Source organism: Streptomyces mutabilis (assembly GCF_046628145.1).
Classification (GTDB): Bacteria; Actinomycetota; Actinomycetes; order Streptomycetales; family Streptomycetaceae; genus Streptomyces; species Streptomyces mutabilis.
The window spans coordinates 5,821,954-5,879,624 of sequence record NZ_CP176874.1 but is presented as its reverse complement, the minus strand read 5'-3'; the positions used below and the strand labels follow the sequence as shown (position 1 = coordinate 5,879,624).

The window sequence follows — 57,671 nt, the reverse complement described above, 5'->3', positions numbered from 1 at the left end:
CCGGCACCGGCGCGAAGGTCCGTCGGAACGGAATCCGTCAGAGCGCAAGCGGACGCACGGCCCGCGCAGGGCCGAGAAGAGAGTGACGATGACCGACGCACGGGGGTCGGCAGGCCGGAACGGCGAGACGAACGCCCGGCGCGCACCCGGCACACCCTGCTGGGTGAGTCTGATGGTGCACGGGCCGGCCGCGACCCACGACTTCTACGGAGCGCTGTTCGGCTGGGAGTTCCGGCCCGGCCCCCAGCAACTCGGCCCCTACGCACGGGCGCTGCTCGACGGACACGAGGTGGCCGGTGTCGGCCAGCTGCCGCCGGACCGGCTCCTCCCCATCGCCTGGACGCCCTACTTCGCGTCGGACGACGTCAACCGGACGGCCGAAACGGTACGCCTGTGCGGTGGCACGGTCGGCGTGGGCCCGCTCGACGCGGGCGAGGCCGGCCGCCTGGCCATCGGCTCCGACCCGGCGGGCGCCGTCTTCGGTGTCTGGCAGGCCGCGGCCCACCTCGGCACGGCCGTCACGGGAGTGCCCGGCACACCGGTGTGGAACGAGCTGATGACCTACGAGTCGGCGGGCGTCGCCAAGTTCTACGAGACCGTGTTCGGCTTCGAGCTGGTCCCGGAGGTCACCACCGACGTCGACTACATGACCCTGCTCCTGGACGGACGCCCGGTGGCCGGCATCCGCGGCGTCGGCGACGCCCTGTCCCGCGACCGGGGGCCGCACTGGGTGACGTACTTCCGGGTGGCAGACGCGGAGGAGTCCCTGGAGCGCGTCATCGGTCTGGGCGGGCACGTCATCGAGCCCGCCGGGGACACCGAGCACGGCCGGGTGGCGATGGTGGCGGATCCGGAAGGGGCGCGGTTCGCGGTGCTGCAGGGCGGACGGTCCCGGGCCGTGGACGCCCCGGCCTAGCGGACCTCGCGCCCGCGTCGGTGACGAACCAGTGGGAGCCGGGGCCGGAATAGCCCCGGTCCACCCGCTGTTGCCGCGAGCATGACGACAAACGTGACGCGGCCCGAGGTCCTTCGCTACACGGCGTTCTCCAGTGCCCCCGACGGCGGGAACCCCGCCGGTGTCGTCCTGGACGCGGCCGGCCTGGACGACGGCGACATGCTGGCCATCGCCGCCGAACTCGGGTACTCGGAGAGCGCGTTCCTGACCCCGCCCCCGGAGGGGCTCGGCGGCCAGGAGGGGCGGGCGTACCGGATCCGCTACTTCAGCCCCAAGGCCGAGGTGCCGTTCTGCGGGCACGCCACCGTCGCGGCCGCCGTGGCTCTGGCCGAGCGGATCGGGCCCGGGGAGCTGCTGTTCGCGACGCGCGCCGGCACCGTGCCGGTGGAGGTCACCGAGGAGGGCGGGGCGTTCCGGGCCGCACTCACCAGTGTCGAGCCGCACGTCGAGGACGTCGCCGACGCCGACCTCGCGGAGGCGCTCGCGGCGCTCGACTGGCCGGCCGCCGATCTCGATCCGGCGTTCCCGCCCCGGATCGCCTTCGCCGGCGCGCGCCATCTCGTGCTCGCGGCGGCGACGCGAGCCCGCCTCGCGGACCTGGCGTACGACTTCGCACGCCTGGAGACCCTGATGCACCGCCTGGACCTGACCACGGTCCAGTTGGTGTGGCGCGAGTCGGCCACCGTCTTCCACGTCCGTGACCCGTTCCCCGTCGGTGGCGTCGTCGAGGACCCGGCGACTGGCGCCGCGGCCGCCGCGTTCGGGGCGTACGCCCGTGAGCTCGGTCTCGTGCCCGACGACGCCGTGCTCACCCTGTACCAGGGGGAGGACCTGGGGCGGCCGGGCGAGCTGACGGTGACGCTGCGCGCGGGCGATCGGCGGGTCCGGGTCGACGGCGCGGGAGCCCGTATCGGCTGAGGCCGGACGTCAGGCGGGGGACACCGGCAGCACGTCCGGTGACAGCGCCGCCGCGTGGGACGTCGCCGCCGTCATCCGGCGCCGGTGGTGGCGTCGGCACAGCACCTCGTAGCCGACCTCGTCGGCGGAGTGGGCGACGTCGCCGACGACCACCTGGGCACCTTCGACGACCATGACCCCGCCGACCGTCCGGGCGTTGTGCGTGGCGCGGGCGCCGCACCAGCACAGGGCCTCGACCTGAAGCACCTCCACGCGGTCGGCGAGTTCGACCAGGCGCTGGGAGCCGGGGAACAGCTTGGAGCGGAAGTCGGTGGTGATGCCGAAGGCGTACACGTCGATGCCGAGGTCGTCGACCACCCGCGCGAGCTGGTCGATCTGCTCCGGAGCGAGGAACTGCGCCTCGTCCGCGATCACGTAGTCCGCGCGTCCGCCCTGGGAGAGGTGGTCGACGACGTACGCGTACAGGTCCTGGCCGTCCTCGACCTCGACCGCGTCGGTGACCAGGCCGAGGCGTGAGGAGAGCTTGCCCTCGCCGGCGCGGTCGTCGCGGGTGAAGATCATGCCGGCCAGGCCGCGCGCCGAGCGGTTGTGCTCGATCTGGAGAGCCAGTGTCGACTTCCCGCAGTCCATCGTTCCGGAGAAGAAGACCAGCTCGGGCATGAGGGGTTGAGCACCTTTCGGCAGCGGGATCGAGGGGGCGGAGGGGGTCAGGAGCGTACTTCGAGCAGGGGGACGAGCTGCTCGGCGGGGGTCATCGAGCCGTGGTTGCCGACCATCGACGACTCCTTCGGCTCCCGCTCCGAGGCGATGAGCAGGACGTCGTCCCGCGCGGCGGCGACCACGTCGCCGATGCGGTCGTACACCCGGTCGTCGATGCGGGGGCCGAACCAGCCCGCCTCGATCGCCTCGTCGCGCGAAGCCACCCAGAACTGTTCGCCGAGTACTTCGCGCCAGCAGGTCAGCACGTCGTTGTGCGCGCCGGGGACCGCGTACACGTGCCGGGCGCGGCCCTCGCCGCCGAGGAGGGCGACGCCCGCCTTCAGCTCCCAGTCCTCGTCGAAGTCGATGCGGTGGTCCTCGTCGAAGGGCACGTCGATCATGCCGTGGTCGGCGGTGACGTACAGGGCGCTGCGCGGCGGCAGTTGCTCGGCGAGGCGCTGGACGAGCCGGTCGACGTGGGCGAGCTGGCCGCGCCAGGTGTCGGAGTCGACGCCGAAGCGGTGGCCGGCGCCGTCGACCTCGGCGTAGTACGTGTAGACGAGCGCGCGGTCGGCGCCGGCCAGCTGCTCGGCGGCGAGGTCCATGCGGTCCTCGCCGGACAGCCGGCCGTGGAACGTGCCGCCACTGAGCGCGACCTTGGTCAGCGGGGTGTTCGCGAAGGTCGGGGAGGAGACCTGGGCGGCATGCACACCCGCCCGGTGGGCGAGGTCGAAGACGGTGGGGTACGGCTGCCAGGCGCCCGGCGCCGTCCACGGCTGCCAGCGCAGCTGGTTCATCAGCTCGCCGGTGTCCGGATTGCGCACCGTGTATCCGGGCAGGCCGTGGGCGCCCGGCGGCAGGCCGGTGCCGACGGACGCGAGGGAGGTCGCGGTGGTCGCCGGATAGCCGGCGGTGATCGGGCGGCCGGTGCCCCCGCGCGAGCTACCCAGGAGCGAGGTCATGAAGGGGGCGTCCTCGGGGTGGGCGCGCAGTTGCTCCCAGCCGAGGCCGTCGATCAGGAACACGCAGTTCCGGTCGGCGGGGGTCAGTTCGGTGATGCCGGCGGTCACGCCGGGGACGCCGAGGCCCGCGGCCAGGGTGGGCAGCAGGTCGGCGAGGGAGCCCGTGCCGTACTCGGGTACGGGGGCGGAGTCGACGGGGAGGGGCTCCGGGTCGGTGTCCCAGGCTGCGGGCTGGACCATCAGCGGGTGTCCGCCGTCGCCTCGGAGAGGGCCTGCGCGAAGGCGAGCGCCTGGCGCACCGTCTCCGGGCCGTCACCGGCCTCGCTGACGCGCAGGCTCAGGTCGTCGGCGGTCGAGCTGCCGGTGTAGCCGTGGTCGGCCTCGCAGTTGGGGTCGCCGCAGGCGGCGGGCTCCAGGTCGAGGCGGGCGACGGCGCCCCAGCCGATGGTGAGCACGATCTCGCGGGGCAGGGTGCCCGGCTTGTACTGCTCCGGGTTGGCGACGACGCGGCTGACGACGATGGACGAGATCCGGCCGAGCTTGACGGACTCCGTGGACGTCGTGGCGTACGGCGTCGGGGAGGTGTCGTCGGCGGCCTGCTCGTCGGTGTGGCTGACGATGAAGCGGTTGCCGGTGAGCACGAGCACGGTCACGTGCCGGCGCACCTCGTTCTGGTCGAACGTCGTCTCCTGGTGGACCAGGTACGACCGCACGGGCTCGCCGCCCACGGCGGCCTCCACCGCCTCGGCCACGAGGGCCGGGTAGTAGCCGCTGCGCTCGATCGCCGCTCGCAGCCCCTGGGTCGTCGTACTGGTCTTGGCCATGCCGTCCATCCTACGGGGGCCCACCGACTGCGCGGGACGCCTGTGCGGCACCCGTCCCGGGCGCCGCGCGGTCAGTAGGCGGGCAGGGTCCGCGGGCCCAGGTCGTCCCGGGCGGGAGGGGGAGCGAGGCGGACGGAGGCGCTGAGGACGCTCAGGCCGCGCGGGGCGACGACGACCGGTTCCAGGGTGACCGCGACGACCTCCGGATGGTCGTCGACCAGTCGGGAGACCCGCAGCAGCAGTTCCTCCAGGGCGGCGGAGTCGACCGGGGCCGAGCCGCGCCAGCCGAAGAGGAGGGGCGCCGTGCGGATCGAGCGGATGAGCGAGGTCGCCTCGCGGTCGGTGACCGGAATCAGCCGGTGCGCCATGTCGCCGAGCAGCTGGGTGGCCGCCCCGGCGAGCCCGAAGGAGAGCGCGGCGCCGGCCGCCGGGTCGATGACCGCGCGTACGACGGTGTCGACGCCGCGCGGTGCCATGCCCTGCACCACCGGGCGCAGCTCCGCGGGCGTCCCGAACAGCTCGGTCAATTCCGCGTAGGCCCGCCGGAGTTGCTCCTCGTCCGCCAGGTCGAGGCGTACGCCGCCCAGGTCGGCCCGGTGGCGCAGGTGCGGGGCGGTGGCTTTGAGGGCGACGGGGTAGCCGATGGTGCGCGCGGCGGCCACCGCGTCGTCGGGGGTGGGGGCGGGCAGGGCGCGGTGGACGTGGATGCCGTACCTGGCGAGCAGCTCGCAGGTCTCCGCGTCGCCGAGGGTGAGCCCCTGCCCGCGCGCGAGGTGCCCGGCGATCAGGCCGGCGGCGCCCTTCTCGTCGATGTCCTCGTACTCCGGCACCTTGCCGGGGTCGGCGGCGTCGCGTCGCCACTGGGCGTAGGAGACGGCCTGGGCGAGGGCCCGGACGGCGCGTTCGGCGGCGGGGTAGGCGGGGATGAGACGGGTACCGCGGTCGGTGGGCGGGGTGAGCGATGCGGCGGGGGCACCGGGGGCGGCTGGTGGGACAGGTGCGGTGGGGCGGGCGGGGGCGGCGGGAGCGTCAGGGGTGGCGGGTGCGGCCGCGGGCGGCTGCTCCAGGGCGTCGGGCCGGGCGGCACCTGCCGTGGAGGGCGTCCGGGGCTCGGTGGCCGGTGCGGCGTGGGGGCCGGGGGCTGCCGGTGGCCCGGCGCGCTCGGGACCGGCCGGGCCCGGACGTGTCTCGGCGGGCGCCGGCGCCTGCGGTGCCGTGCTCGCCGCCGCGGACAGGGCCTCCGCGAGGCCGCCCAGCTCCACGTGCACCACGAGGACCGGCTTCGTCGGCACCGCGGCCGCCGCCGACCGCAGGGCTTCCGCCAGCTCGGCGTCACCGGCCGCCCCCGGCATCTCCCCCACCGTGGGGATCGCGGTCACCACCACCGCGTCGCAGGTGTCGTCGGCCAGCGCGCGGGAGAGCGCCGCGTGGAAGTCGCCGGCCGAGGCGGCCGTCGTCAGGTCCAGCGGGGGGTGCGGCCGCAGCCCCTCGGAGAGACACGCGTCGTACGTCAGCAGTCCCAGGGACTCGGAATTCCCCAGGATGGCCACCCTCGGCCCGGCCGGCAGTGGCTGGCGGGCGAGCAGCAGTCCCGCGTCGACCAGGTCGGTGATCGTGTCGACCCGGATCACGCCGGCCTGCCTCAGCAGCGCGGAGACCGTCGCGTGCGGGAGCCGCGTCGCCCGCACGGCGTGTCCCTGCGGCGCCACGCCCCCGTGCCGGGCGCCCTGCACCACGACCAGGGGCTTGACGGCCGCCGTGCGCCGGGCGAGGCGGGTGAACTTGCGAGGGTTGCCGATGGACTCCAGGTACATCAGCGCGACGTCGGTCTCCGGGTCGTCGTACCAGTACTGGAGGACGTCGTTGCCGGAGACGTCGGCACGGTTGCCGGACGAGACGAAGGTCGAGACGCCGGTGACGCCGGTGACTCCCCCGCCGCGCCGGTGCAGCCGGGAGAGCAGGGCGATGCCGATGGCGCCGGACTGGGCGAACAGGCCGATCCGGCCGGTGCGGGGCATCTCGGGGGCGAGGGAGGCGTTCAGCCGCACGTCCGCGGAGGTGTTGATGATCCCGAAGGCGTTCGGCCCGATGATCCGCATGCCGTAGGTGCGCGCCTGCCGCACGAGGGCGCGCTGGCGTTCGCGTCCCTCGGTGCCGCTGTCGGCGTACCCGGCGGAGATCACCACCAGGCCCTGCACCCCGTGCTCGCCGCACTCGGTGACGACGTCGGGGACGCGGTCGGCCGGGACGGTGACGACGACGAGGTCGACCTGCCCGTCGATGTCGCGCACCGAGCGGCACGCGGGCACCCCGTCGATCTCCTTCAGGTCCTCGGGAAAGGCGTTGTTCACGGCGTACAACCGGCCGGTGTAGCCCGCGTCCCGGATGTTGGCGAGGATGCTGCGGCCGACCCCGCCCGGCGTGCGGCCGGTGCCGACGACCGCGACCGAGCCGGGCTGCAGCAGCCGCTGCACGGAACGCGCCTCCGCGCGCTGCTCACGCGCGTACTGCACGGCGAGCGAGCGGTCGGTCGGTTCGAGCCCGAACTCCAGCCGGACCACACCGTCCTCGAAGCTGCGCTTCTGGGTGTAGCCGGCGTCCATGAACACCTTGATCATCTTGGTGTTGGCGGGCAGCACCTCGGCGGCGAAGCGGCGGATGCCGCGCTCGCGGGCGACGGCGGCGATGTGCTCCAGCAGCGCGGAGGCCACGCCGCGCCCCTGGTGGGCGTCCTGGACGAGGAAGGCGACCTCGGCCTCGTCGGCGGGTGCGCCCGCGGGCGTTCCACCGGGGCCGATCCGGTCGTAGCGTACGGTGGCGATGAACTCGCCGCCGACGGTGGCGGCGAGCCCCACCCGGTCCACAAAGTCGTGGTGCGTGAAGCGGTGGACGTCCTTGGCGGACAGGCGAGGGTACGGCGCGAAGAAGCGGTAGTACTTCGACTCGTCGGAGACCTGCTCGTAGAAGCTGACCAGGCGCTCGGCGTCATCAACGGTGATGGGGCGGACGCGCGCGGTGCCGCCGTCGCGCAGCACCACGTCGGCCTCCCAGTGGGCGGGATACTCGTGCCGGTCCGACGAGGTCTGCATGGGCCCCAGAGTACGGCTCGCGTACGACAACGGCGCGAGGCAGTCTGTGGAGGACGGAAGGTCGGGCCGAGGCCGCGGTCCGACGACCACGCGGGACGGCGCACGGTGCCGTCCCGGCATGCTTCACGATGTGGGAAACTGGTCTAGACAAGACTGGTCTAGACAACATGAAACCTGAACACCTGAAGGGCACATCACATGGCTGAGCGCCGCGTCAACGTCGGCTGGGCCGAGGGCCTCCACGCCCGCCCCGCCTCCATCTTCGTCCGAGCCGCCACGGCCACAGGCGTCCCGGTGACGATCGCCAAGGCCGACGGCTCCCCCGTCAACGCGGCCTCCATGCTGGCCGTTCTCGGCCTCGGCGCCCAGGGCGGCGAGGAGATCGTCCTCGCCTCCGACGCCGAGGGCGCGGACGCCGCCCTCGACCGGCTGGCGAAGCTGGTCTCCGAGGGGCTCGAGGAGCTTCCCGAGACCGTCTGACGTCTGACCGTCCGTCCGTCCGACCGACGGAACCGGCAGCACCGAAAGGCCCGCCCGGAATACCGGGCGGGCTTTTCCTTTTCCGTCTCCGTGAACTGCAATCCCATTTTCGGAACCAGTTTCGGCGACAGCGGAAAACACCCCCGAAGTAGAATCACTTGTATACCCCCTCCGCGTTAAGAACGCAGACTCGGCGTGTTTACGGCACGTTGCGAATTCCTCACAGCCGCCCGTCCGTCCCCGGAGGCGAACCGCAGCCGGTGCAGTGCGGCGGACCGCTCGGTGTGCAGCGCCATGAGCGCCCGCGCGCGCTCACCGTCACCCCGGGCCACCGCGTCGGTGATCGCGCCGTGCTCCGCCCAGCACTCCGCCGGATCGGCCGGCGCGGCCACGACGTACAGCCAGGCGATCTTGTGCCGCAGCTGGGTCAGCAGCGCCGTCAAGGAGGGACTGCCGGCGGCCTGGGCGAGGGTCTCGTGGAACCACCCGTCCAGTGAGCGCAGGTCGTCGCTGTGCCCCTGCCTGGCGCGGTCCTGCCCCAGCCTGACCAGCCCGCGCAGCACCTTGAGGTGGGCCTCGGTGCGGCGCCGTGCGGCCCGTGCGGCGCCGAGGGGTTCCAGGAGCGTACGGGTCTCCAGCAGGTCCGCGGCCTCCTCTTCGGTGGGCTCCGCGACGCACGCGCCCGCGTGCCGCCGGGTCACCACGAAGCCCTCGGCCTCCAGCGTGCGCAGGGCCTCGCGGACGGGGACGCGGGAGACTCCGTAGCGGCGGGCGAGGAGTTCCTCGGTGAGGCGGCCGCCGCGCCCGTGGACACCGGCGACGATGTCGTCCCGGATCGCCGTGCACACCGAGTGCGCCGGAATACGCATGCCCGACCTCCGCCATAATCCCCGTGAAACGTCGACGATTGACGCCTGTTCAGTGACTCTAGGCCAGTGAGGCCGATTTCCCGGCGGCGGGGCGGATTTCATGGACATTTTTTGGACAGCGACCGTGGACCCGGGCCGCGCATGGAAACGCGGACCGCGCGCGGAAATACGAAAACCCCGGCTCGGGGAGCCGGGGCTTTCGACGCCTTGACGTCGTCAGACGTACCGAGGCCTGGTCGTCATCGAACGTTCGTCGTCAGACGTTCACGCCGTGGGAGCGGAGGTAGGCCACGGGGTCGATGTCCGAGCCGTACTCGGCGCTCGTACGGGCCTCGAAGTGCAGGTGCGGTCCGGTGACGTTGCCGGTGGCACCGGAGAGGCCGATCTGCTGGCCGGCGGAGACGGACTGGCCCACCGAGACCCCGATGGACGACAGGTGGCCGTACTGCGTGTAGGTGCCGTCGTGCATCTTGATCACGACCTGGTTGCCGTACGCCCCGCCCCAGCCGGCCTCGACCACGGTGCCGACGCCGACCGCGTGCACGGACGTACCGCTGGAGGCGTGGAAGTCGATGCCGGTGTGGCTGCCGGAGGACCACAGGGAGCTGCCGGCCCGGTAGGCGGTGGAGACGTAGGAGGCGGTGATCGGGGTCACGAAGGTGTTGAGGCGCTTGCGCTCCGCCTCGCGTGCGGCGCGCTCCTTGGCCTCGCGCGCCTCCTCGGCCGCCTCGGCGGCCCGCTCGCGCGCGGCCTCCTGGGCCGCCTCACGGGCGGCGGCGTCCAGGGCTGCCTGCTTCTGGGCGGCGGCCTGAGCGTCGATCTCGTCGGCCACGGAGTCGCCGATGCTGATGACCGGCGTGATCCCGGTCTGCTCCGCCTCGGGCTCGGCGGCGAGCGCCGGTGCCGCGAGGGTGCCGACGACGCCGGTGGTGGCGAGGGCCGCGACACCCGCCGCGCGGGCGGTGGTGCGGTGCATCCGGCTGGGACGGCGGTGCTTCCCGGTGGCGCGCGTGAACGCCATGTAGAGGCTGGTCCTTTCCTTCCCTCTCGCCTACCGGGTTAGCTGACGGGTTCGGAGCAGGAAGGTCTCCTACGGACCCCCTCGCTGCACGCGCGGGCGTCCGATTCACCCCAGGGACTGCATTGGGTCCCCGGCTCCCCTGGCTCGCGCCGTACGGGGACTCGGCGATGACTGTCCGGTGCCGCGGGTGCGGCGTACTGCCTGACGAACAGCCCGGAAGACGCTAAACGCGGCTGTCTTCAATCCTCAAACGCAACAAGGATTTTGTAGCGCATGCCACAGGGCAGACAGGCAGTCTCTCCCTCAATTCGGACAAACGGTGGCCCTGGTGACACTCGGGTCACCAGGGCCACCCCGCGCGGGTGCCGCTACTCGGCCGCCACCACGGTGACTTCGCCGATGCCGAGGGCCTCGACGGGTGCCTTGATCTGCGCGGCGTCACCGACGAGGACCGTCACCAGACGGTCCACCGGGAAGGCGTTCACGACCGCCGCGGTGGCCTCCACGGTGCCCGTGGCGGCGAGTTGGCGGTAGAGCGTGGCCTGGTAGTCGTCGGGCAGGTGCTGCTCGACCTGGTCGGCGAGCGTGCTCGCCACGGCCGCCGCCGTCTCGTACTTCAGCGGTGCCACACCCACCAGGTTCTGCACGGCGACGTCGCGCTCGGCGTCGGTGAGTCCGCCCTCCGCGAGCGTGCGCAGCACCGTCCACAGGTCCTGCAGGGCCGGGCCGGTGTTGGGGGTGTCGACGGAACCGCTGATGGCGAGCATCGCGGCGCCCGTGCCGTCGGGAGCGGAGCGCAGGACCTGCCCGAACGCCCGGACTCCGTAGGTGTAACCCTTCTCCTCGCGCAGGACGCGGTCCAGGCGGGAGGTGAGGGTGCCGCCGAGGCAGTAGGTGCCGAGGACCTGAGCGGGCCAGACCCGGTCGTGCCGGTCGGAGCCGGTGCGGCCGATCAGCAGCTGCGTCTGGACGGCTCCGGGGCGGTCCACGATGACGACGCGGCCCCGGTCGTCGGCGGTCACCGGGGGCACCGGGCGCGGCTCGGCGGCCGAGCCGGTCCACGCGCCCAGGGTGTCGCCGAGCAGCGCGTCGAGGTCGATGCCGGTGAGGTCGCCGACGACCACGGCGGTGGCCGTGGCGGGGCGGACGTGCTTCTCGTAGAAGCTCCGTACGGCGGCGGAGTCGATGTTGGCCACCGTCTCCTCGGTGCCCTGGCGCGGGCGCGACATGCGCGTGTCGGCCGGGAACAGCTGCTTGGACAGCTCCTTGGCCGCGCGGCGGGCCGGGTTGGCCAGCTCGTGCGGGATCTCGTCGAGCCGGTTGCGGACCAGGCGTTCGACCTCGCCGTCCGCGAAGGCGGGCGCCCGGAGGGCGTCGGCGAGCAGGCCGAGGGCCTTGGCCAGGCGCGAGGCGGGCACCTCCAGGCTCAGCCGGACACCGGGGTGGTCGGCGAGCGCGTCGAGGGTGGCGCCGCAGCGCTCCAGTTCAGCGGCGAACTCCTCGGCGGAGTGCTTGTCGGTGCCCTCGGAGAAGGCGCGCGCCATGATGGTGGCGACGCCGTCGAGTCCGGCCGGCTCGGCGTCCAGGGGCGCGTCGAGCAGCACCTCGACGGCGACGACCTGCTGACCGGGGCGGTGGCAGCGCAGCACGGTGAGGCCGTTGCCGAGGCTGCCTCGCTCGGGGGCGGGGAACGCCCACGGCTTGGGCTCGCCGGCCTGCGGCTGGGGGTGGAAGTCCATGGTGGCGAGCTCGGTCACTTGGCCGCCTCCTCGTTCTCGTCGGTGGCGTCGTTCTCGTCGGCGGGGGCCGTGGGCTCGTAGACGAGCACCGCGCGGTTGTCGGGGCGCAGGCGGGCCTTGGCGACCTCCTGGACCTCCTCGGCGGTCACTTCCAGCACCCGCTGCACGGCGGTGAGGGCCAGCTGCGGGTCGCCGAACAGGACGGCGTACCGGCACAGTTCGTCGGCGCGGCCCGCGACCGTGCCCAGGCGGTCCAGCCACTCGCGCTCCAGCTGGGCCTGGGCGCGCTCCATCTCCTCGGCCGTGGGGCCCTCCTCGGCGAACCGGGCGAGCTCCTCGTCGATGGCGGTCTCGATGACCGGAACCTCGACGTCACCGGACGTCTTCACGTCCAGCCACCCCAGTGAGGGCGCTCCGGCGAGCCGCAGCAGCCCGAACCCGGCGGCGACGGCCGTGCGGTCGCGCCGTACGAGCCGGTTGTACAGGCGGGAGGACTCGCCGCCGCCGAGGACGGTGAGGGCCAGGTCGGCCGCGTCGCACGCGCGCGTGCCGTCCTCCGGCAGGCGGTAGGCCGCCATCAGGGCGCGGGCCGGGACCTCCTCCTCGACGATCTCGCGCAGCTGCTCGCCCATGATGTCCGGCAGCGATCCGTCCCGCGGGGGCTGCTTGCCGTCGTGCGAGGGGATGGAGCCGAAGTACTTCTCGATCCAGGCGAGCGTCTGCTCCGGGTCGATGTCGCCGACGACCGACAGCACCGCGTTGTTCGGCGCGTAGTAGGTCCGGAAGAACGCCCGCGCGTCCTCCAGGGTCGCGGCGTCCAGGTCGGCCATCGAGCCGATCGGCGTGTGGTGGTAGGGGTGGCCCTCCGGGTAGGCGAGGGCGGTGAGCTTCTCGAAAGCGGTGCCGTAGGGCACGTTGTCGTAGCGCTGGCGGCGCTCGTTCTTGACGACGTCCCGCTGGTTCTCCATGGACTCGTCGTCCAGTGCGGACAGCAGGGAGCCCATGCGGTCGGCCTCCAGCCAGAGGGCGAGCTCCAGCTGGTGGGCGGGCATGGTCTCGAAGTAGTTGGTGCGCTCGAAGCTGGTGGTGCCGTTGAGGGAGCCGCCGGCGCCCTGCACCAGTTCGAAGTGGCCGTTGCCCTTGACCTGGGCGGAGCCCTGGAACATGAGGTGCTCGAAAAGGTGAGCCAGGCCGGTACGCCCCTTGACTTCGTGGCGCGAACCCACGTCGTACCAGAGGCACACCGCCGCGACCGGGGTCAGGTGGTCCTCGGAGAGCACCACGCGCAGGCCGTTGGCCAGGCGGTGCTCGGTCGCTGTCAGGCCGCCGGAGTCTGCCTGGGCTGTGGCCGTGTGACCCATGGGCATGTACGTCCCTTCGATCGCGGAATGCTGAGTGTTCAGCCGGGTGGAACCATCGGGCGGAACTGCGGAATTCCGCCGGTCCTGCCACTGTATGCAAGCGTGCGGGACACCGGTGGAGTTCCCGGACCTCGTACGCCGAGAGCGAGCACGCGGTCGGCGGCCCGGGAACGAGGGCGTGGGACGAGGGCGTACCCTGCGGGCAGCGCCGGGCCGGGCAGCCCGTGACGGGTCCTGGTCGGTCGCTGTCAGTGCCGCGGTCCACAATGGACCGCGTCAGATCACCGTTCACGCTTCAGCAAGGAGCCGGCAGCGATGGCCCGCCGTAGTACGAAGACCCCGCCGCCCGACGACCCGTACGAGGAGAAGATCCTCGACGTCGACGTCGTCGACGAGATGCAGGGCTCCTTCCTCGAGTACGCGTACTCGGTCATCTACTCCCGTGCGCTGCCGGACGCCCGCGACGGCCTCAAGCCGGTGCACCGCCGCATCGTCTACCAGATGAACGAGATGGGCCTGCGGCCCGAGCGCGGCTACGTGAAGTGCGCCCGCGTCGTCGGCGAGGTCATGGGCAAACTGCACCCGCACGGCGACGCGTCGATCTACGACGCCCTGGTGCGCATGGCCCAGTCCTTCTCGATGCGCGTGCCCCTGGTGGACGGCCACGGCAACTTCGGCTCGCTGGGCAACGACGACCCGCCGGCCGCCATGCGGTACACCGAGTGCCGGATGGCCGAGGCCGCCGGCCTGATGACGGAGTCCATCGACGAGGACACCGTCGACTTCGGCCCGAACTACGACGGCCAGGAGCAGGAGCCGGTGGCGCTGCCCGCCGCCTTCCCCAACCTGCTGGTCAACGGCGCCTCCGGCATCGCGGTCGGCATGGCCACGAACATGCCGCCGCACAACCTGCGCGAGGTCATCGCGGCCGCCCGGCACCTGATCCGGCACCCGAACGCCGACCTCGACGCGCTGATGAAGCACGTTCCCGGTCCCGACCTGCCCACCGGTGGCCGGATCGTCGGCCTGCCCGGCATCCGGGACGCCTACGAGACGGGCCGAGGCACGTTCAAGATCCGCGCGACGGTGTCCGTGGAGACCGTGACGGCCCGCCGAAAGGGCCTCGTCGTCACCGAGCTGCCCTTCGCGGTCGGCCCCGAGAAGGTCATCTCGAAGATCAAGGACCTGGTCGGTTCGAAGAAGCTCCAGGGCATCGCCGACGTCAAGGACCTCACCGACCGCGAGCACGGTCTGCGCCTGGTCATCGAGATCAAGAACGGCTTCGTGCCCGAGGCGGTCCTGGAGCAGCTCTACAAGCTGACGCCGATGGAGGAGTCCTTCGGCATCAACAACGTCGCCCTGGTGGACGGTCAGCCCCTCACCCTGGGCCTCAAGGAGCTGCTGGAGGTCTACCTCGACCACCGCTTCAACGTCGTGCGCCGCCGCAGCGAGTTCCGCCGCGGCAAGCGCCGGGACCGCCTGCACCTGGTCGAGGGCCTGCTCACCGCGCTGGTGGACATCGACGAGGTCATCCGTCTCATCCGCTCCAGCGAGAACTCCGCGCAGGCCAAGCAGCGCCTGATGGAGCGCTTCTCGCTGAGCGAGGTCCAGACCCAGTACATCCTGGACACGCCGCTGCGCCGGCTCACCAAGTACGACCGCATCGAGCTGGAGGCCGAGAAGGAGCGGCTCAACGCGGAGATCGAGGAGCTGACCCGGATCCTCGACTCGGACGCGGAGCTGCGCAAGCTGGTCTCGGCCGAACTGGCCGCGGTCGCCAAGAAGTTCGGCACCGACCGCCGCACGGTCCTGCTGGAGTCGTCCGGCGCCCCGGTGGCCGCCGTTCCGCTCCAGGTGGCGGACGACCCCTGCCGGGTGCTGCTGTCCTCCACCGGCCTGCTCGCCCGCACCGTGAACGACGAGCCCCTGGTCACGGACGCCAAGGCCAAGCGGGTCAAGCACGACCTGATCGTCTCGGCGGTGCCGGCCACGGCCCGTGGCGAGGTGGGTGTGGTGACCTCCGGCGGGCGGCTGCTGCGGGTGAACGTGGTGGACCTGCCCCAGCTCCCCGAGTCCATGCCGACGCCGAACCTCTCGGGCGGCGCGCCGCTGGCGGAGTTCGTGTCTCTGGACGACGACGAGACGGTCATCTGTCTGACCACGCTGGACGAGTCCTCGCCGGGACTGGCGCTCGGCACGGAGCAGGGCGTGGTCAAGCGGGTGGTGCCCGACTACCCGTCCAACAAGGGCGAGCTGGAGGTCATCACCCTCAAGGAGGGCGACCGGATCGTCGGCGGCGCCGAGCTCCGCACCGGCGAGGAGGACCTGGTCTTCATCACCGACGACGCGCAACTGCTGCGCTACCAGGCGTCCCAGGTCCGTCCGCAGGGCCGTCCGGCGGGTGGCGTGGCGGGTATCAAGCTCGCCGAGGGCGTCAAGGTCATCTCGTTCACCGCGGTGGACCCGGCCGCGGACGCGGTGGTCTTCACGGTGGCCGGTTCGCGAGGCACCCTGGACGACTCCGTCCAGACCACGGCCAAGCTCACCCCCTTCGACCAGTACCCGCGCAAGGGCCGCGCCACGGGCGGCGTGCGCTGCCAGCGGTTCCTGAGGGGCGAGGACTGCCTGGCCTTCGCCTGGGCCGGCGCCACCCCGGCGCTCGCCGCGCAGAAGAACGGCTCCCCGGCCCAGCTCCCGGAGATCGACCCGCGCCGCGACGGCTCGGGCGTGTCGCTGCCGAAGACGGTGTCGGTGGTGGCGGGTCCGGCCTGACGCAGGCCCGGCGTCAGGGCATGAGCGGCGGCTCCTCGCCGCCGCTCTGCTCCGCCCCCTCGGGGTCCGGTACGTAGCGCAGGACGCCCCACATGCCGTGCTCGTCGGCGGGTGGGGCGTCGGCGCCCCTGCGGCACGCGTCGAGTTGCGCGCCGAGGTCGGCGGCGTCGATGCCGGAGCCGATGAGGACGAGCTGGGTGCGGCGGGCCTCGCCCGGGGGCCAGGGCTCGGGGTAGAAGCGCAGGAAGCGCCCGACGGCGTGGACGGCGTACCGGTTCCGCGAGTCGTACGGCCCGAAGTCGACGTAGCCCTTGATCCGGTACAGGCCCTCGGGCCGGCTGTCGAGGAAACGCATGAGCCCACGCGGGTCCATCGGGAGGTCGGACATGAAGGACAGCGTGTCGTAGGCCGCGTGCAGGTGTTCGGCGTACGCGCCGTGCACGGAGTGGTCGTGCAGGTCGTCGAAGGACAGCTGCCCCACGCGTTCCTCGCTCGGGCGGCAGTCGTAGAGGAACTCGGGATCGATGCGGCCGTAGGTCGCGGGCACCACGGCGGCGCGGTCGGTGAGCGAGCGGACGAGCGCGAGCACGCGCTCGGCGTCCGGGACCCGGTCGGTCTTGTTGACGACGACCAGGTCGGCGAGCGCCAGGTGCCGGTCGATCTCGGGGTGCTTCGCGCGCGTGGCGTCGAACTCGGCGGCGTCGACGACCTCGACCAGCCCGCCGTAGACGACCCTCGGCTGCTCGCTGGCGAGCAGCATGCGCACCAGCTCCTGCGGCTCGGCGAGACCGCTGGCCTCGATGACGATGACGTCGATGCCGGCCTCGGGCCGGGCGAGCCGCTCCAGGTATCCGTCGAGTTCACTCGCGTCGACGGCGCAGCACAGGCACCCGTTGCCGAGCGACACGGTGGAGTCGCCGAGTGCGCCGGCCACGGCCATCGCGTCGATCTCGATCGACCCGAAGTCGTTGACGATGGCGCCGATCCGGCTGCCTCCGCTGCGGTGCAGCAGGTGGTTGAGGAGTGTGGTCTTTCCGGAGCCGAGGAATCCGGCGAGTACGACGACCGGGATCTGCTGCGGAGTCGGGCGCTGCCCCACCGTGCGACCTCTCTCTCCACCACGCGTACGCCGGCCCGCGGCAAGGCGTACACCCACGTACGGAATTGCCTGCTCAGGATACGAGCCGACGCCGCCGGCACGGAGTGAACGATTGTTAGCAGCACTCGCTGGGCAGACGTCTGGACAAGGCGCCGGACCGTGCGACCCTCGCTTCCCTCCGTGCGCCTCCTCTCCGCCTCCCCGCCGATCAGCGCCGCTCGGCACTCTGGAGGCGGCAAGCGCCGCCCATCGCTCGCCGGTCCCCGTCAGCCGACCCGCACTCGACGACCGGCGGGCGGTCGCCTGATTCGGGGGTTGACATGGTCACACGGAAGAGCATCACGGGGAGGTTCGGCTCCGCCGCGGCCGGCATATTGTTCGCCACGGCCGGGATGACGCTGGCCGCGCGGCAGCGACGGCTGGAGAAGGCCCGTCTGCACGAGCGGCGGCTGGAGCTCGAGGAGCTGGCGATCCGGCGCGAGTCGCTGCGGCACCAGCAGCGCATGCACTGGGAGCTGCTGGCCAGGGCCATCGACGACCCTTCGCTGGCCGAGGTCATCGACGCCTACGACAAGAGCATCCCGGCCGAGAGGCGCCGCCAGTTCTTCTACGCCAACGCCTGGTACGTGTACCTCTTCCACACCCATCGAATGGGACTGCTGGACCGGGAGGAGCTGTACCGGCATCTGCGCGAGTTCTTCCAGAGCCCCATCTTCCGCGAGTACTGGCAGGCGTCGGAACACATGCGCGACTCCCTGAACCAGACGTCCGAGGAAGCACAGCTGGGGCACATGGTCGACGGCCTCGTCAGGGACCTCGACGAGGCCGACACCGAGGAATGGTGGGTGGTGGGAAATCCGCCGGCCGGCTGACGGCCGTCGGCTCCGTGCTCAGGTCAACACGCCCATCTCGGGGACACGACGGTGTGGGTTTCGGCCATCCGGTCACGAGATCCCCAGCAACATCAGTACCGTGTGCTCGCCATTACTCCGCACACTCTCTGTCCGTAAGGATGGGTACCTTTGAAGATCGTGCGCCGCATCGGTGTGCCTCCCAGCGCCCGGGGCAGTAACTCGGGATCCACGTGCCCCGACGTGTTCGAACTGAGCGACGGCAACTTCGCCGTGATCGGCACCGAGGCCACCGAGGCGCTGGAGCGGGAGCTGCCCGCCGACGCCGCCCGCGCCGACTACGAGCGCATCGTCGTCGTCAGCCGGGAAACCCTGATTCGCGCCAAGGCCGACATCCCCGACGCCTGAGGGCACCGCCCACGTCTCCGGCCGCGTCCACCGCCGCCGCGCCGGAAGCCCCCACCGCCGAGCAGCCCGGCACCCCGTCCCCGCTCGACGCCCCACCGATGAGGCCTGGCGCCCGAACGGCACCAGGCCGCTCGCATGTTCAGACTGCCGCGGGCACCCCGAGCGGTGCCTGAGGCCCCACGTACCGCGCCGCAGGGCGAATGATCTTCGAGTCCCGTGCCTGCTCCAGGATGTTCGCGCTCCAGCCCACCACCCGCGCCGCCGCGAACGTCGGCGTGAACATCTCGCGCGGCAGGCCGCACAACTCCATGACCACGCCCGCGTAGAACTCGACGTTCGTGTGCAGGTCGCGCCCCGGTTTCAACTCGGCGAGGATCGCCTCCACCTGTCGCTCCACCTCGACGGCGAACTCCACGCGAGGGCCGCCGAACCGCCGCGCCACCTCACGGAGCATCCGCGAGCGTGGATCCTCCGTGCGGTAGACGGCGTGGCCGAAGCCCATGATGCGGTCACCGGCGAGCACCCGCTCGCGGATCCAGGGGTCGATGCGGTCGGGGGTGCCGATCGCGTCCAGGGTGTCCAGCGCCCGGCTGGGCGCCCCTCCGTGCAGCGGGCCGGACAGCGCCGCCACCGCCCCGGTCAGGCAGGCCGCGACGTCCGCCCCCGTCGAAGCGATGACCCGAGCGGTGAAGGTTGACGCGTTGAACCCGTGGTCAATGGTGGAGATCAAGTACTGCTCGACCGCCCGTGCCCGCTCCCTGTCCGGCTCCGAACCGGTCAGCATGTAGAGGTAGTTGGCGGCGTACGGAAGGTCCTCGCGGGGCTCCACCGGTTCCAGCCCGCGCCCCAGCCGGTACAACGCGGTGAGCAGCGTCGGCACGGCCGCGGCGGCCACCAGCGTGTCCTGGCGGCGCTGCTCGTCGGACAAGTCGTAGACGGGCCCGAAGCCCTGGGCGGCGCCCAGCAGCGACAGGGCGGTGCGCATACCGGCGAGCGGGCCGGAGCGCCCTCCGGAGGCCGCGATGGCGGGAAGCGCCGAGCGCACCGTCCCGGGGAGCCGCCGCAGCGCCGCCGTCTCGGCGGCGAACGCGGCACCACGCCGCGCGTCCGGCAGCTCGCCGTGGACCAGGAGATGCCAGACGTCCTCGAAGCTCCGGCGCTGCGCCAGCTCGACGGCCGAGTACTGGCGGTAGTGGTAGAAGCCCTCCAGCCCTCGTACGTCACCGACCTCGGTGTCGGCCACCACGACACCCGCGAGCCCTCGCGGCACCTCCACCGGCGCGGTGGCGGGCGCGGTTCTGTTCACGGTCACGATTACCTCCCTGGAACTTGAGTTCACTGTCCATACTTGACGCAATCCTTGTCAATATTGATTGAATCAATGTAGCTATCAAGTCCAGGCCACGGAGTCGATACGGTGACCCCCATGCGCGATCAAGAACCCGACCGCCCCACCGACGGCGAGCGCCGCCTCACCACCAGGGAGGCGGCCGAACTGCTCGGCGTGAAGCCCGAGACCGTCTACGCGTACGTGAGTCGCGGCCTGCTCGGCAGCCGGCGCACGCCCGGCGGCCGGGGCAGCACCTTCGACGCGGAGGAGGTGCGTGCGCTCGCCCGCCGCAACCGGCGCGACAGCGGCGCGGCCCCCACCTCCGGCCAGGAGCCGGCCGTCCGCACACGCATCACGCTCATCGAGAAGGACCGGTTCTACTTCCGGGGCGTCGACGCGGTGGAACTCGCCGCGCGCCACAGCTACGAGGAGGTCGCCGAGTGGCTGTGGACGGGCCGGATGCGGCCCGGCATCTCGTTCACCGCGCCCGAGGCCTCCGTGGCGGCCGCCCGGCGAGCCGTCGACGCCCTGCCCGAGCACGCGGGGCCCGCCGACCGCCTGCGCGTCGCCGCCATCGCCGCCGCGGCCGCGGACCCGCTCCGCTTCGACCTGTCCGAGGAAGCGGTACTGGGCACCGCCCGCACCCTCATCCCCACCCTCGTCGCCGCCCTTCCCCCGGTACGGCGGGTCGGCCACGATCGGGGGCCCCTCGCCCATCGCCTGTGGACGCGGCTCAGCGGACACCCCGCGGACGAGGCGTCGCTGCACGCCCTCGACACGGCTCTCTCGCTGCTCGTCGACCACGACCTGGCCGCCTCCACGCTCGCCGTGCGCGTGGCCGCGTCGGCCCGGGCGCACGCCTATGCGGCCGTGTCGGCCGGCCTCGGCGTGATCGAGGGACCGCTGCACGGCGCGGCGGGTGGGCTCGCCCACCGGATGCTGCTGGAGGTACTCGACCAGGGGAGCGCGGCGCCGGTGGTCGCGGAGGAGCTGCGAGCGGGTCGCCGCATTCCCGGCCTCGGTCATCGCCTCTATGCAGGCGAGGACCCGCGCGCGCGTGCGCTGTTCGCCCTCCTGGAGGACATCCCCCGGGCGGCCCCCGCCCTCGCTGCGGCCCGCGACGTCCGGGCGACCGCCGCCCGCCACACCCCGCTGCACGCCAACGTCGATCTGGCGCTCGGAGTGCTCACCGCGTCCTCCGGCATGGCCTCCAGCGCGGCCGAGACGATCTTCGCCGTCGCCCGCACGGCGGGCTGGATCGCGCACGCGCTGGAGGAATACGGGGAGCGGCCGCTGCGCATGCGTCCGAGCGGGCTCTACTCCGGTCCCAGACCGCCGCAGCCACTACCGGAGTAGTGCCCGAGCGCGGCTGGAAGTCGCGACGGCGCAAGTCAGGTTAGGCTCACCTCTGTGAGTACGTGCTCAACCGTCTCCCGGGACCTCGACGAGCCCGTTGCGGGCACCGCACCGGTCGCGAGGACCTGGTTGCTGCTCGAGCAGCCCGGCCCGTGGGGCGCCGAGGCGCTCACGTCGAGCCATCTGGATCCCGAGATCGGGCGCGCTCTGAAGGCCGCGACGAAGGGGACCGGCGTACGCGTCGCCCTCATCCGCCGCCCCGGCCGGCACGCGGACCGGGGCACCGCCGCGGAGCGCCGGGTGTACGCGGCCCACACCGCCCCGGGGAACGTGTGGCTGGGCACCGCCACCCTCACCGACCCGCGCCGGTTGCTCGACCTCGATCTCGCCGCGCTGGGCAGGGGTGATCGCCGTACCTTCGACTCGGTGCTCGACGGTGGACCGCACGGGGGCGATCCGCTCGTCCTCGTCTGCACCAACGGCAAGCGGGACCGGTGCTGTGCGCTCCTCGGCCGGCCGCTGGCCGCGGAGCTCGCCGCGTCCGGGGCCGAGGGCGTCTGGGAGGTCACCCATCTGGGTGGTCACCGCTTCTCGCCGACGGTGCTCGTGCTGCCCCACGGGTACGCGTACGGCCGGGTCCAGGCCCACTCCGTGAAGGAGATCCTGCACGGTGCGCGCGAGGGCCGGATCGTCGTCGAGGGGTGCCGCGGGAACACCGCGTGGGAGCGGCCCGGCCAGGCCGCCGAGCTGGCCGTGCGCGCGGCCGTGGGCGAGGACGCGGCCCAGGCGCTGACCGTCGTACGGACGGACGGTGCCGCTCCGCGCTGGGAGGTGACCGTGACCCACGCCGACGGCCGGCAGTGGCGGGTCCGCGTCGCCCAGGGCGCGTCTGCTCCGCCCCGTCCGGAAAGCTGCGGGGCGTCGGTGCTCGGCTCGCCGGCCCGCATGGAGGTCACCGCGGTGCGCGAACTCTCGGTGACGGCGGCGCTCGCGAGCTGACCGTCGCACCGGAGCGGCGGCCGACGCGGGAGCCGGCCCGGCATCCTTGCGGCGGACGACACCCGGCCCGGGGTCGTCGGCGGGGCCGGTGCGGCCCCGCCCCACCTCCGGCGGCGATGCCCGGCCCCGGTACCGTCGCCCTCTCCGCCACCACCTCCCTCTGAACCAGCACCTGCACCTCCGCGACGATCAGGAGATCCGCGCCACACCCCTCTACGGCCTGCCCTCACCTGCCACGTACCTTCATGGGTATGAGCTCCACTCCCCCCGCCCGCCGCCTGCGCCTCGGCCTGCCGCGGCGGGTGTTCTCGCAGGTCCTGCTGATGCAGCTGGCGATCGCCGCGGGGGTCACCGTGCTCGCGACCGGGCTGTTCCTGGCGCCGCTCGGCGACCAGCTGGACGACCAGGCGATGCGCCGGGCCCTCGCCATCGCGCAGACCACGGCCCAGCAGCGGCAGATCGTCCGGGACCTGCGTGACACCCCGCCGACCGCGAGCGGCCCGGTACAGCGGGAGTCGGAGCGGATCCGTGCGGCCACCGGGGCGGAGTACGTCGTCGTGATGGACCGGCGGGGCGTGCGCTGGTCGCACACCGACCCGGAGCGGGTCGGTGAGACCGTCTCGACCGACCCCGGGCAGGCCCTGGCCGGCCGCGAGGTCATGGAGATCGACGACGGCACCCTGGGCCGCTCCGCGCGCGGCAAGGTGCCGCTGCGCGACGGTGAGGGCGCCATCGTCGGCGCGGTGTCGGTCGGCATCGCGTACGACAGTGTCCGGGCCCGGCTGATCCACGCCATCCCCGGGCTGTTCGCGTACGCCGGCGGCGCACTGGCCGTCGGCGCGCTGGCCGCCTGGCTCATCTCGCGCCGGGTGCAGCGGCAGACCCGGGACCTGGCCTTCTCGGACATCGCGGGGCTGCTGGCGGAGCGCGAGGCGATGCTGCACGGCATCCGGGAGGGCGTCGTGGCCCTGGACCGGGGCGGCCGGGTGCGCCTGCTCAACGACGAGGCGCAGCGCCTGCTGGGCATCGGCGGGGAGACCGTCGGACTCTCCCCCGATGAGGCGCTGGGCGCGGGACGGACGGCCGACGTCCTGGCCGGCCGGGTGACCGGGACCGACCTGCTGACCGTGCGCGGCCAGCGGGTTCTCGTCGCCAACCGGATGCCGACCGACGACGGGGGTGCCGTCGCCACTCTGCGCGACCGTACCGAGCTGGAACAGCTCGGACGCGAGCTGGACTCGACACGCGGCCTGATCGACGCCCTGCGCGCGCAGGACCACGAGCACGCCAACCGCATGCACACCCTGCTGGGGCTGCTCGAGCTGGAGATGTACGACGACGCCGTGGAGTTCGTCGGCGAGGTGGTGGGCGACCACCGGGTCACCGCGGAACAGATCACGGAACGGATCCAGGACCCCCTCCTCGCCGCGCTGCTGGTCGGCAAGGCGACCGTCGCGACCGAACGCGGAGTCGCCCTGTGGGTGTCGGAGCGGACGCGGCTGCCGGATCGTCTGGTCGACTCCCGGGGGCTCGTCACCATCGTCGGCAATCTGGTCGACAACGCGCTCGACGCCGTCGCGGGAACGCCGCACGCGCGCGTGGAGGTCGAGCTGCGTGTGCGGGGGCGCACGGCCACGCTCCGGGTGCGCGACACCGGGCCCGGCATCCCCGCGGAACACCGCGAACTCGCGTTCACGGCGGGCTGGTCCACCAAGGAGCCGCCGGCGCACCGGCAGCGGGGCATCGGGCTGTCGCTGGTGCGCAGGCTGGCCGAGCGGCAGGGCGGCAGCGCTACCGTCGGCGAGGCGCCCGGCGGTGGCGCGGAGTTCGTCGTCGTACTGCCCGAGGCCCTGGCGGAACGCGACCTGACCGAACCGCGCCCGGCCGGACCGGATGCGAGCCCCGCCCTCGCCACCCCTGCCGTCGCCGCCCACGTGAACACCGATGCCGAGGAGGAGTTTCGATGATCGAGGTCCTGGTCGTGGACGACGACACGCGGGTCGCGCGGGTCAACGCCGCCTACGTCGAGAAGGTGCCGGGGTTCCACGTCGCCGGCCAGGCGCACAGCGCGCTGGAGGCCCTGCGGAGCGTGGAGACGCTGCCTCGCCTGGACCTGATCCTGCTGGATCACTACCTGCCCGACCGCACCGGCCTGGAGGTGGTCCGGGAGATGCGGCGCCGGGGCGACCAGACCGACGTCATCATGGTGACGGCGGCGCGGGACGTGTCGACCGTCCAGGCGGCGATGCGCCAGGGGGCCCTGCAGTACCTGGTGAAACCGTTCGCCTTCGCGGGGCTGCGCGCGAAGCTGGAGGCGTACGCGGAGCTGCGGCGCACACTCGACGGCGGGGGTGAGGCGGAGCAGTCCGAGGTGGACCGCATCTTCGGCGCCCTGTCGGCGCCCACGGAGCCGGGGCTGCCCAAGGGGCACTCCCCCACCACCGCCGAGTTGGTGCGCCAGTGCCTGATGAAGGCCGACGGCGCGCTCTCCGCGCAGGAGATCGCCGAACGGACCGGGGTGAGCCGCCAGACGGCACAGCGCTACCTGAAGCTCCTGGAGCGCACGGGCCGGGCCAGACTGACCCTCAAGTACGGAGACGCGGGCCGTCCGGAGCACCGTTACGTGTGGGCGACCCGCGCCTGAGAACGGACGGGGGAAGATCTGACGGCGAGGATCGTTCCGCCGTGGCGGAAGGGCGGTGGCGCCGCCTCCTACACGGCCCCGGCCCCGGTCAGGGACCGCACCTCCGTCTCCGCGTGCTTGGCCTCGTCCGGGACCTCGGGTGAGGTGACCGTGCCGATCCACCCGGCCAGGAAGCCCAGCGGGATCGACACCAGACCGGGATTCTGCAGCGGGAAGTACTGGAAGTCGACGCCCGGGAACAGCGACTGCTCACCGCCCGACACCACGGGCGACAGCAGGACGAGCACCACGGCGGGGACGAGGCCCCCGTAGACGGCCCACACGGCGCCGCGTGTGGTGAAGCCGCGCCAGAACAGCGAGTAGAGCAGCACCGGCAGGTTGGCGGACGCGGCGACGGCGAAGGCGAGGCCCACCAGGAACGCGACGTTGAGGTCGCGGGCGAGCAGGCCGAGACCGATCGCGACCGCGCCGATCCCGACGGCGGCGAGGCGCGCCACGGCGACCTCCCCGCGCGGGTCGGCGTCCCGGCGCCGCAGGGACGCGTACAGGTCGTGGGCAACGGAAGCCGAGGAGGCCAGGGTGACGCCCGCGACCACCGCGAGGATGGTGGCGAACGCGACGGCCGCCACGACCGCGAACAGAACCGTGCCGCCCGTGGACCCCGCGCCGCCGCCCAGGTCCAGGGCGAGCAGCGGGACCGCCGTGTTCCCGGCGGCGTTCGAGGCTCGTACCGCGTCCGTGCCGACCAGGGCCGCGGCGCCGAAGCCGAGCACGATCGTCATCAGGTAGAAGCCTCCGATGAGGCCGATCGACCAGACGACCGACCGCCTGGCGGCCCGGGCGGTGGGCACGGTGTAGAAGCGGGACAGGATGTGCGGCAGTCCGGCCGTGCCCAGCACCAGGGCGAGCCCCAGGCTGATGAAGTCGAAGCGCGAGGTCCAGTCCCCGCCGTACGCCAGCCCGGGGGCGAGGAACGCCTCGCCGTGACCGCTGCGCTCGGCCGCCGTGCGCAGCAGCCGGTCGAGATCCCCGTGGAAGCGCACCAGCACCAGCGTGGTCAGAGCCACGGTGCCGCCGAGCAGCAGGACCGCCTTCACGATCTGGATCCATGTGGTGGCCCGCATCCCGCCCAGCGACACGTAGATCACCATGAGGGCGCCGACGCCGATGACGGTCCAGGTCCGCGCCGCCTCGCTCGTGCCGCCGAGCAGCAGGGCGACCAGGCTTCCCGCGCCCACCATCTGCGCCACCAGGTACATGACGGAAACGGTGACCGAGGAGGTTCCGGCGGCGATCCGGACCGGCCGCTCGCGCATCCGTGCCGCCACGACGTCCGCGAGGGTGAACCTCCCGCAGTTGCGCACCAGTTCGGCGACGAGGAACAGCACGACGAGCCAGGCGACCAGGAAGCCCACCGAGTAGAGCATGCCGTCGTAGCCGTAGAGGGCGATGACACCGGAGATGCCGAGGAAGGAGGCCGCCGACATGTAGTCGCCGGCGATGGCAAAACCATTCTCCATCGGGGAGAACAAGCGGCCGCCCGCGTAGAACTCCTCCGCCGACCCGTGCCGATGGCGGCTCACCCACGTCGTGATCCCCAGCGTGACGGCGACGAACGTGCTGAACAGCAGCAGCGCCAGTGTCTGGTGGTCACCGGTCATGACGACACACCGCCCCGCACACCGCGCGTCAGTTCCTGGGTGTCCCAGCGCAGTTCGAGCGCGGCCCGGTCTCTGCGCAGCCTCGCGTGCCGGGCGTACGCCCAGGTGAGCAGGAACGTGGTGAGGAACTGGCCGAGCCCGGCGAGCATCGCCACGTTGACCACCCCGACCACCGGCCGGGCCATCAGCGCGGGAGCCGTCGTGGCGGTCACCACGTAGGCGAGGTACCACACGAGGAACGCGGCCACCGCCGGCACCACGAACCGCCGGTACCGGCTGCGGACCTCCTGGAAGGCCGCGCTGCGCTGAACCTCCAGGTAGACGTCGGCCGCGGCCCGGGGCGGCGCCTGGGCCGGTTCCGGGCGCATCGACGGCACCGCCGCCGGCTCGGGAGCCCCCGCCCCGGCCGGCTCTCCCCAGCCGGAGGCGAGGGCGTCGTACCACGGGTCGTCGTAGCCCGGGCTCTCAGGCGCCTCGGCACAGCGCAGGTCCGCGGCGCCGCGGTGGTCGACCGCGTTCTCGGAACCGCCCCCGGCGCCGCGGAGACGATCGTTGCTTGGCTGCATGCCCAAGGATGGACAGAACGGGAAGACCCCCGACTCTTCTTCCCTTCGCGCTTCACCCCATCAGGTGACCGAGCGTCCTGGCGGCCCGGGCTTTGGCGAAAGGAGCCGGGCCCGGTTCTCGGCCCGGGCCCGGCTCAGGTCGTACGCGACTCACGCACGGTCACGTGCGGTCACGCGTCGATGCGCGACCGGTCCAGCGTCGCCGCCGAGCTGGAGATGAACTCCTTGCGGGGTGCCACGTCGTTGCCCATCAGCAGGTCGAAGACCTGCTCCGCGGATTCCAGGTCGGTGAGGTTGATCCGGCGCAGGGTACGGCGTCGCGGGTCCATGGTCGTCTCCGCGAGCTGGTCCGCGTCCATCTCGCCCAGGCCCTTGTAGCGCTGGATGGAGTCCTTGTACCGGACGCCCTTGCTCTGGAACTCCATGAGCTTGTCGCGCAGCTCACGGTCCGAGTACGTGTAGACGTACTTGTCCTGGCCCTTCTTGGGCTGGACCAGCTCGATGCGGTGCAGCGGGGGCACCGCGGCGAAGACCCGGCCCGCCTCCACCATGGGCCGCATGTAGCGGTGGAACAGGGTCAGCAGGAGGGTGCGGATGTGGGAGCCGTCCACATCGGCGTCGGTCATCATGATGATCTTGCCGTAGCGGGCCGCGTCGATGTCGAAGGTACGGCCCGAACCGGCTCCTATGACCTGGATGATCGCGCCGCACTCGGCGTTCTTCAGCATGTCGGTCACGGACGACTTCTGGACGTTGAGGATCTTGCCGCGGATCGGCAGCAGCGCCTGGAACTCGGAGTTCCGGGCGAGTTTCGCCGTGCCCAGCGCGGAGTCTCCCTCGACGATGAACAGCTCGCTGCGGTCGACGTCGTCGCTGCGGCAGTCGGCGAGCTTCGCGGGCAGCGAGGAGGACTCCAGGGCCGTCTTGCGGCGCTGGGCGTCCTTGTGCTGGCGGGCGGCGATGCGGGTGCGGGCCGCGGCGACGGCCTTCTCCATGACCACGCGGGCCTGCTGGGCGGCGTCACGCTTGGTGGAGGTCAGGAACGTCTTGAGTTCCTTGCTGATGACGTTGTTCACGATGCGACGGGCCGCCGAGGTGCCGAGGACCTCCTTGGTCTGGCCCTCGAACTGCGGCTCGGCGAGACGGACCGTCACGACCGCCGTGAGGCCCTCCAGGGCGTCGTCCTTGACGATGTCGTCCTCGGCGACGCGCAGCATCTTCTTGGCCCGCAGCGCCTCGTTCATCGTCTTGGCCACCGCCTGCTCGAAGCCCGCGACGTGGGTGCCGCCCTTCGGCGTGGCGATGATATTGACGAACGACTTGACCGTGGTGTCGTAGCCGGTGCCCCAGCGCATGGCGACGTCGACGCCGAGCTCACGGGTGACCTCGGTGGGCGTCATCTGGCCGTGCTCGTCGAGCACGGGGACCGTTTCCTTGAAGCTGCCCTGGCCGCTGAAGCGGAGGACATCGCAGACGGGCCGGTCGGCGGCCAGGAACTCACAGAACTCGCTGATACCGCCGTCGAAGCGGAACGACTCCTCGCCCTTGCTGCCGCCGTCCCCCAGGCCGAATTCGTCACGGACGACGATGGTCAGCCCGGGGACCAGGAAGGCGGTCTGGCGGGCCCGCTGGTGCAGGTTGTCCAGGGAGAGCTTGGCGTCCTTGAGGAAGATCTGCCGGTCGGCCCAGTAGCGCACGCGCGTGCCCTCGCGGCTCTTGGGGATCTTCTTGGCCTTGCGCAGGCCGCTCTTGGCCTCGAACTTGGCGTCCGGGCCGGCCCCCGTGAAGGCGCCGGGAACGCCGCGCCGGAAGCTGATGGCGTGCGTGTGCCCGCCCCGGTCCACCTCGATGTCGAGCCGGCTGGACAGGGCGTTCACCACGGAGGCACCGACGCCGTGCAGACCGCCGGAGGCGGCGTAGGAGCCGCCGCCGAACTTGCCGCCGGCGTGCAGCTTGGTCATGACGACCTCGACGCCGGACAGGCCGGTCTTCGGCTCGACGTCCACCGGGATGCCCCGGCCGTTGTCCCGGACCTCCACCGACGCGTCGTCGTGGAGGATCACCTCGATGTGGTCGCAGTAGCCGCCGAGAGCCTCGTCGACGGAGTTGTCGATGATCTCCCACAGGCAGTGCATCAGGCCACGGCTGTCGGTCGATCCGATGTACATGCCCGGACGCTTGCGCACGGCCTCGAGACCCTCGAGGACGAGCAGGTGCCGCGCGGTGTAGTTGGATCCGTCCCGGTCTGCTCCTGCCAGCAGCGCAGTGGACGGCACGGATGTCTCGGCGGTCACGCGGTTCGCTCCTCGCTGAATTTCAGATGGGGCCCCGCTGGGTAAAGGCGCGGCTCTGTTCACCGGTCAGAGGGTACCGAGGCCTGGTAGAGCCGTTGTAACGCCACCCTCACCGAAGACTCACCCTAGTCCAGGGTCGCATGCTTGTTCGATCCCTCGATGGGGTGAAGTGCACATCACGTTCCCTTCGAGGCATGAACCATTTAGGCTCCGGGCACGTCCTCATGAACAAACCGGCAACCCAGCCGGCGGGACCGACACTGACCGACTGCGCGAACCCGTACGACACACAGACACGCAATACGGCACATTCGCCGCCAACCGGCAACAGCCGGCCTCTCGGAAATTTTTTTCGAGGAAAAGCCACGAGCGGGAACGTTTTGGGGCTGGTTGGATGTTGACCCTGGTACGACAGCTCGTCGAGCTAGAGAAGAGGCGACGTGACTACTGTTCTGACTTCCGCAAGCCCGCTGACGGCCGCTGATCGCTGCGACCGCTGCGGCGCCCAGGCATACCTGCGCGTCGTCCTGCTGAGCGGCGGAGAACTGCTCTTCTGCGCCCACCACGGGCGCAAGTTCGAGCCGGAACTCAAGAAGATCGCCGCTGAGATACAGGACGAGACGGAGCGGCTGACCGCCGTTCCGGGAGCCTCCCCCGAGGAAGAGCGCTGACGCGACGCGCCCGACGACGAGCAGACCCGGCACAAGCCGATGAACGGGCGGCCGCCCCTCCGACCGAGGGGCGGCCGCCCGTGCGCGTGCCCGGCGAGCTCTCCGAGTCCGTCAGGCGCCCCCGGACTGCCGCGCGGCCTGGTGGTCCCATCCGAGCGTCCGCAGCACGGCGGAGACGCGTGTGTACACCCCAGGGCTGCCCGGGCGCCCGCAGCCGCTCCCCCAGGACACGAGTCCGATGAGTCTGCCCTGGGCGACCAGCGGTCCACCGCTGTCCCCCTGGCAGGAGTCACGGCCGCCGGTGTCCTCACCCGCGCAGAGCATGCTGCCCGCGAGATAGCGTCCGTCGTCGCTGCCCGGGTACGCCCGCTCGCACGACGCGTCGGACAGGACGCGCACGCGTGCCGCCCGCAGGCTGTTCGCGTAGTCCCCGGCTCCCGAGGTGTCCCCCCATCCGTAGACGAGCGCTCTCGTGTCCGGCCGGTAGGCGGGGTCGCCTTCGGCCGCCATCCCTATGGCCGAGCCGGCGGGCAGGGCCTCGGACAGGGTGAGCACCGCGAAGTCGCCGGCGTTGCTGACGTCGTCGTGCGCCGGGTTCACCCAGACATCGCGGACGGGGATCTCGCGGCCCTGATCGGAGAGCAGGTCCGTGCGGCCGGCGATGACGCTCAGGTCCCGCACCCGTTCGGGCGGCGAGCCGAGAACGTCCTCGCCGAGGCAGTGGGCCGCCGTGAGGACGGTGGTGCGGCCGACGGCCACTCCCCCGCAGAACTGTCCCGCTCGCGTACCTCCGAACCGGTCACGACTGGACAGGGCGACGGTCCACGGACTGTCGGACACTTCGACCGGAAAGCCCCCGACGACGATGCTGTCGGCGGACGCGGGCGCGGCGGACGCGAGCGGTATCGCGGTCGCCGCGGCCGCCAGGACCAGCGGCCGGGCCAGCGCGCGGGCAACGAGGCGACGCATGCAGACTCCTCACTCCTGGGTGGTCATGGAACACCCAGAGTGATCCAGCACGCCGAGCCGCGCACCCGCTGGTCAACGCGAAGGCCCGGTTCCCCACCTGGTGGAACCGGGCCTTGTCGCTCGTACGACCGCGATCTAGTCGAGGTAGTCGCGCAGCACCTGGGAGCGTGACGGGTGACGCAGCTTCGACATCGTCTTCGACTCGATCTGGCGGATCCGCTCACGCGTGACGCCGTACACCTTGCCGATCTCGTCGAGGGTCTTCGGCTGACCGTCGGTGAGACCGAAGCGCATGGAGACGACGCCCGCCTCGCGCTCGGACAGGGTGTCGAGAACGGAGTGCAGCTGCTCCTGCAGGAGTGTGAAGCTGACCGCGTCCGCCGGGACGACCGCCTCGGAGTCCTCGATGAGGTCACCGAACTCGCTGTCGCCGTCCTCGCCCAGCGGGGTGTGCAGCGAGATGGGCTCGCGGCCGTACTTCTGGACCTCGATGACCTTCTCCGGGGTCATGTCGAGCTCCTTGGCCAGCTCCTCCGGGGTGGGCTCGCGGCCCAGGTCCTGGAGCATCTGGCGCTGCACACGCGCGAGCTTGTTGATGACCTCGACCATGTGCACCGGGATGCGGATGGTGCGGGCCTGGTCGGCCATCGCGCGGGTGATCGCCTGACGGATCCACCAGGTGGCGTACGTGGAGAACTTGTAGCCCTTGGTGTAGTCGAACTTCTCGACCGCGCGGATCAGACCGAGGTTGCCCTCCTGGATGAGGTCCAGGAAGAGCATGCCGCGGCCGGTGTAGCGCTTGGCCAGGGAGACCACCAGGCGGAGGTTGGCCTCCAGGAGGTGGTTCTTGGCGCGGCGGCCGTCCTCGGCGATGATCTCCAGCTCGCGCTTGAGCTTGGGGGCGAGCTTGTCGGAGTTCGCCAGCTTGTCCTCGGCGAACAGACCCGCCTCGATGCGCTTGGCGAGTTCGACCTCCTGCTCGGCGTTGAGCAGGGGGACCTTGCCGATCTGCTTGAGGTAGTCCTTGACCGGGTCGGCGGTGGCGCCGGCCGCGGCGACCTGCTGGGCGGGAGCGTCGTCCTCGTCCTCGTCGGAGAGCACGAAGCCCGCATTCTCGGTGCCCTCGGGCTCCTCCGTCGCGGCCTTGGGCTCCTCGATCGCCTCGTCCTCGAGAAGTTCGGCGTCGTCCTTCTTGGCGGTGGTCTTCTTGGCCGCCGTCTTCTTGGCGGTCGTCTTCTTGGCAGCCGCCTTCTTGGCGGTCGCCTTCTTGGCAGCCGCCTTCTTGGCGGTCGCCTCCACCTCGTCCTCGGCGACGGCACCGGCGCCGGCGGCAGGCGCCGCCGGGGCAGCGGGCGCGGTGGCCTTCCTGCTGGTCACCGTCTTCGCCGCGACCGTCTTGGTGGCGGTCCGCTTGGCGGGACTCTTCGCTGCGACGCTCTTTCGGGTGCGCTTGGGCTCCGCGGCACTGACCATCAGCGTCACACCCTCTTCCTCGAGGATCTGGTTGAGGCTGCGCAGTACGTTCTTCCACTGAGTGGCCGGAATCTGGTCAGCTTCGAAGGCCCGACGCACGTCGTCGCCGGCGATCTGCCCCTCAGCCTTTCCCCGCTCAATGAGCGCCATGACAGAGACGGACTCGGCGATCTCCGGCGGGAGCGTACGGGATGTGCTGGCCGACACGAACAACCTCTCGGAACGTTGGAAAACGGCTTCCGGCCCCGTCCATGGTGGACAGGGGCCGACCGCCGGCTTGGAATGGGCCGACGGCGCGGGCGGGGGCCGGGGAGTTGCACAGCGCCGTCAACGGCGTCCGTATTCCCTCCGCGGCTGTCACCTCTTAGGTCATCGCTTTGTTCCCACGAGCGTTACGCCCAATCCGCGTGGCCCGAGTCACACCCCGTAAGTGCCCAAAACCGGTCAGACGTGAGTAAAAAGATTCGCCGACGGACTCCACCCGGCCACGCCGGGAGGCTCAGCCTCTCATCGCACCGTCGGACCCCGTGGAATCGCGACGGATTCCACGGGGTCCGACGATGGCGGCGAACCGGCCGGCCACTGCCATAGGAGGGGTCTGGCGTGCCCGGCCCGCGCCGGTCCGGCGGAACGCGGTCAGTGCTCGCGCGGGGCGGGCACCACACGCTCCACCTCGGGGTGAGTGATCAGAAGTTGGCGCATGGCCGCCTCGGCCGCCGCCCCGTCCCCGGTGGCGAGGGCGTCGACGATCCTGCCGTGCTGCGCCAGGGACACGTCGTTCGGCCGGTCACAGCCCGTGACCGGACCGCCGGAGACGTGGAGGGCCGCGGAGACGATCCCGGAGAGGTGGTCCAGCATGCGGTTGCCCGCGATCTGGATGAGGAGCGAATGGAACTCCGCATCGGCGCGCGAGAACGTGAGCGCGTCGCCCTGCTGCATGGCGTGGCCCATGATCCCGACCATGTCGGACAGGCGCTGCTGCACCTCCTCGCGCCCGTGCCCGGCGGCGAGACGCGCGGCGAGCGGCTCGATCGTCGAGCGCAGCTCACTGAGCTCACGGCGCTGATCGTCGCGCTGCGGCCCGAAGGCACGCCATTCGATGATGTCCGGGTCGAGCAGGTTCCAGTCGCTGACGGGGCGCACGCGCGTGCCGACGTTCGGGCGGGCGCTGACCAGGCCCTTGGCCTCGAGGACACGGAGGGACTCGCGCACGACGGTGCGGGACACCTCGAAACGCTGGCCGATCTCCTCGGGCACCAGCGGGCGGTCGGCACCCAGGTCGCCCGAAACGATCATCTGTCCCAGCTGCTGGACGAGTTGTCCGTGCAGTCCGCGACCACGGCTGCCCGTAGCGCGCCGGCCCACCCGGCCCAGCTCGGGCTCCGCCCCTTCCCAGGCGGGCGCCCCGAGGCGGTCGACGGCGGGCGTCTCGGCGTAGGGGTAGCGGTCGAGTTCGCCCGGGTTCGTGAGGCCGGAGTCGGCGGAGCGGGCGGCGGTCATCATGGAGTGCGCAAGGGTAGTCACGCATCCTTTGTCGGCGCCGTTCCCAACTCCCTTGAGGTCTTTGGTGAAAAGCACACGAAAGGGTGATCGCTCACCCCGTCGCAATTGACGCCTTATCGGAAAGAAATGGGCTTTCCCCGGGGAGTTGCGCGCACGGTCGGACCGGAAGGGTACGGCGGATGTCATTGAGGCCTGCTGCGCACGGTCATGAGCAGGTATGCGCAGAGCAGGGTGGTCAGCGACAACGTCAGTGCGCTGCCGACGGGTTGGACGATCACGCGCAGCACCTCGGCCACGTAGCGCTCACCGCCGAAGGGCCACGTCGTCAGAAGGAGCTCGCGCGTGCGCATCGGGAGTCCGGCGGCGGTCCGCACGGACGGGCCGTCCCAGATCCTCTGTACGAGCGGCACGACGAGTACGGGGACCGCCAGCACCGCGGCGAGCCCGGCCGTGGTGGACCGGAAGACCCCGGCGGCGAGCACACCCGCCCAACCGCACCCGACGACGAGGCCGAGCCAACCGGCGCCCAGCGCGGGCCAGTCCGCGGGGACGCCGGCGAGCTCCCGTCCGTAGAACAGGTGGAGCACTTCGGCGTTGCAGCCCACCGTGAGAGCGGCCAGCAGCACGGCGGTGGCCGCGGAGACGAGCAGCTTCGCGGTCAGCAGCCCCAGGCGGCGGGGCACGGCACCGCGGTCCGCCGCCAGGGCGGGGTGGCGGAACTCGTCGCCGGAGGCGAGCGCCCCGAGCAGTCCCGCGCCGAGTGCCGCGGGCGGCAACGGGAGCTCCTGCGGCCACGCGGCCAGCAGCCGCGGCTGCGGTGTGTGCCCGACGCGGGCCAGGACCACGGCGATGACCGCGGAGAGCAGGAGGACGACGGCACAGGTGACGAAACCGGTCCTGATACCGGCCGCACGGCGGAGTTCGTAGCGGAGGGGGCGCAGCGGGCTGGGGGCGGCTCGGACGGAGACGGGGGGCGGCAGTGAGGATCGGGCCTGCCCGGTGAGGGGTGGGGTGGGGGTGAGGGAGGCGTGGCGGCGCGAGGTTGCCCGGGCGCCGACGGGGGCGGTCCGGGTGGAGCGCGCTGCCGGTGCGTGGGGGGCGTGGGGCGCAGGGACGTCGCCGGCTCGGTGCGGGGTGGGGCACGCCTGGCCGTTGCTTCCGGCGGATTCACGCGCGCCGACCGGATACGGGACGGTCTCGGGCCCGGGCCGGGAACCGTCTCGGGTCGGCCGGGGGATGTCCGGCCGGGGCTCGGCAGCGGCCGGAGAGGACGCGGTGTCGGCACCCGCCGACTGCGCCGCGGCGTCGGCGACCGCGGGCAACGCCCCGTCGGCCGAGGGGGGCGCTTCGGCGGCAGCAGTCACGGGTGCGGTCCCCTCCGGTGACGGCTGCGGGGCGTCTGCGCGGGGCAGCGCCTTCCCGGGGACGAGCCGGACCCCGGCGCCGGCCGACGGCCCGGGGTCGCCCGACGGCCGGGAAACGTCACCGTTGGGTGCAGCGGCCGTGCTCCCGGCGTCCGCTTCCCAGTGGTTCCCGGCCTCCTGCCACCGGGCGGCGGGCTCCGCACCGGCTCCTGGCCCCATGTCGCCGACTTCGTCGGCCAGTTGGTGCACCAGGATGCTGTGCCGGAACGCGGTGTCACCGATGTCGGCGCATGTACTGCCGTACACCGCGAGGCGGTTGCCTCCCTCGCGCACGACCTCGACGGAACGGCGGGCCGCGCGGGCCTCCTTCGTCAGCACTGCGGCGAGACGGGCGGCGTGCGGGGTGCGGACGGCGACTCGGGGGCGCAGCCGGGTGCGCGAGAAGTTCGCCGCTTCCTGGTCGGCAACGACTCTGCCCCGCTCCAGCGTCACGACCTGATCGGCGATCCGTGCGGCCTCCTTGGGATCCGCCGTGCTGAACAGGACGGTCCCGCCTTGGGAAGCGTGGGCGCGCAGAGTCGCGTGCACCCAGTCGGCGTCCCGGGCGGCGAGGGTTCCGGCGGGGTCGTCGAGCACCAGGGTGTGCGGGTCGGGAAGCAGTGCGCAGGCCACTCCGAGACGTCGGTCCATGCTGCGGGAGAGGGTGCCCAGGCGTTCGTCGCGCAGACTCACGAGGCCGACCGACTCGAGGACTTCGTCGGCTCGCCGGACCGGAACTCCGGCCGCGGCGCAGAGCATGCGCAGATGGCCGCGAACCGTGCGGGCCGGGTGCCCCGGCACGTCTCCCAGCAGTACGCCGACCTCTCGCGCGGGGTGGGCGATGCGGTGCAGGGGGCGGCCTCTGAAGTGGGTGAGGCCGCGGCCGCGCTGGAGTTCGAGCATGAGTCTGAGCGCCGTCGACTTGCCGGCGCCCGATGCTCCGAGCAGTGCGGTGACGCGGCCCGCACGTGCCTCGAATGAGACGTCGTCGACAGCGGGCGGGAGCTCTTTGCGGGGGTTGCTGGTCAGTCCGAAGGCCTCGATCACCCGCAGCAAGATAGCGTGCCATATCCGGTTTTTCGGGCATCCTTACGGCCAGCCGGGCCCTGGAAGGACAGACCTCGTCGCTTCCTTGTCCGCCGTTCGCTCCGGGGTCCCGTCCCGCAGCGGCGTCACACCTCGGGACGCAGCATCGGGGGGTTGAGGAGAGTGGCGCCGCCGGCCCGGAAGAGCTGAGCGGGGCGGCCGCCCTGGCGGGTGGTCGTACCACCGGTGGGGACGAGGAAGCCCGGGGTGCCCGTCACCTTGCGGTGGAAGTTGCGCGGGTCGAGCGCCACGCCCCACACCGCCTCGTAGACGCGGCGCAGCTCGCCGACGGTGAACTCCGGCGGACAGAAGGCGGTGGCCAGCGACGAGTACTCGATCTTGGAGCGGGCTCGTTCCACGCCGTCCGCCAGGATCTGGGTGTGGTCGAAGGCCAGCGGCGCCGGCGCCTCGCCGTCACGTCCGTAACCGGCCTGTTCGAGCAGTTCCTCGACCGGCGCCCAACGTGCGTTGCTGGCGTCGCCGCCCGCCCGGGGCGCGGGCAGGTCCGGAGCGAGTGCGAGGTGGGCGACGCTCACCACCCGCATCCGGGGGTCCCGCTCGGGGTCGCCGTACGTCGCCAGCTGCTCCAGGTGGGCACCGTTGTCCTGGATGGGCGCGGCGGGGTCGTGGACGCACAGCCCCGTCTCCTCGGCCAGTTCCCGCGCCGCCGCCTGGGCCAGGTCCTCGTCGGCCCGCACGAAGCCGCCGGGCAGCGCCCAGCGGCCCTGGAACGGCGGCTCGCCCCTGCGCACCGCCAGCGCGCACAGGGAGTGACGACGTACGGTCAGCACGACCAGGTCCACGGTGACGGCGAAGGGCGGAAAGGCTGACGGGTCGTAGGGCATGCGGCGATCATAGTCGTCTGCCTGACGATAAACACGCCGTTCACCGACCGCATCGACCGTCGGCCCGCCGCGGTCCGATCTTCTCTGCACCGGCTGCTTCCGGCCACCGAGTGAGGGAGGCCTTGCCTGGTCATGCTCCTAGTCGCAGCCCGTCGGCGGCCTCTTCGACCATGGCCAGGCCGAGTCGGCTGACCCGCACGGAGAAGGGCTCCTGCGCGACCCTCAGACCGGTCAGGCCGAGCTCCCCCAGGGGTGCGCTGCGTACGGGGCGCAGGGTGACGGTCCCGGCCGGGGCGTCGGGGCGGATGCCCGCGAGTGCGGTCAGCATCAGTACGCCGGCGGCAGCCGCGGTTGCGGCGGGGCGGCAGGCCGCCGGGTGCGGCAGCGGAGCGTTCGTGTCGGTGCGCTGCTCCCCCGCGAACATCTCCGGCAAGCGGTGGCCGAACGCGTCGGCCGCGGCCAGTACGCCGCGCAGCAGTGAGCCCGCCTCCTTGTCGTGCCCGGCGGCGGCCAGACCCGCCACCGCGATCGCCGTCTCGTGGACGTGGACCGCCCCGGCGCGGTGCCCGAAGGGGTTGTATCCCGCCTCCGTGGCCGCCAGGCCACGCAGTCCCCAGCCCGAGTCCATGACCGGGTTGCCCAGCAACCGGGCGAGTCGGCCGGTCCGGACCGGGTCGAGCAGGCCCGGTGCCACGGTGCCCCCGCCGAGCAGCCCGGTGTCGAGGAGGTGGACGGCGGCCGCGCTCAGATGCGGCACGAGGTGTCCGTCCGGGGTGCGGGCCGCCGCGGGTCTCCCGCCCGCCGGGTCGTCGATCCAGAAGTCCCGCCGGAACGCGGTGCGCAGCCGCTGGGCCCACTGTCGCAGCCAGTCACCGCCCGGTCTGCCGAAGTCGTCGAGCAGTTCGGCGCCGAGCAGGGCGGCACGGTGGGCGTGAGCCTGGATCTCGCAGCGGACGGGCCCTTGGGGGTGTGGGTCGGGTACATACGCGCCGTTGCCGACGGTGGTCCGCAGCCAGGCCAGGCACCGCTCGGCGGCCGGCAGCAGCTCCCCGGCCTCGTGTGCGCCGAGCCCCCAGCGGCGGGCTTCCGCCAGGAGAACGGGGAACAGCAGGGTCGCCTCTGTGCCGGTGCAGCCAGGCGGCAGGTGCGGCCCTGTGTCGCGCCCCGGTCCGGGGATCATGCCGGCCCTCGGTCCCGGGCCGGGCTGCTGGGTGCGGGCGAGCGCTCTCAGCGTGCCTGCGGCGAGCCGGGTGCCGAGGGGAAGCGTCATCCTGGCGGCGGCGAGAGCCTCGGCGGGGGCGGGACCGCAGCGCCAGGGGACACCGGCGGCCGGATGGACGTCGGCGGGATGTGCGCGATCGCGTACCAGAAGGGCCCTGAGATCCTCGATGCTGGTCCGTAGGAGGGCGGAGACCGCGGGGTCGTCGCCGGTGGCGCGTGCGGAGGCCAGCGGATCGGCCGCCGTGCGGCCCACGGCCCGGACCGGTCCCGCGCCGTCCGGCCGTACCCGCAGTTCGACGCTGGTGCTGCCGCCGGGCGGCAGGACGAACTCCCATCGCAGCAGTCCCGCGGAGGCCAGTGCCTCGGCGGGCGGCGGGTGCGCCGTGACCGACGCGCTGCCGGTGGCGCGGGACCACCGCAGCCCGGAGTCATGAACGGTGGCCGGCAGGTCCGGCCCCGCTCCGCCCGCGGCGATCGCCCGAGGTCGGCCAGGTCGGTACCGAGCGCGACCTCGACGGGCAGGCGCAGCGGGCCGGACGCCCAACTGCGCAGCGTGATCCGCTCCGTGCCGTCGGCGTGGCGGATCCGCTCGATCATTACGTCCGGGTCCGGTCCCGGCGCGGATGCCGTCCGGAGGGTGCCGACGAAGCGGGAGCCGTCGGCACCGGTCATCCGGGCCTGGGCGGGCAGCGGTTCGCGTCCGGCCACGCGGAGGCGGCACCGGGACAGCAGGCGGCGGCCCGCGCGGTAGAACCCCTCCAGGCCCAGGCCGTTCAGCTGCCCCTGCTCCGTGGAGATCACGAGGCCGGGTAGGGCCACGCCGATCATGGTCATGTGGGTGGGCGGCAGCTCCCCGGGCCGGTGCGGCTTCCCCGGCGGCGTACGCCGAGCAGTGGTGCGGTGCAGAGGAGAAGCCGCAGGGCCGGTGTCCGTGCGCTCCGCGCGCGTCCGCGAGGTCGAGAGAGCCGACAGCTGTCCGAGTCGGTCCGCAGGTGGGCCGGGATTCCGCCCCGGCCCCGGGCCGTTCTTTCTGACCGGTACCGCAGGCCCGGCGAGGGACGGCACCGGGGTGCTCCTGCGGCCGCTCGCACCGGGGCCCGTGACGGCGGACGAGGACGGGATCGGCTGGTGCATGGGAGGGCTCCTTGGGTGCTCGACGGCCGCTCAGCGGAGCGACGCCGTGTGGTGGTTCCGACCGGGCGGTGCGATGCCTCGGCCGGTCCGGCATTCGGCCACTCAGGTGAACGGGAGGGGTGACCTCCGGGTCACGGCCGGGAGCGGGCGCCGGGCAGGCACCGAGGCGGGCGGTCCAGCGGACCGCTTCTACGGTCACGGCGGCCCGTCACCGAAAGTCACGGCGGCCCGTCCCCGGAGGCCACGATGGCCCGTCCCCGGAGATCACGACGGCCAGCCCTCAAAGGTCACGGCGGCCGGTCCTCGACGGTCGGCCAGGGACGACGGCCACAGTCGAAGACCCACGGAGAGGGACGACGGCACAGCGACGACCACACCGGACTGACGGCCTGCCGACTAGCCTGGTGACGTTCCACCGCCTTGGCCCCCTCAGAGGCGCTCGCCGCCCCCTTCGGCCCCGTGGTCCCCCGTGCGCGCGCTTCCCGCGCGGGTGCCCGTCCGACCAGCGCCCCTTCCCTCCGAGGCCCGCGAACGCGTACGGCCCGTCCTCGCGGAACCCGGGCGATCACCCGCCGCCGGAGTGCGAGGGCGCACGATCTTCGTGCCGGGCTCACGGCCCCGCTCCGCCCTCGCACGACGAGGCATCGCGTCGGCCGTCGCTCCCGAGCGCGTGCGACGCCGTCGGCCGAGGGGCGCCTGCGCTGCCGAGGCAGGGCCGGCCGGCTCGCGTTCCGCTGCCCCGCCGGCTTGCTCCTCGCCGTCCGGCGCGCCGCCCTCCGGACCCTCACGACCTCCGCGCTGCGCACGCAGACACCGGCGGACCGACTCAGGGTCGAGGCCCTCGTTGCACGCCTGGTGCAGAAGCCGGGCGAAGAGGTAGTCGGGGTCCGCGCCGAGTGCCATGGCAAGGGCCTCCCGGGCCTCCAGTTCGTCACCGGTGGACCAGGCGACCCATCCGGCGAGAGTCAGAGGTGCGGCCGCGTGTTCGCCGTACGATCCGACGCAGCGACGGGCGAGGGCCCGCCAGAGGCGTAGCGCGGGTGCCGCGTCGTCCCCCTCCATCCACTCCGCGGCGCGGTCACGGGTCGTACGGTCCTGGAGGCCGAGGATCATCGTCGCCGCCTCGTCGTGTCCGAGCAGTCGGTCGTCCCGCAGGTCTTCGGCGGCCATTCCGGACACGGGCCGGGCCTCCGCGAGGCGTCGCATCACCCGCCGCGCCAGATCCAGCGTCTCCTCGGCCACCTCCGAGCGGCCGGCGTCGTCGAGGATCCGTGAGACCAGCCGCATGGCGGCCGCGTCCAGGGCGGCCTCCTGCTCGCGGGCCACGTCGTTCTCCCAGGGAAGGAGCCGTGCGCGCAGTTCACCGAGCGTCCCACGCACCTGGATGCCGGCGTACGTGGCCGCCGCGGCCAGCACGGACGTGCCCGGCAGCCCCATGGGCGTGCCTTCGGCCGGGCAGCAGGCCTGGTCGTCGCAGCAGTACGACCAGAAGCGCCCCGCCGAGATGCAGAGCGCCTCGACCACCGGGACGTCGAGGGCGCCGCACTCGACGCGCAGCTTCTGAGCCAGCGGCCGAAGTCGCTCCATCACGTCTCGGCCGCTTTCGCCCGCTGCTGGGTCCTGGCAGAGGTAGGCCACCATCTGCTCGGGGCGGGCTCCGCGGCGTTCACTGCCGGTCACCAGACCGTGGACCAGCTGTCCAGCGGCGCAGGCCCAGTCGTCCGGGTTCGCCGGAATGCCGAGCCGGGCCCGGCCACCGAATCGGCCCCGCCCGTCGCGGTCGCGCAGGGCGACCAGGACGATGCTGTCCTCGGGGCGGTACCCGAGCAGATACGGCAGGGCGTCGGCCAGTTCGGCAGGGGTGCGCAGGGTGACCTGGGGTTCGTCACAGGGGTGGTCGTCCGGGAGGCGGGCTGCCCGGCCCGGCCGCTCGAATCCCTCGATGTCACCGTTCTCGGCGGGCCCCGTCGTTTCGCTGTGGTTCGTCATGGCCCGACGATCTCGCGGATCGGGAAGTTCCGCTTGGCCTGTGGATAACTCTGATCAGGGACGCGTCACCCCGGGTGCCCGGCGACCTCGTCTCCTCCTCCCGCCCGCCCGGCTGTCAGTCCTGTCCTGTTGTATGGAACGCATGGAGCACACGAGCAACGCGGATCTCCGGACAGCCGCCGATGCGGTCCTCGCCCGCCTCGTCGGGGAGGTGCCCGGCGGCGCCCGGCTGCGGGACGACCAGTGGCGGGCGATCGAGGCGCTGGTCGCCGAACGGCGCAGGGCCCTGGTCGTTCAGCGAACGGGGTGGGGCAAGTCCGCGGTCTACTTCGTGGCCACGGCCCTGCTGCGCGAGCGCGGCGCCGGGCCCACCGTGATCGTCTCCCCGCTGCTGGCGCTGATGCGCAACCAGGTCGAGGCCGCGGCGCGAGCCGGTATCCGCGCCCGGACCATCAACTCCTCCAACACCGAGGAGTGGGAGACGATCCAGGACGAGATCGCCGCCGGTGGGGTCGACGTGCTGCTGGTGAGTCCCGAGCGGCTCAACAACCCGGACTTCCGCGACCAGGTGCTGCCCAAGCTCTCCGCCGCGACCGGACTGCTCGTGGTCGACGAGGCCCACTGCATCTCCGACTGGGGCCACGACTTCCGCCCGGACTACCGGCGGCTGCGCACGATGCTCACCGACCTCCCGCCCGGCGTACCGGTGCTGGCCACCACGGCCACGGCCAACGCCCGGGTGACCGCCGACGTGGCGGAGCAGCTCGGCACCGGAGGCACCTCGGACGCGCTGGTGCTGCGCGGCCCGCTGGACCGGGAGAGCCTCAGCCTCGGTGTGCTGCGGCTGTCCGACGCCGCGCACCGGATGGCCTGGCTCGCCGATCACCTCCACCGGCTCCCTGGCTCCGGGATCATCTACACGCTCACCGTGGCCGCCGCCGAGGAGGTCACCGCCTTCCTTCGGCACCGCGGCCACACCGTCGCCTCCTACACCGGCAAGACCGAGAACGCGGACCGGCAGCAGGCCGAGGACGACCTGCTGGCCAACCGGGTCAAGGCGCTGGTCGCCACGTCGGCGCTGGGCATGGGCTTCGACAAGCCCGACCTGGGTTTCGTGGTGCACCTGGGCTCGCCGTCCTCGCCCATCGCGTACTACCAGCAGGTCGGCCGCGCCGGGCGCGGTGTCGAGCACGCCGAGGTGCTCCTCCTGCCGGGGAAGGAGGACGAGGCGATCTGGGAGTACTTCGCCTCGCTGGCGTTCCCGTCGGAGGACCTGGTGCGCCGCACCCTCGACATCCTCGCGCGGGCGGAGCGGCCGCTCTCGCTGCCGGCCCTGGAGCCACTGGTCGAGCTGCGCCGCTCCCGCCTGGAGACCATGCTCAAGGTCCTCGACGTGGACGGAGCGGTCAAGCGGGTCAAGGGCGGCTGGATCGCGACCGGGCAGCCGTGGACGTACGACTCCGAGCGGTACGACTGGGTGGCGCGGCAGCGGAAGGCCGAGCAGCAGGCGATGCGCGACTACGCCTCGACGAGCGAGTGCCGGATGGAGTTCCTGCAGCGCCAGTTGGACGACGAGGGAGCCAAGCCCTGCGGCCACTGCGACAACTGCGCGGGGCCGCGATTCACCGCGGACACCTCCAACGACAGCCTCGACGCCGCGCGGGTCGATCTCGGCCGGGCGGGTGTGGAGGTGGAGCCGCGACGCATGTGGCCGACCGGTCTGCCCGCGATCGGGGTCGACCTCAAGGGGCGCATCCCGGTCGGCGAACAGGCGGCGACGGGCCGGGCGTTGGGCCGGCTGTCCGACATCGGCTGGGGCAACCGGCTGCGACCGATGCTGTCGGCGCAGGCTCCGGACGGTCCGGTGCCGGACGATGTCGCACAGGCCGTCGTGACGGTACTGGCCGACTGGGCCAAGGGGCCGGGCGGCTGGGCTCCGGGCGCCCCCGAGGGCCGGCCCCGTCCGGCGGGGGTGGTGACGATCCCCTCGCGCTCTCGCCCTCAGTTGATCCACTCCCTGGGAGCGCGTATCGCCCAGGTCGGCCGGCTGCCGTTGCTCGGCTCGGTCGAGTACACGGGCGAGGCTCCCACGGCGCCCCGCAGCAACAGCGCGCAGCGGCTCAAGGCACTCGACGGCGCGCTGGCGGTTCCGTCGGCGCTCGCCGCCACTCTCGCCGCGCTGGACGGCCCGGTTCTGCTCGTGGACGACTGCACCGAGACCGGCTGGACCCTCGCGGTGGCGGCGCGACTGCTGCGCCGCGCGGGCGCTCAGGAGGTGTTGCCACTGGTCCTGGCCGTGCAGGGGTGACACTCGGCCCCGGGCGCGCTTCTCGGGGCCGGAGCCCCGCGCGGCTGCCCGTGGGGTGTCCCGTGCGTCACCCGGCTGTGCTCTGGGTAGGGATATAGGACGCGCATCATCCGATAACGGTCGCCGGTCCCAATTGCTCGTTGCCGCATTCAAGTTCGACAGGAAGAATTGAAGTCCGCTCCCCGCACGGCTCGTCCGTGATCCGGCAGGGCTTCACTGCGGTGCGCGCTCCCCCGAATCCGACCCCGCCCGCAGTGTGGGCGCGTAGCCGAAGGGAGGAACGTGACCTTCGGATTCGCTCCGTCCTCGGCGGCATCCTTGTCGTCGTCCACCGCAACCGCCACTCGTATGCTCGAACCGGCGGAGTGGGCCGCCGCCGGAATCCCGTTGCTGCGCAATCCGCGAGAGGTCGTCAGCGGACTCCATTCGCGGCACCGCCCGGGGCCGGCGACCGCGATCGTGGCCGTGCTCGATCCCGACGAACGACTGCGTGCCAGCGCGTCGTTCACCAGTCGTCGGGCAGCGGCCGACGGCTGGATGTTCCGCAACGCGCTGCTCGCCCAGCTGCGCCGCGTCATCCCGCACGATCTGCGGCGCCGCACTCCGGTGCGCACCGCCGTGCTGCTCTACTGCCGTGAGGGCGACGCGCGTTGGACGGAGGAGGACGGTGCGTGGATGTGGGGTTTGCGGGACGCATGCACACTGCACGGGTTGCGCTGCGGTGCATACATCACGCTGACCCGGGACGGCTGGCAGGTGCTGGGCGAGGGCCGTGGCGGGCGCCGGCCCAACGCGGCGTCGGCCCCAGAGCCGTTCGCCACGTCTCAGGCGCCGCTCCCGCCGCCGCGAACCGGCGGCGTCGCCTCGGACGTGCTGCGTCGCGCGGCGGCCCGCTGAGCCTCGCGGGCACAGTGCGCTCGACCACCGCGCCATGAAGTCCCGTGCGGCTTCAGGTCCGCGGGAGAACCCGACAACGGCCCTGCGCGGCCGGAAGTGTCTCCGCCGCCAGGGCATGCCGGAACCCGCACCGTGCGGGGGCCGGTGGAGCGGCCCCCTGGCGCATCGGCGTCCGCCGCGCTCGGCCGGACGGGATCAGACGCCCGCGCCCAGCACCGAGTTGATCCGCTGCGGGTCACCGCAGACGATCAACAGGGCACCGGCCCGGGCGTGCGCCGCGGACAGCGCGGTCGCGGCAGCGTCCTCGGGACCACCGTTGAACGCCACCACGACTACCGGCCGCGACGCGGCACGGTCCGCGACGCCGGCGTCCGCGTAGAAGACGTCGTCGCCCGCGTCGTGCTGCGCCCAGTACGCCGCATCGCCGAAGGAGAGTTCGTGGGCGGCCCACGGGTGCGGTTCACCCGTGGTGATCACCAGCACGTCGCCGGGGGTACGACCCGAGTCCAGCAGCAGGTCCACGGCCTCCTCGGCCGCGTCGAGCGCGCCTTCGGGGGAAGCCGGGATCAGCTGGATCTGCGGGGTGGCCGGGGCGGCGGCCGGAGCGGCCGGTCCCGAAGGGCCGGGTTTGGCCGCGGACGAGTCACGCGGCGCGCGCTGCGCCGGCGGAGCCGGCCGCGCGGGGCCGGGACGACCGGGACGCGGCGGCGCGGCGGGTCGGGGGCCGGGAACGGGGCGAGGGGTCGGCGCGGTGCGGCCGCTGGCCGGAGTGGCGCGGGGACCCTGGGCCTTCTCGTGAATCTGAGGCTCCTCGGGAATGAGAGGCATGGGCTGATATTTATCAAACGTTGGTGCGGCTCGCGTCGGCGGGTGGCACATGCCTGCGAGCGGAAGTGTCAGAAATCGAAGCCGAGCTGGCCCTCGATTTCCGGAACCCTTCCGTCCACCCAACTGCGGACCTTCTTGAGGTGCCGCCACTGGGGCAGCGCATCAAGATACGCCCACGACAAACGGTGGTGCGGGGTGGGCCCCCGCTCCTCCAGTGCGGCCTTGTGCACCGGAGACGGGTATCCGGCGTTGTCCGCAAAACCGAAGTCTGCATGGTCGATACCCAGTTCGGCCATCATTTTGTCGCGCTGGACCTTGGCGAGCACCGAGGCCGCCGCGACAGCGACGCAGGACTGGTCGCCCTTGATCACCGTACGGACCTTCCAAGGCGCCCCGAGATAGTCGTGCTTGCCGTCGAGGATGACGGCGTCGGGGCGGACCGGCAGGTCTTCCAGCGCACGCACCGCCGCCAGCCGAAGCGCCGCGGTCATCCCCAGGGCGTCGATCTCTTCCGGCGAGGCGTGCCCCAAGGCGTGCGACGTCACCCAGGTCCGCAACTCCTCGGCGAGCTCGGTGCGTCGCTTGACGGTGAGCAGCTTGGAGTCGGTGAGGCCCACCGGGGGGCGTCGCAAGCCGGTGATCGCGGCACAGACCGTGACCGGCCCGGCCCATGCGCCGCGCCCCACCTCGTCGACACCGGCAATGATCTTCGCTCCGGTCGTGGCGCGGAGAGAGCGCTCGACGGTGTGGGTAGGTGGTTCGTAGGGCATGACGCCCTTAGCCTACGCCGCCCCGAAGTCCCGGCGACACCCCGGTTCCCCGAACGGGAGGGGACCCGCCCGCCCAGGACTCAGACGGCGTCGGGCTTCAGCAGCGGCACCATCATCTGGTCGATCATCTCCTCGACCTCCTGGTCCGTCCATTCGCTTCCACAAACCTTCGAGCGATACATCATCATCGCCGGGATGGCATCGAAGACGTACCCGTTCGCAGCGTCGCTCCGCACTTCGCCCCGCTCTATTCCGCGGGTGATGACCTCACGAAGCATCGCGAGGGTCGGCTCGATGACACCCTTGAAGATCACCGCATGGAAGCGCTCCGCCTGCACGCTGTCGCATTCGTGAATGACTGACCGCAACGCGAATCCGGGACGCGAGTACATCGCGTCGCGCGCCCTGCGACAGAGCGCCAGCAGGTCGTCGCGAACGCTCCCCAGGTCGGGCACCGTGTCGAAGCGCGGCAACCCCGACTGCAGCGCGTCCGCGACGAGGTCCTCCTTCGACGGCCAGCGACGGTACACCGCCGCCTTGCCGGTCTGGGCGCCGGCGGCCACGCCCTCCATCGTCAGACCGTTCCAGCCGACCGTACCGAGCTGCTCCAGCGCGGCGTCGAGGATCGCGCGTTCGAGGACCGCGCCACGCCGACGAGAGGGGGTCCGGGCGGAGGCGGCCGCCCAGTGCGAAGCAACCATGTCGAGGGTCTCCAATGAGCGTGAACAGCGGGTTTCCGGGGACGAAAGACGCACCGGGCGGCCACAGCGGGGGACGGACCGCACGACACCTCAAAAAGTGAACGCTTGCGTTCACTGTCCGGGAGTCACTAACGTGGAAGCAACAGTGAACGCGAGCGTTCACTAAGTCATTCGTGGGGGACACATAGTGACAACCTCTCTGATACCGGACCAGAAGCCGGGAGCTGCCCGCCGGGAGGGGCGTCCCGGCATCGCGCTCACGGTCATCGCGGCCTGCCAACTCATGGTGGTACTCGACGCGACGATTGTGAACATCGCCCTCCCGCACATTCAAGAAGCGCTCAGCTTCAGCACCACCGACCTCACCTGGGTCGTCAGCGCCTACACGCTCACCTTCGGCGGTCTGCTGCTGCTCGGCGGCCGGGCCGGTGACATCCTCGGCAGGCGCCGGGTCTTCATGACCGGCATCCTGCTGTTCACCTTCGCCTCGCTGCTCGGCGGCTTCGCCCAGGAACCCTGGCAGCTGCTGGCGGCTCGTGTCCTGCAGGGTGTGGGAGGCGCGATCGCGTCGCCCACGTCGCTGGCCCTCATTACCACCACCTTCCCCGAAGGGCCCGAACGCAACCGGGCCTTCGGCGTCTTCGCGGCCGTGTCCGCGGGTGGCGGCGCCATCGGCCTGCTGGCGGGCGGCATGCTCACCGAGTGGCTCGACTGGCGCTGGGTGCTCTTCGTCAACGTGCCGATCGGCGTGCTGATCGCCGTGCTCACCCCGCTGTACATCAGTGAGTCCGAACGGCACTCCGGCCGCTTCGACATCGCGGGGGCGGTGACCTCGACGGCGGGTATGGCGTCCCTCGTCTACGGCTTCATCCGCGCCGCGGACGAGGGCTGGCGGGACAGCGTGACCATCGGGTCCTTCGCTGCCGCGGTGGTGCTGCTGCTGGCCTTCGTGTTCATCGAGAGGCGGGCCAAGGAGCCGATCACCCCGCTGAAGATGTTCGCCGACCGCAACCGCTCCGGCACGTACGTGATCATGCTGAGCCTGGCCGCGGCGATGTTCGGCATGTTCTTCTACATCGTGTTGTTCGTCCAGAACGTGCTGGGCTACACCCCCATCGAAGCCGGTCTGGCCTTCCTGCCGGTCACGGTCGTGATCGCGCTGGGCGCGGGCCTGTCGCAGCGGTTCCTTCCGGTCTTCGGCCCCAAGCCGTTCATGATCGTGGGCTCGGCGCTCGCCGCGATCGGTCTCGGCTGGCAGGCCCTCATCAGTTCCGACAGCTCCTATGTCGGCGGGATCCTGGGACCGATGCTGATCTTCGGATTCGGCATGGGGCTGAACTTCGTGACGCTGACGCTGACCGCGGTCTCGGGGGTCGCACAGCACGAGGCGGGCGCGGCGTCCGGTCTGCTCAACGCGACACAGCAGGTGGGCGGATCGATCGGCCTCGCCATCCTGACGACGGTGTTCGGCACGGCCAGCAAGAACGAGGCGGAGAGCCAGGTGCCGGACTTCCTCGCCAACAGCTCGGCGGAGCAGAAAGCGGAGTTCGCCCGGACACACCAGCTGCCGGCGCCTTGGGGACACGACGTGCTGGCACAGGGCATCTCGGCGGCCTTCATCCCCGCCGCGGCCATGGCGGTGCTCGCCCTGGCCACGGCGTGGCTGGTGATCCGGGTGCGCAAGAGCGACCTGGAGGCCCTGTCCGGCTCGGCCGGTCCGGGGATCGGCTGACGGTCCGGTACCGGCGGCCGGGCGGGTCCCGTCGGCGGGCACCGGGCATGCCCGCCGGTGCCCGACCGACCGGTATTCGACGACCGGTGCCGACCCGCTCGGGCCCCCGTCTCCGGCGTGCTCGACCGGGTGAGCAGCACCAACGACAGCAGCGCGACGATCAGCACCCACAGCGCTTCCATGCCCCCCCGCTCCCCTCTCACGTCATCCCCACCCCGTACGCGGCTCCTGTCCCGCACAGCGGATGTCGTGACAACGGGCGACAGTCACGGAGAGTTCCCATCGCACACGGACAGTGTGCTAAGTCGATGTCGCCATCCACCCGGGCAGCGCCTCGACCCGCTCCGCCCAGTCCGCCGGCGGTGCGCCCGCCTCGCTCCCGGCGACCACCCCGCCCACGATGGCGCAGGTGGTGTCCACGTCCCCGCCGACCTGGGCGGTCGTCCAGAAGGCACGCTCGTAGTCCCCGAGGGCCCGTGCGGCCGACCAGAGGGCGAAGGGAACGGTGTCGTGGGCGGTGGTACGCCTTCCGCAGCCGAGCACGGCGGCTACGGTCGCGGCGTCGCCGTAGTCGAGCATGTCCCGGGCACGTCGCAGCCCGGCGCCGACCGCGCTCTTCGGTACCAGCGCGATCACGCCGTCCAGGAGCGCGTGCGCGGTGGGCGGTCCGCCCGGGTCCGCGGCCAGCGCGGCGGCAGCGGCGACCGCCATGGCGCCGACCACCGCCTCGCGATGCTGGTGCGTGGGATAGGCGGAGATCTCCGCCTGGTGGGTGGCCTGCTCAGGGTCGTCCGCGTACCAGGCGCCCAACGGCGCGATGCGCATCGCCGCGCCGTTGCCCCAGGAGCCCTGGCCGTTGAACAGCGCGGCGGCGAGCTCGCGCCAGTCGCCGCCTTCCCGGACCAGTCGCAGCAGCCGGTTGACCGCGGGGCCGTAACCGCGGTCGAAGTCGTGGTGGTGGGCGAAGGAGAGGGCCAGCGCGTCCTGGTCGATGCGGTGGTGGGTGGCCAGGACGGAGACCACGGAACACGCCATCTCCGTGTCGTCCGTCCACTGCCAGGTGCCGGGCGGCAGTGCGCGGCTCTTGAGCAGTGGGTAGTTCGCGGGCACGAAGAACTGTGAGCCCAGCGCGTCCCCGACCGACAGTCCGCGCAGGCTGGAAAGGGCCCGGTCCAGGCGCCCGTCAGGAGATGAATGAGCGGTCATCGTCCTGCCACTCTATCCGGTGGTCCCGTACGGTTCCGGATCTCGCCAGCGTTCGAAAGGCCGGTCAAGGCGGTACTTGCCGTCCTCGCCGAGAACGAGCATCCGCATCTCGCCGTTCCCGGGGTTCGACAGCGACTCGAACTCCGCGACCGTCCAGTGGAACCACCGCATGCAGAACAGCCGCATGGCCAGACCGTGGGTGACCAGGAGCACGTTCGGCGGATGGTCGGGGTCCTCGAAACTGCGGAACAGACTCTCCAGGAAGCCACCGACCCGGTCGTACACGTCGGCACCGGACTCGCCCTGGGCGAAACGGTAGAAGAAGTGGCCGTAGGCGTCCCGGTAGGCCTTCTGCAGCCGCACGTCGTCGCGGTCCTGCCAGTTGCCCCAGTCCTGCTCACGCAGCCGGGGCTCCTCCCTGATCCGTATCAGCCCGGGGTCGAGGCGGAAGGCCTGCAGCGTCTCGTGCGTACGGCGGTACGGGGAGACGTACACGCTGACCCGCTCACGGCCGAACACCTCGCGCAGCGCCTTCCCGGTCTCCTCCGCCTGGGCCCGGCCCTGCTCGGTGAGCGCGAGGGCGTGGTCGGGTTCTCGCTCGTACACGGTGTCATCGACGTTTCCGGTCGACTCGCCGTGCCGGACTAGAACGATGCGCCGTGGTCGTGCCATGTCAGAACCCTAGATCGAGACGGGCGGAACCAGGCACTCGAACGGGCCCCGTACGGCGTACCTCACACAGTTTCCACACCGCTGCCTTCACACAGGACGCACGTCGTCACCAGGGGGCCGGTCGGGCCCTCAGACGGTCCAGGAGAGCGGCCTCAGACGGTCCAGGAGGGCTCCAACTGCACGATGTCCCCCGTCAGCGCTGCGATGTCGGCCTCCGTCTGGGCGCGCAGGGCGAGCCGCTCGACCCGCTCGGTGCGGTACTTGCCGTGCTCGGCGGCCGACCGCCACATCGACAGCACCAGGTACTCGTTCCCCGGTGCCTCGCCGAACAGCCCGCGGACCATGCCGGGCGAGCCGGCCATCGCCGGGTTCCAGACCTTCTCCTGCATGAGGACGTAGTGCTCGGCCCGCTCCTCGTGCACGCGGCACAGCGCCACCCGCAGCAGGTCGGCGTCCGTGAAGCGGGGTTCGAACCCGGTCTTCACGTCGAAGCGGTAGTCGAAGAGCCTGACCTGCGCGTCCTTGAAGGTGCCCGCCTGGGCCGAGGCGAGCCGGTCGTGGGACCGGGCCATGAAGGAGTCGTAGAAGGCACGGCTCTCCCAGAAGGCGAAGACGTGCGCCACGTCCGGCCGCCCCCGGCTCCAGCCGCCTCCCTGCCCCCGAAAACCCGGCTCCCCCGGAAGCCCCGCCCACTTTCGCTGCCCCCGCTCGAACCCCCGGCGGTCCACCACGGTGCAGCGAATCCACTTGACCAGCACCGCGCCATCGTAAGGCCAGGAACGTGGCACCGGTCACTCTCCGGCGCACCGCTTGCCCGCCCCGGCATCGCTGTGCGTGGCAGGATGGACAACCGGCCGTCACCGCTCGGCAGTTGAGGTGGCCGGGGCAGGGGCGGGGGATCTGGGAAGGGGAAGTCTGTGAACGGCCTCAGCAAAGGCACGGGCAAGGTCGAGGTCGCGCTGCGGTGGGATCCGAACCCGGCAGGGCAGCCACCCGCCGACCTGGACGTCGTCGCCGGGACCTACTCGGCGGAGGACCCGTACGGTGCTCCCGCCTACGTGGTGCACCACGGCAGCCGCTCCCCCGACGGCACCATCTATCTCAACCGGGACAGCCAGGACGGCAAGGGCTTCGGCTACGACGAGGTCATGACCCTGGAGCTGGAGCGGCTCGACGCCCGGTACGCGCGCGTGGTGGTCGGGGTCGCGATCCAGCAGCGCACCGAGGACCGGACCTTCGGCGACGTGACCAACCCGGGCCTGCGCATCCGGGAGGGCTACACCGACCTGGCCACGGACGACTTCGGCGGAGTCCGGTCCGCGACCGCCGCGACGGTCGCGGAGTTCGTGCGGGACGAGACCGGGGCGTGGGAGTTCCGGGCCGGCGTGCACGGCTTCGAGGGCGACCCCGCGGCCTTCGCCGCCACCATGGGCGCGGTGCGCCGGTCCTGAAGCAGCTGTGCATGAGTAAGGGGCGCCCACCCAGGTGGACGCCCCTTACTCATTGAGCGCTACAGGTCAGCTGCAGCCACTCGTCGAGCCGCAGCCCTCGCAGATGTAGCAGGAACCGGCGCGCTGCATCTTCGTGCCGCAGGAGAAGCACAGCGGGGCGTCGGCCTGGATGCCCAGCTGCATCTCCACCAGCTCGGCGCTGGTGTGCGCCTGCTGCGGAGCGGGCTTGGCCGCCTCGACCTCGGCCTTCGGCGTGGCGACGGCCTTCAGTTCCTGGGCGCGCGGCGCCGACTGGGCCAGGCCCTCGACGTCGAGCTCGTCGTCGGACGGCTCGTACGAACCGGTCTCCAGGTGGCGCTGGCGCTCCTCGGCGGAGTGGATGCCGAGCGCGGAGCGCGTCTCGAAGGGCAGGAAGTCCAGCGCCAGGCGGCGGAAGATGTAGTCGACGATCGACTGCGCCATCCGCACGTCCGGGTCGTCCGTCATGCCGGCCGGCTCGAAGCGCATGTTGGTGAACTTCGAGACGTACGTCTCCAGCGGCACGCCGTACTGGAGGCCGACGGAGACCGCGATGGAGAAGGCGTCCATCATGCCCGCGAGGGTCGATCCCTGCTTGGACATCTTCAGGAAGACCTCGCCGAGACCGTCGTCCGGGTAGGAATTGGCGGTCATGTAGCCCTCGGCGCCGCCGACGGTGAAGGAGGTGGTGATGCCGGGGCGGCCCTTCGGGAGGCGCTTGCGGACCGGGCGGTACTCGACGACCTTCTCGACCGTCTCGCGGATGGTCGCCTCGGCCTTCTCCGTGACCTCGGCCTTCTCCTTCTCCTTGGTCTTCGCGGAGAGAGGCTGGCCGACCTTGCAGTTGTCGCGGTAGATGGCGAGCGCCTTGACGCCCATCTTCCAGGCCTCGAAGTAGACCTCCTCGACGTCCTCCACGGTCGCCGACTCCGGCAGGTTGACCGTCTTGGACAGGGCGCCGGAGATCCACGGCTGGATGGCGGCCATCATGCGGACGTGGCCCATCGCGGAGATGGAGCGCTCGCCCATCGCGCAGTCGAAGACCTCGTAGTGCTCCTGCTTGAGGCCGGGGGCGTCGATCACGTTGCCGTGCTCGGCGATGTGGGCCACGATCGCCTCGATCTGCTCCTCCTGGTAACCCAGGCGGCGCAGGGCCTGCGGGACGGTGCCGTTGACGATCTGCATCGAACCGCCGCCGACCAGCTTCTTGAACTTGACCAGGGCGAGGTCGGGCTCGAGACCGGTGGTGTCGCAGGACATCGCCAGACCGATGGTGCCGGTCGGGGCGATGACGGACGCCTGGGAGTTGCGGAAGCCGTTCTTCTCGCCGAGGCGCAGCACGTCCTGCCAGGCCTCGGTGGCGGCGGCCCAGATCGGCGTGTCCAGGTCGTCCATGCGGACGGCCTCGGCGTTGGCGTCCGAGTGCTGCTTCATGACCCGCAGGTGCGGCTGCGCGTTGCGGGCGTAGCCGTCGTACGGGCCGACGATCGCGGCGAGCTCGGCGGAGCGCCGGTAGGACGTGCCGGTCATCAGGGAGGTGATGGCACCGGCCAGGGCGCGGCCGCCGTCGGAGTCGTACGCGTGGCCGGTCGCCATCAGCAGGGCGCCGAGGTTGGCGTAGCCGATGCCGAGCTGGCGGAAGGCGCGGGTGTTCTCGCCGATCTTCTGGGTCGGGAAGTCCGCGAAGCAGATGGAGATGTCCATCGCGGTGATGACCAGCTCGACGACCTTCGAGAAGCGCTCGACGTCGAAGGACTGGTTGCCCTTGCCGTCGTCCTTCAGGAACTTCATCAGGTTCAGCGAGGCGAGGTTGCAGGACGTGTTGTCCAGGTGCATGTACTCGCTGCAGGGGTTCGAGCCGTTGATGCGGCCGGACTCCGGGCACGTGTGCCAGTGGTTGATGGTGTCGTCGTACTGGATGCCCGGGTCGGCGCAGGCCCAGGCGGCCTCGGCCATCTTGCGGAAGAGGGACTTGGCGTCGACCTCCTCGATGACCTCACCGGTCATGCGGGAGGTCAGGCCGAACTTGCCGCCGTCCTGCACGGCCTTCATGAACGTGTCGTTCACGCGGACCGAGTTGTTGGCGTTCTGGTACTGGACGGACGTGATGTCGTCGCCGCCCAGGTCCATGTCGAAGCCCGCGTCGCGCAGGGCGCGGATCTTCTCCTCCTCCTTGACCTTGGTCTCGATGAAGTCCTCGATGTCCGGGTGGTCGACGTCGAGGATGACCATCTTGGCGGCGCGGCGGGTGGCACCGCCCGACTTGATGGTGCCGGCGGAGGCGTCGGCGCCGCGCATGAAGGAGACCGGGCCGGAGGCGTTGCCGCCGGAGGAGAGCAGCTCCTTGGAGGAGCGGATGCGGGAGAGGTTCAGGCCGGCGCCCGAGCCGCCCTTGAAGATCATGCCCTCTTCCTTGTACCAGTCGAGGATCGACTCCATGGAGTCGTCGACGGACAGGATGAAGCAGGCGGAGACCTGCTGCGGCTGGGGCGTGCCGACGTTGAACCAGACGGGGCTGTTGAAGCTGAAGATCTGGTGCAGGAGGGCGTACGCCAGCTCGTGCTCGAAGATCTCGGCGTCGGCGGGCGAGGCGAAGTACTTGTGGTCCTCACCGGCCTTCCGGTACGTCTTCACGATGCGGTCGATGAGCTGCTTCAGGCTCACCTCGCGCTGCGGGGTGCCGACGGCGCCCCGGAAGTACTTGCTGGTGACGATGTTGACCGCGTTCACCGACCAGAAGTCGGGGAACTCGACGCCACGCTGCTCGAAGTTGACCGAGCCGTCGCGCCAGTTGGTCATGACGACGTCACGACGCTCCCAGGCCACCTCGTCGTAGGGGTGGACGCCGGGAGTGGTGTGGACGCGCTCGACGCGGAGTCCCTTGCCCGCCTTGGTGCCCTTGGCGCGGGAACTCCGTGCCGGACCGCTCGCCGTCTCTGTCATGCCGCCTCCCATGTACGGGCGAAAACGCCCTGAAGTGCCCCGTTTGTTCCCGTGGCACGGTGTTCTGTCTGGTGTTGCGGGCATCCCTCATCGCACCCGCAACAGGTCTTTTTCTCTCGCCGCCGACCGGCCGGGCCCGGGCGCCGAAGTCCGGGTCCGGCCCGCCGGTCAGTCGGCGGCGCCTGCGGGCTCGGGGACCTGTGCCGTCCCCGTGGACCCGCGGTCGTTCTCCTGGCTCCCCGCGCCGGCGCCGTCGCCGTCCGTGCCGGGACGCCCCGTCGCCTCCCTGAGCTCCGCGATCGCGGCCTCGAAGTCCTCGAGCGAGTCGAACGCCCGGTAGACGGAGGCGAATCGCAGATAGGCGACAAGATCGAGTTCCTGCAACGGGCCGAGGATGGCCAGCCCCACGTCGTGAGTGGTCAGCTCGGCGCTCCCGGTGGCCCGCACGGCCTCCTCGACCCGCTGGCCGAGCTGCGCGAGCGCGTCCTCGGTGACGGGCCGCCCCTGACAGGCCTTGCGCACACCGTTGATGACCTTGGTGCGGCTGAACGGTTCGGTGACCCCGGACCGCTTCACCACCATGAGCGAGCACGTCTCCACGGTCGTGAAACGACGGGAGCAGTCGGGACACTGGCGGCGCCTGCGGATCGACGTGCCGTCGTCGGTCGTACGGCTGTCGACGACACGGCTGTCGGGGTGCCTGCAGAAGGGGCAGTGCATGTACTCCGAACCCTCCTCACAGCAGACTCAATAGCCACAAGAGGCCCTTCAGCCCCTCGAAGCAGCCACCAGCATAGGCGATCGCAGCGGGCCCGAAGACCCGGGGGACCACAACTTGTGGGCTGCTGCTGCAATCCAACCACTAGATGTGGGGATTGGCTCATACATCCACGCCCTGCACGCGTGTCGCGCCGGTCCGTGCGCGTCCCGTACGGGACCGCGGCCCCTCGGCGGTCGCGCACACGCGCACACGCGCACACGCAGGCCCACACATGCACACGCACGGCCGTATCGCCCGGGGGCATGCGGAGATAGCGTGGCCGCCACGGGGAGGGGGCGTGGGACTACCGCACAGATGGAGGGACCCGCCCCGTCGAACGGGATGCCGGATGGCAGACTGGAGCGACATCCCCGAGGTTGTCACCACGGCGGTGAAGAGTACAGCAATGAGCACTTTTGTCCGCCGGCCACCGCGGTAGCCATACACCCAAACATGCAATTCGGGCGAGCGATTCACGTTTTTTCACTCGAACGTGTGTTTGGCGCAACCTTTCGAAAGCTACTACCGTTGGGCAGCAGGGAGACCATCGAGAGGGGCCGACGTGACCACCACCGCCGACAGTGCCACCATCACTGCCCAGGACCGCCCCCAGGGCCGACCTGAGCCGATGCACGCGATGAGCGACGCCGCGAGTCCAGAGGGGCACAAGCGCTCCTTGCCGGGCCGACCTCCCGGCATCCGGGCGGACAGCTCGGGACTGACCGACCGCCAGCGCCGGGTGATCGAAGTCATCCGCGACTCCGTGCAGCGGCGCGGCTACCCGCCGTCGATGCGCGAGATCGGTCAGGCCGTCGGTCTTTCCAGCACCTCCTCCGTCGCGCACCAGCTGATGGCACTCGAACGCAAGGGTTTCCTGCGCCGCGACCCGCACCGCCCGCGCGCCTACGAGGTGCGCGGCTCCGACCAGGCCGCCTCCGTGCAGCCCACGGACACCGCCGGCAAGCCCGCCGCGTCGTACGTCCCGCTCGTCGGGCGAATCGCCGCCGGTGGCCCGATCCTCGCCGAGGAGTCCGTCGAGGACGTCTTCCCCCTGCCCCGGCAGCTGGTCGGTGACGGCGAGCTGTTCGTCCTCAAGGTCGTCGGTGACTCGATGATCGAGGCCGCCATCTGCGACGGCGACTGGGTCACGGTGCGTCGCCAGCCGGTCGCCGAGAACGGCGACATCGTGGCCGCGATGCTCGATGGCGAGGCCACCGTCAAGCGTTTCAAGCGCGAGGACGGCCACGTCTGGCTCCTCCCGCACAACGCGGCGTACGAGCCGATCCCCGGTGATGACGCGACCATCCTCGGCAAGGTGGTGGCCGTACTGCGCCGCGTCTGAGCGCCACGGCGGGCGGGTGCGCGACGTCAGCGCCCCGCCGACCCGACCGGGCCCCGGAACCTCTGCGCCGGTTCCGGGGCCCCGCGCTGTGCGGGGCCGGTCGCTCGGTCGCTCTGCGATTCCGTCGCCCCGCACGTGGCCCGGTAGCTCAGTCGCCCTGCGCCTCCGTCTGCCGGGCCGCCGCGTCGATCGCGGCGAGCGACTTGCGGACCTGGTTGCGGTCCGTGGTGAACCAGAAGTCGGGCAGCGAAGCCTTCAGATAGCTCCCGTACCGCGCCGTGGCCAGTCGCTGGTCCAGGACGGCGACCACACCGCGGTCGCCCGACGCCCGTACGAGACGTCCCGCGCCCTGGGCCATCAGCAGCGCGGCGTGCGTGGCGGCCACCGCCATGAAACCGTTGCCGCCGGCCTCCTCCACCGCCTTCTGGCGGGCGCTCATCAAGGGGTCGTCCGGGCGCGGGAAGGGGATCTTGTCCATGACGACCAGCTGGCAGCTGGGCCCGGGGACATCCACGCCCTGCCAGAGCGACAGCGTTCCGAAGAGGCAGGTCTTCGGGTCGGCGGCGAAGTTCTTGATCAGCTCGCCGAGCGTCTCCTCGCCCTGGAGCAGGATCGGGTACTCCGGGACGCGCGAGCGCAGCTCCTCCGCGGCCAGCTGAGCCGCCCGCATCGAGGAGAACAACCCGAGCGTGCGTCCGCCCGCCGCCTGGATCAGCTCCGTGAGCTCGTCGAGCATGTCCCCGCGGTCACCGTCCCGGGCGGGACGCGCCAGGTGCTTGGCGACGTACAGGATGCCCTGCTTGCGGTAGTCGAAGGGCGAGCCGACGTCGACACCCTTCCACTGGGGCACGT

General features: G+C 71.8%; 44 protein-coding genes, 1 pseudogene and 1 riboswitch (1 of these 46 running past the window's edge). Of the genes and pseudogenes, 16 read left to right on the top strand and 29 right to left on the bottom strand.

What is annotated here, in order from left to right; genetic code table 11:
* The first annotated feature begins 88 nt into the window (after window positions 1-88).
* Window positions 89-916 carry a VOC family protein gene (locus tag ACLIN4_RS26555; RefSeq protein ID WP_411576297.1) on the top strand — a complete coding sequence of 276 codons (828 nt, stop codon included), beginning with the start codon at window positions 89-91 and terminating at the stop codon, window positions 914-916.
* A gap of 81 nt (window positions 917-997) precedes the next feature.
* A complete protein-coding gene (locus ACLIN4_RS26550; RefSeq protein ID WP_411576296.1) occupies window positions 998-1,873 on the top strand; it encodes a PhzF family phenazine biosynthesis isomerase in 876 nt (291 codons plus the stop codon).
* A gap of 9 nt (window positions 1,874-1,882) precedes the next feature.
* Here ACLIN4_RS26550 and ACLIN4_RS26545 read toward each other — a convergent pair whose 3' ends face one another.
* The 4 genes from ACLIN4_RS26545 to ACLIN4_RS26530 all read right to left on the bottom strand — a co-directional run bounded on the left by ACLIN4_RS26545 (window position 1,883) and on the right by ACLIN4_RS26530 (window position 7,447).
* The gene (locus ACLIN4_RS26545) at window positions 1,883-2,533 is read right to left on the bottom strand and encodes a thymidine kinase (RefSeq protein ID WP_100047196.1); all 651 of its coding nucleotides are present in this window, start codon (window positions 2,531-2,533) and stop codon (window positions 1,883-1,885) included.
* Window positions 2,534-2,580: 47 nt separating this feature from the next.
* On the bottom strand, window positions 2,581-3,774 hold the full coding sequence (locus ACLIN4_RS26540) for an alkaline phosphatase family protein (protein ID WP_100047195.1): 1,194 nt from the start codon (window positions 3,772-3,774) through the stop codon (window positions 2,581-2,583).
* On the bottom strand, window positions 3,774-4,367 hold the full coding sequence (locus ACLIN4_RS26535) for a DUF5998 family protein (protein WP_179342210.1): 594 nt from the start codon (window positions 4,365-4,367) through the stop codon (window positions 3,774-3,776). The genes ACLIN4_RS26540 and ACLIN4_RS26535 overlap by 1 nt, the downstream gene beginning before the upstream one ends.
* A gap of 62 nt (window positions 4,368-4,429) precedes the next feature.
* The gene (locus ACLIN4_RS26530; RefSeq protein WP_307652001.1) at window positions 4,430-7,447 is read right to left on the bottom strand and encodes a bifunctional GNAT family N-acetyltransferase/acetate--CoA ligase family protein; all 3,018 of its coding nucleotides are present in this window, start codon (window positions 7,445-7,447) and stop codon (window positions 4,430-4,432) included.
* Window positions 7,448-7,645: 198 nt separating this feature from the next.
* Here ACLIN4_RS26530 and ACLIN4_RS26525 point away from each other — a divergent pair, with 198 nt between their 5' ends.
* On the top strand, window positions 7,646-7,927 hold the full coding sequence (locus ACLIN4_RS26525) for an HPr family phosphocarrier protein (protein ID WP_019325837.1): 282 nt from the start codon (window positions 7,646-7,648) through the stop codon (window positions 7,925-7,927).
* Between the two features lie 176 nt (window positions 7,928-8,103).
* Here the strand turns inward: ACLIN4_RS26525 and ACLIN4_RS26520 are convergent, their stop codons facing one another.
* The 4 genes from ACLIN4_RS26520 to ACLIN4_RS26505 all read right to left on the bottom strand — a co-directional run bounded on the left by ACLIN4_RS26520 (window position 8,104) and on the right by ACLIN4_RS26505 (window position 12,923).
* On the bottom strand, window positions 8,104-8,796 hold the full coding sequence (locus tag ACLIN4_RS26520) for a GntR family transcriptional regulator (protein ID WP_107477591.1): 693 nt from the start codon (window positions 8,794-8,796) through the stop codon (window positions 8,104-8,106).
* Between the two features lie 256 nt (window positions 8,797-9,052).
* Window positions 9,053-9,817, bottom strand: a complete 765-nt coding sequence (locus tag ACLIN4_RS26515; RefSeq protein ID WP_289908829.1) for a M23 family metallopeptidase — start codon at window positions 9,815-9,817, stop codon at window positions 9,053-9,055.
* Between the two features lie 12 nt (window positions 9,818-9,829).
* Window positions 9,830-9,994, bottom strand: a riboswitch (cyclic di-AMP (ydaO/yuaA leader).
* Window positions 9,995-10,185: 191 nt separating this feature from the next.
* Window positions 10,186-11,574, bottom strand: a complete 1,389-nt coding sequence (locus ACLIN4_RS26510; protein ID WP_100048055.1) for a M16 family metallopeptidase — start codon at window positions 11,572-11,574, stop codon at window positions 10,186-10,188.
* Window positions 11,571-12,923: a M16 family metallopeptidase gene (locus ACLIN4_RS26505; RefSeq protein ID WP_107477590.1), complete on the bottom strand. Its 1,353-nt coding sequence runs from the start codon at window positions 12,921-12,923 to the stop codon at window positions 11,571-11,573. The genes ACLIN4_RS26510 and ACLIN4_RS26505 overlap by 4 nt, the downstream gene beginning before the upstream one ends.
* Before the next feature lie 309 nt (window positions 12,924-13,232).
* Here ACLIN4_RS26505 and ACLIN4_RS26500 point away from each other — a divergent pair, with 309 nt between their 5' ends.
* Complete coding sequence (locus ACLIN4_RS26500) at window positions 13,233-15,689, top strand: DNA gyrase/topoisomerase IV subunit A (RefSeq protein WP_411576295.1); 2,457 nt, start codon at window positions 13,233-13,235, stop codon at window positions 15,687-15,689.
* A gap of 13 nt (window positions 15,690-15,702) precedes the next feature.
* Here ACLIN4_RS26500 and ACLIN4_RS26495 read toward each other — a convergent pair whose 3' ends face one another.
* Entirely contained in the window at window positions 15,703-16,788 is a 1,086-nt protein-coding gene (locus ACLIN4_RS26495; RefSeq protein WP_411576294.1) for a CobW family GTP-binding protein, read from the bottom strand.
* 320 nt (window positions 16,789-17,108) lie between these two features.
* Here ACLIN4_RS26495 and ACLIN4_RS26490 point away from each other — a divergent pair, with 320 nt between their 5' ends.
* Window positions 17,109-17,660 (top strand): DUF6082 family protein, encoded by a 552-nt coding sequence (locus ACLIN4_RS26490; protein ID WP_107477588.1) that lies wholly within the window; start codon window positions 17,109-17,111, stop codon window positions 17,658-17,660.
* Window positions 17,661-17,810: 150 nt separating this feature from the next.
* Entirely contained in the window at window positions 17,811-18,047 is a 237-nt protein-coding gene (locus ACLIN4_RS26485; protein WP_100048050.1) for a hypothetical protein, read from the top strand.
* Between the two features lie 139 nt (window positions 18,048-18,186).
* Here the strand turns inward: ACLIN4_RS26485 and ACLIN4_RS26480 are convergent, their stop codons facing one another.
* Window positions 18,187-19,359, bottom strand: a complete 1,173-nt coding sequence (locus ACLIN4_RS26480) for a citrate synthase/methylcitrate synthase (protein ID WP_107477587.1) — start codon at window positions 19,357-19,359, stop codon at window positions 18,187-18,189.
* A gap of 114 nt (window positions 19,360-19,473) precedes the next feature.
* Here ACLIN4_RS26480 and ACLIN4_RS26475 point away from each other — a divergent pair, with 114 nt between their 5' ends.
* The 4 genes from ACLIN4_RS26475 to ACLIN4_RS26460 all read left to right on the top strand — a co-directional run bounded on the left by ACLIN4_RS26475 (window position 19,474) and on the right by ACLIN4_RS26460 (window position 24,376).
* The gene (locus tag ACLIN4_RS26475) at window positions 19,474-20,733 is read left to right on the top strand and encodes a citrate synthase (protein WP_290012392.1); all 1,260 of its coding nucleotides are present in this window, start codon (window positions 19,474-19,476) and stop codon (window positions 20,731-20,733) included.
* A 54-nt stretch (window positions 20,734-20,787) separates the two neighbouring features.
* Window positions 20,788-21,732, top strand: a complete 945-nt coding sequence (locus ACLIN4_RS26470; RefSeq protein WP_411576293.1) for a sucrase ferredoxin — start codon at window positions 20,788-20,790, stop codon at window positions 21,730-21,732.
* Between the two features lie 251 nt (window positions 21,733-21,983).
* Window positions 21,984-23,699 (top strand): sensor histidine kinase, encoded by a 1,716-nt coding sequence (locus ACLIN4_RS26465; protein ID WP_107477585.1) that lies wholly within the window; start codon window positions 21,984-21,986, stop codon window positions 23,697-23,699.
* On the top strand, window positions 23,696-24,376 hold the full coding sequence (locus tag ACLIN4_RS26460) for a response regulator (protein WP_100048046.1): 681 nt from the start codon (window positions 23,696-23,698) through the stop codon (window positions 24,374-24,376). Before ACLIN4_RS26465 ends, ACLIN4_RS26460 begins: the two co-directional genes overlap by 4 nt.
* Before the next feature lie 68 nt (window positions 24,377-24,444).
* Here ACLIN4_RS26460 and ACLIN4_RS26455 read toward each other — a convergent pair whose 3' ends face one another.
* The 3 genes from ACLIN4_RS26455 to ACLIN4_RS26445 form a co-directional block, all read right to left on the bottom strand.
* Window positions 24,445-26,037 (bottom strand): solute symporter family protein, encoded by a 1,593-nt coding sequence (locus ACLIN4_RS26455; RefSeq protein WP_107477584.1) that lies wholly within the window; start codon window positions 26,035-26,037, stop codon window positions 24,445-24,447.
* Window positions 26,034-26,603: a DUF485 domain-containing protein gene (locus ACLIN4_RS26450; RefSeq protein ID WP_107477592.1), complete on the bottom strand. Its 570-nt coding sequence runs from the start codon at window positions 26,601-26,603 to the stop codon at window positions 26,034-26,036. Before ACLIN4_RS26450 ends, ACLIN4_RS26455 begins: the two co-directional genes overlap by 4 nt.
* A gap of 170 nt (window positions 26,604-26,773) precedes the next feature.
* Window positions 26,774-28,897, bottom strand: coding sequence for a DNA gyrase/topoisomerase IV subunit B (locus ACLIN4_RS26445; protein WP_289908823.1), 2,124 nt, complete (start codon window positions 28,895-28,897; stop codon window positions 26,774-26,776).
* Window positions 28,898-29,337: 440 nt separating this feature from the next.
* Here ACLIN4_RS26445 and ACLIN4_RS26440 point away from each other — a divergent pair, with 440 nt between their 5' ends.
* Window positions 29,338-29,568 (top strand): DUF7455 domain-containing protein, encoded by a 231-nt coding sequence (locus tag ACLIN4_RS26440; protein WP_043379046.1) that lies wholly within the window; start codon window positions 29,338-29,340, stop codon window positions 29,566-29,568.
* Between the two features lie 111 nt (window positions 29,569-29,679).
* Here the strand turns inward: ACLIN4_RS26440 and ACLIN4_RS26435 are convergent, their stop codons facing one another.
* The 7 genes and pseudogenes from ACLIN4_RS26435 to ACLIN4_RS26405 all read right to left on the bottom strand — a co-directional run bounded on the left by ACLIN4_RS26435 (window position 29,680) and on the right by ACLIN4_RS26405 (window position 41,191).
* Window positions 29,680-30,537 carry a S1 family peptidase gene (locus ACLIN4_RS26435; protein ID WP_411576292.1) on the bottom strand — a complete coding sequence of 286 codons (858 nt, stop codon included), beginning with the start codon at window positions 30,535-30,537 and terminating at the stop codon, window positions 29,680-29,682.
* 135 nt (window positions 30,538-30,672) lie between these two features.
* Complete coding sequence (locus ACLIN4_RS26430; RefSeq protein WP_290012394.1) at window positions 30,673-32,217, bottom strand: RNA polymerase sigma factor; 1,545 nt, start codon at window positions 32,215-32,217, stop codon at window positions 30,673-30,675.
* A gap of 429 nt (window positions 32,218-32,646) precedes the next feature.
* Complete coding sequence (whiH, locus tag ACLIN4_RS26425; protein WP_411576291.1) at window positions 32,647-33,534, bottom strand: sporulation transcriptional regulator WhiH; 888 nt, start codon at window positions 33,532-33,534, stop codon at window positions 32,647-32,649.
* Between the two features lie 161 nt (window positions 33,535-33,695).
* A complete protein-coding gene (locus ACLIN4_RS26420) occupies window positions 33,696-35,963 on the bottom strand; it encodes an ATP-binding cassette domain-containing protein (RefSeq protein WP_411576290.1) in 2,268 nt (755 codons plus the stop codon).
* A 125-nt stretch (window positions 35,964-36,088) separates the two neighbouring features.
* Complete coding sequence (locus ACLIN4_RS26415; protein WP_107477580.1) at window positions 36,089-36,847, bottom strand: NUDIX hydrolase; 759 nt, start codon at window positions 36,845-36,847, stop codon at window positions 36,089-36,091.
* Between the two features lie 130 nt (window positions 36,848-36,977).
* Window positions 36,978-38,896 (bottom strand): annotated as a pseudogene (locus ACLIN4_RS26410) (glycogen debranching N-terminal domain-containing protein).
* 735 nt (window positions 38,897-39,631) lie between these two features.
* Complete coding sequence (locus tag ACLIN4_RS26405) at window positions 39,632-41,191, bottom strand: DUF4192 domain-containing protein (protein WP_411576289.1); 1,560 nt, start codon at window positions 41,189-41,191, stop codon at window positions 39,632-39,634.
* A 142-nt stretch (window positions 41,192-41,333) separates the two neighbouring features.
* Between ACLIN4_RS26405 and ACLIN4_RS26400 the strand changes: the two genes are divergently transcribed.
* Together ACLIN4_RS26400 and ACLIN4_RS26395 are read left to right on the top strand one after the other, a co-directional pair.
* Entirely contained in the window at window positions 41,334-43,499 is a 2,166-nt protein-coding gene (locus tag ACLIN4_RS26400; protein WP_290012397.1) for a RecQ family ATP-dependent DNA helicase, read from the top strand.
* Between the two features lie 282 nt (window positions 43,500-43,781).
* Window positions 43,782-44,396, top strand: a complete 615-nt coding sequence (locus ACLIN4_RS26395; protein ID WP_289908816.1) for a hypothetical protein — start codon at window positions 43,782-43,784, stop codon at window positions 44,394-44,396.
* 195 nt (window positions 44,397-44,591) lie between these two features.
* Here the strand turns inward: ACLIN4_RS26395 and ACLIN4_RS26390 are convergent, their stop codons facing one another.
* The 3 genes from ACLIN4_RS26390 to ACLIN4_RS26380 all read right to left on the bottom strand — a co-directional run bounded on the left by ACLIN4_RS26390 (window position 44,592) and on the right by ACLIN4_RS26380 (window position 46,695).
* Window positions 44,592-45,224: a hypothetical protein gene (locus ACLIN4_RS26390; RefSeq protein WP_289908815.1), complete on the bottom strand. Its 633-nt coding sequence runs from the start codon at window positions 45,222-45,224 to the stop codon at window positions 44,592-44,594.
* Window positions 45,225-45,292: 68 nt separating this feature from the next.
* Complete coding sequence (locus ACLIN4_RS26385) at window positions 45,293-45,994, bottom strand: ribonuclease HII (protein ID WP_100046725.1); 702 nt, start codon at window positions 45,992-45,994, stop codon at window positions 45,293-45,295.
* A gap of 80 nt (window positions 45,995-46,074) precedes the next feature.
* On the bottom strand, window positions 46,075-46,695 hold the full coding sequence (locus ACLIN4_RS26380) for a TetR/AcrR family transcriptional regulator (protein ID WP_100046750.1): 621 nt from the start codon (window positions 46,693-46,695) through the stop codon (window positions 46,075-46,077).
* Between the two features lie 184 nt (window positions 46,696-46,879).
* Between ACLIN4_RS26380 and ACLIN4_RS26375 the strand changes: the two genes are divergently transcribed.
* Entirely contained in the window at window positions 46,880-48,427 is a 1,548-nt protein-coding gene (locus ACLIN4_RS26375) for an MFS transporter (RefSeq protein WP_107476633.1), read from the top strand.
* 300 nt (window positions 48,428-48,727) lie between these two features.
* Here the strand turns inward: ACLIN4_RS26375 and ACLIN4_RS26370 are convergent, their stop codons facing one another.
* The 3 genes from ACLIN4_RS26370 to ACLIN4_RS26360 form a co-directional block, all read right to left on the bottom strand.
* Entirely contained in the window at window positions 48,728-49,633 is a 906-nt protein-coding gene (locus tag ACLIN4_RS26370; RefSeq protein ID WP_381942663.1) for an ADP-ribosylglycohydrolase family protein, read from the bottom strand.
* Window positions 49,634-49,645: 12 nt separating this feature from the next.
* Window positions 49,646-50,305, bottom strand: a complete 660-nt coding sequence (locus tag ACLIN4_RS26365) for a histidine phosphatase family protein (RefSeq protein ID WP_107476634.1) — start codon at window positions 50,303-50,305, stop codon at window positions 49,646-49,648.
* Window positions 50,306-50,457: 152 nt separating this feature from the next.
* Window positions 50,458-51,063, bottom strand: a complete 606-nt coding sequence (locus ACLIN4_RS26360; RefSeq protein ID WP_037821600.1) for a YdbC family protein — start codon at window positions 51,061-51,063, stop codon at window positions 50,458-50,460.
* Between the two features lie 159 nt (window positions 51,064-51,222).
* Between ACLIN4_RS26360 and ACLIN4_RS26355 the strand changes: the two genes are divergently transcribed.
* Complete coding sequence (locus tag ACLIN4_RS26355; RefSeq protein ID WP_107476635.1) at window positions 51,223-51,756, top strand: TerD family protein; 534 nt, start codon at window positions 51,223-51,225, stop codon at window positions 51,754-51,756.
* A 66-nt stretch (window positions 51,757-51,822) separates the two neighbouring features.
* Here the strand turns inward: ACLIN4_RS26355 and ACLIN4_RS26350 are convergent, their stop codons facing one another.
* Both ACLIN4_RS26350 and nrdR read right to left on the bottom strand, forming a co-directional pair.
* A complete protein-coding gene (locus tag ACLIN4_RS26350; protein WP_107476661.1) occupies window positions 51,823-54,717 on the bottom strand; it encodes a vitamin B12-dependent ribonucleotide reductase in 2,895 nt (964 codons plus the stop codon).
* A 168-nt stretch (window positions 54,718-54,885) separates the two neighbouring features.
* A complete protein-coding gene (gene nrdR / locus ACLIN4_RS26345; RefSeq protein WP_107476639.1) occupies window positions 54,886-55,437 on the bottom strand; it encodes a transcriptional regulator NrdR in 552 nt (183 codons plus the stop codon).
* Window positions 55,438-56,039: 602 nt separating this feature from the next.
* Between nrdR and lexA the strand changes: the two genes are divergently transcribed.
* On the top strand, window positions 56,040-56,819 hold the full coding sequence (gene lexA / locus ACLIN4_RS26340) for a transcriptional repressor LexA (protein WP_043379085.1): 780 nt from the start codon (window positions 56,040-56,042) through the stop codon (window positions 56,817-56,819).
* Between the two features lie 148 nt (window positions 56,820-56,967).
* Here the strand turns inward: lexA and ACLIN4_RS26335 are convergent, their stop codons facing one another.
* Window positions 56,968-57,671, bottom strand: partial view of an ATP-dependent DNA helicase gene (locus ACLIN4_RS26335; protein ID WP_100045147.1) — the end only. Its footprint extends 1,279 nt past the window's final position; only the last 704 of its 1,983 coding nucleotides appear in the window; its start codon lies beyond the right edge, outside the window; its stop codon occupies window positions 56,968-56,970.

Bases quoted from the DNA above. Each gene is read 5' to 3' on its own strand.
- ACLIN4_RS26380 (WP_100046750.1), bottom strand. From the start codon at position 46,695: ATGGTTGCTTCGCACTGGGCGGCCGCCTCCGCCCGGACCCCCTCTCGT.
- ACLIN4_RS26505 (WP_107477590.1), bottom strand. From the start codon at position 12,923: ATGCCCATGGGTCACACGGCCACAGCCCAGGCAGACTCCGGCGGCCTG.
- ACLIN4_RS26450 (WP_107477592.1), bottom strand. From the start codon at position 26,603: ATGCAGCCAAGCAACGATCGTCTCCGCGGCGCCGGGGGCGGTTCCGAG.
- ACLIN4_RS26385 (WP_100046725.1), bottom strand. From the start codon at position 45,994: ATGCCCTACGAACCACCTACCCACACCGTCGAGCGCTCTCTCCGCGCC.
- ACLIN4_RS26370 (WP_381942663.1), bottom strand. From the start codon at position 49,633: ATGACCGCTCATTCATCTCCTGACGGGCGCCTGGACCGGGCCCTTTCC.
- ACLIN4_RS26350 (WP_107476661.1), bottom strand. From the start codon at position 54,717: ATGACAGAGACGGCGAGCGGTCCGGCACGGAGTTCCCGCGCCAAGGGC.
- ACLIN4_RS26435 (WP_411576292.1), bottom strand. From the start codon at position 30,537: ATGCGTCGCCTCGTTGCCCGCGCGCTGGCCCGGCCGCTGGTCCTGGCG.
- ACLIN4_RS26535 (WP_179342210.1), bottom strand. From the start codon at position 4,367: ATGGACGGCATGGCCAAGACCAGTACGACGACCCAGGGGCTGCGAGCG.
- ACLIN4_RS26520 (WP_107477591.1), bottom strand. From the start codon at position 8,796: ATGCGTATTCCGGCGCACTCGGTGTGCACGGCGATCCGGGACGACATC.
- ACLIN4_RS26525 (WP_019325837.1), top strand. From the start codon at position 7,646: ATGGCTGAGCGCCGCGTCAACGTCGGCTGGGCCGAGGGCCTCCACGCC.
- ACLIN4_RS26365 (WP_107476634.1), bottom strand. From the start codon at position 50,305: ATGGCACGACCACGGCGCATCGTTCTAGTCCGGCACGGCGAGTCGACC.
- ACLIN4_RS26460 (WP_100048046.1), top strand. From the start codon at position 23,696: ATGATCGAGGTCCTGGTCGTGGACGACGACACGCGGGTCGCGCGGGTC.
- ACLIN4_RS26390 (WP_289908815.1), bottom strand. From the start codon at position 45,224: ATGCCTCTCATTCCCGAGGAGCCTCAGATTCACGAGAAGGCCCAGGGT.
- ACLIN4_RS26515 (WP_289908829.1), bottom strand. From the start codon at position 9,817: ATGGCGTTCACGCGCGCCACCGGGAAGCACCGCCGTCCCAGCCGGATG.
- ACLIN4_RS26550 (WP_411576296.1), top strand. From the start codon at position 998: ATGACGACAAACGTGACGCGGCCCGAGGTCCTTCGCTACACGGCGTTC.
- ACLIN4_RS26540 (WP_100047195.1), bottom strand. From the start codon at position 3,774: ATGGTCCAGCCCGCAGCCTGGGACACCGACCCGGAGCCCCTCCCCGTC.
- ACLIN4_RS26400 (WP_290012397.1), top strand. From the start codon at position 41,334: ATGGAGCACACGAGCAACGCGGATCTCCGGACAGCCGCCGATGCGGTC.
- ACLIN4_RS26530 (WP_307652001.1), bottom strand. From the start codon at position 7,447: ATGCAGACCTCGTCGGACCGGCACGAGTATCCCGCCCACTGGGAGGCC.
- ACLIN4_RS26545 (WP_100047196.1), bottom strand. From the start codon at position 2,533: ATGCCCGAGCTGGTCTTCTTCTCCGGAACGATGGACTGCGGGAAGTCG.
- ACLIN4_RS26490 (WP_107477588.1), top strand. From the start codon at position 17,109: ATGGTCACACGGAAGAGCATCACGGGGAGGTTCGGCTCCGCCGCGGCC.
- ACLIN4_RS26415 (WP_107477580.1), bottom strand. From the start codon at position 36,847: ATGCCCTACGACCCGTCAGCCTTTCCGCCCTTCGCCGTCACCGTGGAC.
- ACLIN4_RS26465 (WP_107477585.1), top strand. From the start codon at position 21,984: ATGAGCTCCACTCCCCCCGCCCGCCGCCTGCGCCTCGGCCTGCCGCGG.
- ACLIN4_RS26475 (WP_290012392.1), top strand. From the start codon at position 19,474: ATGCGCGATCAAGAACCCGACCGCCCCACCGACGGCGAGCGCCGCCTC.
- nrdR (WP_107476639.1), bottom strand. From the start codon at position 55,437: ATGCACTGCCCCTTCTGCAGGCACCCCGACAGCCGTGTCGTCGACAGC.
- ACLIN4_RS26555 (WP_411576297.1), top strand. From the start codon at position 89: ATGACCGACGCACGGGGGTCGGCAGGCCGGAACGGCGAGACGAACGCC.
- ACLIN4_RS26455 (WP_107477584.1), bottom strand. From the start codon at position 26,037: ATGACCGGTGACCACCAGACACTGGCGCTGCTGCTGTTCAGCACGTTC.
- ACLIN4_RS26405 (WP_411576289.1), bottom strand. From the start codon at position 41,191: ATGACGAACCACAGCGAAACGACGGGGCCCGCCGAGAACGGTGACATC.
- ACLIN4_RS26500 (WP_411576295.1), top strand. From the start codon at position 13,233: ATGGCCCGCCGTAGTACGAAGACCCCGCCGCCCGACGACCCGTACGAG.